The 53,406-nt window shown below is 67.7% G+C and carries 53 protein-coding genes; 33 read left to right on the top strand and 20 right to left on the bottom strand.

Annotated elements, in window-relative coordinates:
• Positions 1-289 precede the first annotated feature (289 nt).
• The 4 genes from ACFOSH_RS29195 (at position 290) to ACFOSH_RS29180 (ending at position 1,367) form a co-directional block, all read left to right on the top strand.
• Positions 290-550: a transposase gene (locus ACFOSH_RS29195; protein WP_378242288.1), complete on the top strand. Its 261-nt coding sequence runs from the start codon at positions 290-292 to the stop codon at positions 548-550.
• 68 nt (positions 551-618) lie between these two features.
• Entirely contained in the window at positions 619-867 is a 249-nt protein-coding gene (locus tag ACFOSH_RS29190; protein ID WP_378242291.1) for an IS3 family transposase, read from the top strand.
• 36 nt (positions 868-903) lie between these two features.
• A complete protein-coding gene (locus tag ACFOSH_RS29185) occupies positions 904-1,197 on the top strand; it encodes a DDE-type integrase/transposase/recombinase (protein ID WP_378242290.1) in 294 nt (97 codons plus the stop codon).
• Positions 1,116-1,367: an integrase core domain-containing protein gene (locus ACFOSH_RS29180; RefSeq protein WP_378242289.1), complete on the top strand. Its 252-nt coding sequence runs from the start codon at positions 1,116-1,118 to the stop codon at positions 1,365-1,367. The genes ACFOSH_RS29185 and ACFOSH_RS29180 overlap by 82 nt, the downstream gene beginning before the upstream one ends.
• Before the next feature lie 287 nt (positions 1,368-1,654).
• Here the strand turns inward: ACFOSH_RS29180 and ACFOSH_RS29175 are convergent, their stop codons facing one another.
• Both ACFOSH_RS29175 and ACFOSH_RS29170 read right to left on the bottom strand, forming a co-directional pair.
• Positions 1,655-2,086: a hypothetical protein gene (locus ACFOSH_RS29175; protein WP_378242287.1), complete on the bottom strand. Its 432-nt coding sequence runs from the start codon at positions 2,084-2,086 to the stop codon at positions 1,655-1,657.
• A 354-nt stretch (positions 2,087-2,440) separates the two neighbouring features.
• A complete protein-coding gene (locus ACFOSH_RS29170) occupies positions 2,441-3,349 on the bottom strand; it encodes a DNA-processing protein DprA (RefSeq protein ID WP_378242286.1) in 909 nt (302 codons plus the stop codon).
• Between the two features lie 212 nt (positions 3,350-3,561).
• Here ACFOSH_RS29170 and ACFOSH_RS29165 point away from each other — a divergent pair, with 212 nt between their 5' ends.
• From ACFOSH_RS29165 to ACFOSH_RS29155, 3 genes are all read left to right on the top strand, one after another.
• The gene (locus tag ACFOSH_RS29165; RefSeq protein WP_378242285.1) at positions 3,562-4,353 is read left to right on the top strand and encodes an ArsR/SmtB family transcription factor; all 792 of its coding nucleotides are present in this window, start codon (positions 3,562-3,564) and stop codon (positions 4,351-4,353) included.
• A gap of 41 nt (positions 4,354-4,394) precedes the next feature.
• Entirely contained in the window at positions 4,395-5,165 is a 771-nt protein-coding gene (locus ACFOSH_RS29160; protein WP_378242284.1) for a DUF3800 domain-containing protein, read from the top strand.
• 104 nt (positions 5,166-5,269) lie between these two features.
• Positions 5,270-7,423: a terpene synthase family protein gene (locus ACFOSH_RS29155; RefSeq protein ID WP_378242283.1), complete on the top strand. Its 2,154-nt coding sequence runs from the start codon at positions 5,270-5,272 to the stop codon at positions 7,421-7,423.
• A 281-nt stretch (positions 7,424-7,704) separates the two neighbouring features.
• Here the strand turns inward: ACFOSH_RS29155 and ACFOSH_RS29150 are convergent, their stop codons facing one another.
• Positions 7,705-8,892: a beta-1,3-glucanase family protein gene (locus tag ACFOSH_RS29150; protein ID WP_378242282.1), complete on the bottom strand. Its 1,188-nt coding sequence runs from the start codon at positions 8,890-8,892 to the stop codon at positions 7,705-7,707.
• Between the two features lie 303 nt (positions 8,893-9,195).
• Between ACFOSH_RS29150 and ACFOSH_RS29145 the strand changes: the two genes are divergently transcribed.
• From ACFOSH_RS29145 to ACFOSH_RS29130, 4 genes are all read left to right on the top strand, one after another.
• Positions 9,196-9,819 (top strand): sigma-70 family RNA polymerase sigma factor, encoded by a 624-nt coding sequence (locus ACFOSH_RS29145; protein ID WP_378242281.1) that lies wholly within the window; start codon positions 9,196-9,198, stop codon positions 9,817-9,819.
• A 647-nt stretch (positions 9,820-10,466) separates the two neighbouring features.
• Positions 10,467-10,775: an ANTAR domain-containing protein gene (locus ACFOSH_RS29140; RefSeq protein WP_378242280.1), complete on the top strand. Its 309-nt coding sequence runs from the start codon at positions 10,467-10,469 to the stop codon at positions 10,773-10,775.
• A gap of 177 nt (positions 10,776-10,952) precedes the next feature.
• The gene (locus tag ACFOSH_RS29135; RefSeq protein WP_378242279.1) at positions 10,953-11,189 is read left to right on the top strand and encodes an ANTAR domain-containing protein; all 237 of its coding nucleotides are present in this window, start codon (positions 10,953-10,955) and stop codon (positions 11,187-11,189) included.
• A gap of 106 nt (positions 11,190-11,295) precedes the next feature.
• Positions 11,296-12,210, top strand: a complete 915-nt coding sequence (locus ACFOSH_RS29130; protein ID WP_378242278.1) for a LysR family transcriptional regulator — start codon at positions 11,296-11,298, stop codon at positions 12,208-12,210.
• Here ACFOSH_RS29130 and ACFOSH_RS29125 read toward each other — a convergent pair.
• A complete protein-coding gene (locus ACFOSH_RS29125; RefSeq protein WP_378242277.1) occupies positions 12,207-13,181 on the bottom strand; it encodes a small ribosomal subunit Rsm22 family protein in 975 nt (324 codons plus the stop codon). The two genes, ACFOSH_RS29130 and ACFOSH_RS29125, sit on opposite strands and share 4 nt — an antisense overlap.
• Before the next feature lie 153 nt (positions 13,182-13,334).
• Here ACFOSH_RS29125 and ACFOSH_RS29120 point away from each other — a divergent pair, with 153 nt between their 5' ends.
• On the top strand, positions 13,335-13,754 hold the full coding sequence (locus tag ACFOSH_RS29120; protein ID WP_378242276.1) for a YciI family protein: 420 nt from the start codon (positions 13,335-13,337) through the stop codon (positions 13,752-13,754).
• Between the two features lie 27 nt (positions 13,755-13,781).
• Complete coding sequence (locus tag ACFOSH_RS29115) at positions 13,782-15,050, top strand: RNA polymerase sigma factor (RefSeq protein WP_378242275.1); 1,269 nt, start codon at positions 13,782-13,784, stop codon at positions 15,048-15,050.
• Between the two features lie 16 nt (positions 15,051-15,066).
• Here ACFOSH_RS29115 and ACFOSH_RS29110 read toward each other — a convergent pair whose 3' ends face one another.
• Positions 15,067-15,462, bottom strand: a complete 396-nt coding sequence (locus ACFOSH_RS29110) for a sigma factor-like helix-turn-helix DNA-binding protein (RefSeq protein WP_378242274.1) — start codon at positions 15,460-15,462, stop codon at positions 15,067-15,069.
• A 124-nt stretch (positions 15,463-15,586) separates the two neighbouring features.
• On the bottom strand, positions 15,587-16,459 hold the full coding sequence (locus ACFOSH_RS29105) for a nuclease (RefSeq protein WP_378242273.1): 873 nt from the start codon (positions 16,457-16,459) through the stop codon (positions 15,587-15,589).
• 149 nt (positions 16,460-16,608) lie between these two features.
• On the opposite strand from ACFOSH_RS29105, the gene ACFOSH_RS29100 reads away from it, so the two are divergent.
• Positions 16,609-17,019: a GNAT family N-acetyltransferase gene (locus ACFOSH_RS29100; RefSeq protein WP_378242272.1), complete on the top strand. Its 411-nt coding sequence runs from the start codon at positions 16,609-16,611 to the stop codon at positions 17,017-17,019.
• Here ACFOSH_RS29100 and ACFOSH_RS29095 read toward each other — a convergent pair.
• The 4 genes from ACFOSH_RS29095 to ACFOSH_RS29080 all read right to left on the bottom strand — a co-directional run bounded on the left by ACFOSH_RS29095 (position 17,000) and on the right by ACFOSH_RS29080 (position 20,771).
• Positions 17,000-18,691, bottom strand: coding sequence for an L-lactate permease (locus ACFOSH_RS29095; protein WP_378242271.1), 1,692 nt, complete (start codon positions 18,689-18,691; stop codon positions 17,000-17,002). The genes ACFOSH_RS29100 and ACFOSH_RS29095 overlap by 20 nt on opposite strands.
• Position 18,692: 1 nt before the next feature.
• A complete protein-coding gene (locus tag ACFOSH_RS29090; RefSeq protein ID WP_005165190.1) occupies positions 18,693-19,475 on the bottom strand; it encodes an IclR family transcriptional regulator in 783 nt (260 codons plus the stop codon).
• Between the two features lie 281 nt (positions 19,476-19,756).
• Positions 19,757-20,164 carry a CoA-binding protein gene (locus tag ACFOSH_RS29085; protein ID WP_378242270.1) on the bottom strand — a complete coding sequence of 136 codons (408 nt, stop codon included), beginning with the start codon at positions 20,162-20,164 and terminating at the stop codon, positions 19,757-19,759.
• A gap of 34 nt (positions 20,165-20,198) precedes the next feature.
• A complete protein-coding gene (locus ACFOSH_RS29080) occupies positions 20,199-20,771 on the bottom strand; it encodes a hypothetical protein (RefSeq protein ID WP_378242269.1) in 573 nt (190 codons plus the stop codon).
• Positions 20,772-20,903: 132 nt separating this feature from the next.
• On the opposite strand from ACFOSH_RS29080, the gene ACFOSH_RS29075 reads away from it, so the two are divergent.
• Together ACFOSH_RS29075 and ACFOSH_RS29070 are read left to right on the top strand one after the other, a co-directional pair.
• Complete coding sequence (locus tag ACFOSH_RS29075; protein WP_378242268.1) at positions 20,904-21,701, top strand: 2-keto-4-pentenoate hydratase; 798 nt, start codon at positions 20,904-20,906, stop codon at positions 21,699-21,701.
• Positions 21,698-22,456, top strand: a complete 759-nt coding sequence (locus ACFOSH_RS29070) for a 2-keto-4-pentenoate hydratase (protein WP_378242267.1) — start codon at positions 21,698-21,700, stop codon at positions 22,454-22,456. The genes ACFOSH_RS29075 and ACFOSH_RS29070 overlap by 4 nt, the downstream gene beginning before the upstream one ends.
• Here ACFOSH_RS29070 and ACFOSH_RS29065 read toward each other — a convergent pair.
• Both ACFOSH_RS29065 and ACFOSH_RS29060 read right to left on the bottom strand, forming a co-directional pair.
• Positions 22,440-23,321 carry an alpha/beta fold hydrolase gene (locus ACFOSH_RS29065; RefSeq protein WP_378242266.1) on the bottom strand — a complete coding sequence of 294 codons (882 nt, stop codon included), beginning with the start codon at positions 23,319-23,321 and terminating at the stop codon, positions 22,440-22,442. The two genes, ACFOSH_RS29070 and ACFOSH_RS29065, sit on opposite strands and share 17 nt — an antisense overlap.
• 13 nt (positions 23,322-23,334) lie before the next feature.
• Positions 23,335-25,236 carry an ABC transporter ATP-binding protein gene (locus tag ACFOSH_RS29060; protein WP_378242265.1) on the bottom strand — a complete coding sequence of 634 codons (1,902 nt, stop codon included), beginning with the start codon at positions 25,234-25,236 and terminating at the stop codon, positions 23,335-23,337.
• Positions 25,237-25,877: 641 nt separating this feature from the next.
• Between ACFOSH_RS29060 and ACFOSH_RS29055 the strand changes: the two genes are divergently transcribed.
• The 4 genes from ACFOSH_RS29055 to ACFOSH_RS29040 are packed head-to-tail and all read left to right on the top strand — an operon-like array spanning position 25,878 to position 30,994.
• On the top strand, positions 25,878-26,315 hold the full coding sequence (locus ACFOSH_RS29055; RefSeq protein ID WP_378242264.1) for a hypothetical protein: 438 nt from the start codon (positions 25,878-25,880) through the stop codon (positions 26,313-26,315).
• 32 nt (positions 26,316-26,347) lie between these two features.
• The gene (gene boxC, locus ACFOSH_RS29050) at positions 26,348-27,940 is read left to right on the top strand and encodes a 2,3-epoxybenzoyl-CoA dihydrolase (protein ID WP_378242263.1); all 1,593 of its coding nucleotides are present in this window, start codon (positions 26,348-26,350) and stop codon (positions 27,938-27,940) included.
• A gap of 5 nt (positions 27,941-27,945) precedes the next feature.
• Positions 27,946-29,367 carry a benzoyl-CoA 2,3-epoxidase subunit BoxB gene (boxB, locus tag ACFOSH_RS29045; protein WP_378242262.1) on the top strand — a complete coding sequence of 474 codons (1,422 nt, stop codon included), beginning with the start codon at positions 27,946-27,948 and terminating at the stop codon, positions 29,365-29,367.
• A gap of 19 nt (positions 29,368-29,386) precedes the next feature.
• Positions 29,387-30,994: a benzoate-CoA ligase family protein gene (locus ACFOSH_RS29040; RefSeq protein WP_378242261.1), complete on the top strand. Its 1,608-nt coding sequence runs from the start codon at positions 29,387-29,389 to the stop codon at positions 30,992-30,994.
• A 188-nt stretch (positions 30,995-31,182) separates the two neighbouring features.
• Here the strand turns inward: ACFOSH_RS29040 and ACFOSH_RS29035 are convergent, their stop codons facing one another.
• Entirely contained in the window at positions 31,183-31,644 is a 462-nt protein-coding gene (locus tag ACFOSH_RS29035; protein ID WP_378242260.1) for a MarR family winged helix-turn-helix transcriptional regulator, read from the bottom strand.
• Between the two features lie 101 nt (positions 31,645-31,745).
• Between ACFOSH_RS29035 and ACFOSH_RS29030 the strand changes: the two genes are divergently transcribed.
• From ACFOSH_RS29030 to ACFOSH_RS29015, 4 genes are read left to right on the top strand one after another with little or no spacing between them, the layout of a single operon-like run.
• The gene (locus ACFOSH_RS29030; RefSeq protein ID WP_378242259.1) at positions 31,746-32,705 is read left to right on the top strand and encodes a ring-cleaving dioxygenase; all 960 of its coding nucleotides are present in this window, start codon (positions 31,746-31,748) and stop codon (positions 32,703-32,705) included.
• The gene (locus tag ACFOSH_RS29025; RefSeq protein WP_378242258.1) at positions 32,702-33,307 is read left to right on the top strand and encodes an alpha/beta hydrolase; all 606 of its coding nucleotides are present in this window, start codon (positions 32,702-32,704) and stop codon (positions 33,305-33,307) included. The genes ACFOSH_RS29030 and ACFOSH_RS29025 overlap by 4 nt, the downstream gene beginning before the upstream one ends.
• Before the next feature lie 36 nt (positions 33,308-33,343).
• Positions 33,344-34,492 carry a dipeptidase gene (locus ACFOSH_RS29020; protein ID WP_378242257.1) on the top strand — a complete coding sequence of 383 codons (1,149 nt, stop codon included), beginning with the start codon at positions 33,344-33,346 and terminating at the stop codon, positions 34,490-34,492.
• Between the two features lie 38 nt (positions 34,493-34,530).
• Positions 34,531-34,896 (top strand): LapA family protein, encoded by a 366-nt coding sequence (locus tag ACFOSH_RS29015; protein ID WP_378242256.1) that lies wholly within the window; start codon positions 34,531-34,533, stop codon positions 34,894-34,896.
• On the opposite strand, the gene ACFOSH_RS29010 is transcribed toward ACFOSH_RS29015, so the two are convergent.
• Positions 34,884-35,813, bottom strand: coding sequence for an AraC family transcriptional regulator (locus ACFOSH_RS29010; protein WP_378242255.1), 930 nt, complete (start codon positions 35,811-35,813; stop codon positions 34,884-34,886). The two genes, ACFOSH_RS29015 and ACFOSH_RS29010, sit on opposite strands and share 13 nt — an antisense overlap.
• An 82-nt stretch (positions 35,814-35,895) precedes the next feature.
• Here ACFOSH_RS29010 and ACFOSH_RS29005 point away from each other — a divergent pair, with 82 nt between their 5' ends.
• Positions 35,896-36,294: a pyridoxamine 5'-phosphate oxidase family protein gene (locus ACFOSH_RS29005; protein ID WP_378242254.1), complete on the top strand. Its 399-nt coding sequence runs from the start codon at positions 35,896-35,898 to the stop codon at positions 36,292-36,294.
• On the opposite strand, the gene ACFOSH_RS29000 is transcribed toward ACFOSH_RS29005, so the two are convergent.
• On the bottom strand, positions 36,275-37,117 hold the full coding sequence (locus ACFOSH_RS29000; RefSeq protein WP_378242253.1) for a maleylpyruvate isomerase family mycothiol-dependent enzyme: 843 nt from the start codon (positions 37,115-37,117) through the stop codon (positions 36,275-36,277). The genes ACFOSH_RS29005 and ACFOSH_RS29000 overlap by 20 nt on opposite strands.
• Before the next feature lie 88 nt (positions 37,118-37,205).
• On the opposite strand from ACFOSH_RS29000, the gene ACFOSH_RS28995 reads away from it, so the two are divergent.
• The 8 genes from ACFOSH_RS28995 to ACFOSH_RS28960 all read left to right on the top strand — a co-directional run bounded on the left by ACFOSH_RS28995 (position 37,206) and on the right by ACFOSH_RS28960 (position 49,258).
• Positions 37,206-37,988, top strand: coding sequence for an Abi-alpha family protein (locus tag ACFOSH_RS28995; protein WP_378242252.1), 783 nt, complete (start codon positions 37,206-37,208; stop codon positions 37,986-37,988).
• 7 nt (positions 37,989-37,995) lie between these two features.
• Positions 37,996-39,240: a DUF445 domain-containing protein gene (locus ACFOSH_RS28990; RefSeq protein WP_378242251.1), complete on the top strand. Its 1,245-nt coding sequence runs from the start codon at positions 37,996-37,998 to the stop codon at positions 39,238-39,240.
• A gap of 189 nt (positions 39,241-39,429) precedes the next feature.
• A complete protein-coding gene (locus tag ACFOSH_RS28985) occupies positions 39,430-42,402 on the top strand; it encodes a patatin-like protein (RefSeq protein ID WP_378242250.1) in 2,973 nt (990 codons plus the stop codon).
• A 234-nt stretch (positions 42,403-42,636) separates the two neighbouring features.
• Entirely contained in the window at positions 42,637-43,128 is a 492-nt protein-coding gene (gene ectA / locus ACFOSH_RS28980) for a diaminobutyrate acetyltransferase (RefSeq protein ID WP_378242249.1), read from the top strand.
• A 38-nt stretch (positions 43,129-43,166) separates the two neighbouring features.
• Positions 43,167-44,417 carry a diaminobutyrate--2-oxoglutarate transaminase gene (ectB, locus tag ACFOSH_RS28975; RefSeq protein WP_378242248.1) on the top strand — a complete coding sequence of 417 codons (1,251 nt, stop codon included), beginning with the start codon at positions 43,167-43,169 and terminating at the stop codon, positions 44,415-44,417.
• Between the two features lie 43 nt (positions 44,418-44,460).
• Complete coding sequence (locus ACFOSH_RS28970) at positions 44,461-44,850, top strand: ectoine synthase (protein WP_007033454.1); 390 nt, start codon at positions 44,461-44,463, stop codon at positions 44,848-44,850.
• Between the two features lie 24 nt (positions 44,851-44,874).
• The gene (gene thpD / locus ACFOSH_RS28965) at positions 44,875-45,774 is read left to right on the top strand and encodes an ectoine hydroxylase (protein ID WP_378242247.1); all 900 of its coding nucleotides are present in this window, start codon (positions 44,875-44,877) and stop codon (positions 45,772-45,774) included.
• Between the two features lie 694 nt (positions 45,775-46,468).
• On the top strand, positions 46,469-49,258 hold the full coding sequence (locus tag ACFOSH_RS28960; protein ID WP_378242246.1) for an AfsR/SARP family transcriptional regulator: 2,790 nt from the start codon (positions 46,469-46,471) through the stop codon (positions 49,256-49,258).
• Positions 49,259-49,538: 280 nt separating this feature from the next.
• On the opposite strand, the gene ACFOSH_RS28955 is transcribed toward ACFOSH_RS28960, so the two are convergent.
• The 5 genes from ACFOSH_RS28955 to ACFOSH_RS28935 form a co-directional block, all read right to left on the bottom strand.
• Positions 49,539-50,189 (bottom strand): DUF4190 domain-containing protein, encoded by a 651-nt coding sequence (locus tag ACFOSH_RS28955; protein WP_378242245.1) that lies wholly within the window; start codon positions 50,187-50,189, stop codon positions 49,539-49,541.
• Between the two features lie 162 nt (positions 50,190-50,351).
• Complete coding sequence (locus ACFOSH_RS28950) at positions 50,352-51,236, bottom strand: hypothetical protein (RefSeq protein ID WP_020631924.1); 885 nt, start codon at positions 51,234-51,236, stop codon at positions 50,352-50,354.
• Positions 51,233-51,709: a DUF6932 family protein gene (locus ACFOSH_RS28945; protein ID WP_378242244.1), complete on the bottom strand. Its 477-nt coding sequence runs from the start codon at positions 51,707-51,709 to the stop codon at positions 51,233-51,235. The genes ACFOSH_RS28950 and ACFOSH_RS28945 overlap by 4 nt, the downstream gene beginning before the upstream one ends.
• A gap of 92 nt (positions 51,710-51,801) precedes the next feature.
• Positions 51,802-52,242 (bottom strand): hypothetical protein, encoded by a 441-nt coding sequence (locus tag ACFOSH_RS28940; protein ID WP_378242243.1) that lies wholly within the window; start codon positions 52,240-52,242, stop codon positions 51,802-51,804.
• A 7-nt stretch (positions 52,243-52,249) separates the two neighbouring features.
• Positions 52,250-52,969: an OmpA family protein gene (locus ACFOSH_RS28935; protein WP_378242242.1), complete on the bottom strand. Its 720-nt coding sequence runs from the start codon at positions 52,967-52,969 to the stop codon at positions 52,250-52,252.
• Positions 52,970-53,406: the final 437 nt, after the last annotated feature.

Below are 53,406 nucleotides of genomic sequence, written 5' to 3'. Positions count from 1 at the left end.
GAGGGTGTTCAGTTCTTTCGTCACGGTTTGATCTTGGACACCCTCCTCCCGGCCATCACACCGGCCTCCTTCACGTGATCTTCACGGAATCAATCATCTAGGGTCCACGTACCGCCAACGGTGGCACCGGGTATGAACTCGGCTGCACCGAAGACAGGGCATTGATCCAGGAGAACGAACGCCCTGCCCACTCGTGCACACGACTTCGGTATTCACACGCGCTTGAGCCGCCCCGAAGCTTCCGGACAGTGGATCAACTAAGATCCACTGTCCGGAAGCGAGGATACAGGTGTCGTCGAAGCGTAGAAGGTTCTCTCCTGAGTATCGGGAGATGGTGATCGAGACGTCTCGACCGACGGCTCAGGTTGCCCGGGAGCTCGGCATTGGTGAACAATCCCTGGGGAACTGGGTCGCTAAGTATCGTCAGGATCATGCGGATGACGAACCGGCCCTGGACCTTGAAGAGCTGAAACGGCAAACCCGGGGAACTCAAGATGGAGAACGAGTTCCTAAAAAATTTGCGGCGTACTTTGCTCAGAATCAACAGTGACCGATAAGTGCGAGTTCATCGAGCCGCACAGGATCGACGAGAAGAAGTACGCCTGCCCTGTCACATTCATGTGCGGCCATCTCGATGTGTCCAAGTCCGGATCTTACGAGTGGAGATCCCGACCGGAGTCGGCCACGGCCGAGCGGTGTGAACAGCTGAAGGTTCTCGTTCGGAAGGCGTTCGATGATTCAGATGAGGCCTATGGTTATCGACGGGTTCACGCCCAACTCGGGCGGTGGGATGTCCGAGCGGGCCCGGAGCTGGTGCGGTCGGTGATGCGCGAGCTGAATCTGGTGGCCTGCCAGCCGAAACCGTGACGTTTCAGCCTCGCTGAGGCCGGCCCCAGCGGCCTCATCCCAGACCTCGTCGACCGGGACTTCACCGCAGACGCGCCAGGAGTCAAGATGGCCGGGGATATCACGTACATCCCAACCTGGGAGGGGTGGCTCTATTTTGCGACTGTCATTGATTGTCAAACCAGAGCCGTTGTCGGCTGGGCCATGGACGACAACTACAAGACGCCTCTCATTTCTACCGCGATCACCATGGCGCTGAAACCCTCCGGTTGCTCAAGATCAGGCAATCAGTCGGCCGGACCGGGATCTGCTACGATAACGCCATGGCTGAATCATTCTTCGCGGCCTTGAAAAATGAGCGGGTTCATCGAACAGAGTATCCAACCCTGATGCACGCACGCCAAGACATTGCAGACTGCATCGAATTCCGCTACAATACGCTACGTCTCCACTCGGGTCTTGGATACAAAACCTCGCGCGAGATTCATGTCGAGTACTTGAACGGGATGCAGGCAGCATAGATTCACCCCTGAATCACTGTCCGGACAGCCTCGGGGCCCATCATTGAGTGCGGCCTTCTGCCGCCCGGTCTGCGTGCGCAGTTCCTTCAGCTGTGCCTTGGCCACACGCTGCTTTTTACTGCTGCCTCTCACGACACCCATCGTGCCGACCAGCAAGGACTTCCGAATCAGGCCCAGGAACTTCCCGCCTTCCGTCGAAGTACCCGTGGAAGTCGGTGATCGCCGCGATGGCGTTGCGCGCTGCACTGGTCTGGGGCCGCCGGGGAAGTGCGGGGGGTGGTGGCACTTCAGTCGGTGCCGGGGCAGCTGTCGCCGGTGACAGGGCAGCGCAAGGCGTCGTAGGGATCGTTGAGATCCTCGATCAGCAGCCGGTGGTCGTCCCAGTCGTACTTCAACAAGCGAGCCACGCAGAGGATGGTCACCTTTGTGGCGCCGGACGCTTTCAGCGCCAGCGCGGCGGACTGAGCTTTGTCGCCGGAGACCCATGTGTCATCTACGACCAGCACATGACGACCGTGGATCGCCGGCTGGAACTCCTGGGCGACGACGAACCGACCGATTCGAGGAGAACGAAAGGGTTCCGACGCGAAAGCCGGACCGATCTTCAGTCGGATCCGCCGGGCGGCAGGGTTCAGGTCGGCTATCTGGCGAGCGAGTCCGGCGCTCGGATGTTCCGGTCCTGGGCAGTTGGCGGATGGTATGAAAGTGATGGCCCCCAAGCCCCGACAGTGCTTGCGATGGAAGGTCCGTGCAAGAGGCCACCCACGCGCGTCATGAGGCGGAGGTCTCGTTCACATTTGGGTGCCGGCGGGTGCTGTTTGTATCGATACACGTGGTGTTCCGATTGATGAGGCGGGCTCATTTTGCTCTTGGCGTAGCGAGCGGAACGACGAGATCGGCGAGGCTTACGCCGAAAGAATTGCTCGCCGTGCGGCATTGCGGGCAAAGCGTCTTGGTCGTGGGGCCTGTGCACACGAGACACAAGCCTGGCGTTCCTCTGCGGGTATTGCAGAAGAAGCCACCGACTTCTCTCCGTAGCAGTCGTGCCAGTTCTGCCGCTCTCGTGGGCGGAGTCATCCGTCGGCGGCGGCGTTGAGCAGCGCATCGATCTGGGCGGGGCCGGATGCGACGTGTTCTGCGGTCTCGATGACCTCGGCCGTGCTGCTCGCGACGTAGACGCCAGGGCGATCGATCAGCTCAGACGGCCACTTGTTGTTGCGGACGACGAGGTCGGTGAGAATGACCGGGCGGCCGTGGGCGACGGCTTGGCGTGCCTGAATGCGGGCCCCGCTGTGTTCGCCGGCTTCGATGACGATCGTCGCGCGGCCATAGCCCGACATCACTGCGTTCCGCATAGGGAAAGACTGCTTCGTCGGCGGGGAATCAGGCCAGAACTGTGAGATCACGAGGCCCTCGGCCGCGATGCGATCCTGCAGCTCCCGGTTTTCCGTGGGGTAATGCCGGGTGACCCCCGTGCCGATCACCGCGACGGTCCGGCCGCCCGAGTCCAGGGCCGCTGTATGCGCAGCCACGTCGATGCCTTTGGCGAGGCCCGAAATCACCGTGATTTTTCTGTCCGCCAATCCGGCGGCAACGGACCTGGCGATATGCAACCCCAGGTCCGATGCCTGTCGTGAGCCGACCACGGCCAGCCCGATCTCCTCAGCCGGGAGTTCGCCCAGGTGGAACAGAACTGGCGGAAAGTCGTGGATCTCGCGTAGCTGTGATGGGTAGAGATCGTCCATGAAGGTGAGGAAGCCGAGTTCTCGCCACGACACGACGTCGTGCTGCGCCTCGATCAACGCGGAAGTCTGAGCTGCCTCGTCGAACAGGCCAGGAGGGTGGTGTTCCTCCCAAAGCCGAAGAGCGCTCTGTCGACTCTCGACTTCGCGCGTGAGTTCTCGCCAGCTGAGTCCGGCAGGCCGGGTGCGCAGCAGCGCGACCAGCGCCGCCCGCTCCATGTCATCCCACCGATCAGTCATGGGGGTCAGCGTAGGTCTTTCGTGGCCCCATGGTGCGTCTGCCACGGCAGAACGTGGGCTGGGAATGGCGTAGAACACGCGTTCGATTATGGCCGCCTTCGCAGGGTGGCGCAAATGTGATCCTTTGTCACATTTTGTGGCGCTTGACATGCAGCCGGTTGGCTGCCTAACCTGTTGAGGCAGCCGTGAGGCTGCATATCAGGGAGAGCGACATGGACGAGGTGTTCAAGGCGCTGGCCGACACCAGCCGCCGCAGGTTGCTCGACGACCTGAACGCCCGCAACGGGCAGACCCTGCGCGAGCTGTGCGCGGGGCTGGACATGGCGCGGCAGTCGGTCAGCAAGCATCTGGCCGTGCTGGAGGCGGCCAACCTGGTGACCACGGTGTGGCGTGGCCGCGAGAAGTTGCACTACGTGAACGCGGAGCCGATCAACGCGATCGCCGAGCGCTGGATCGACCGGTACCACCAGGGCCGGGTCGACGCGCTTTCCGACCTCAAGAAGGCATTGGAGCAGGAACCCATGGGTACCGACGAATTCGTCTACACCAGCTACATCAGGACGACCCCGGAGCGGCTCTGGAAGGCGCTGACCGATCCGGTCTTCACCAAGCAGTACTGGGGCTGCGAGTTCACTTCGGACTGGAAGCCCGGGTCCACGATGGCCTGGGAGCAGCTCGGCGTGAAGCTGGAGGACGACGGGCAGGTCGTGCTGGAGTCCGACCCGTACCGGCGGCTGTCCTACACGTGGCACACCTTCACCCCGGAGTTCGGCAAGTCGGTGGGACTCGACGACGACGTGTCGGCGAAGCTCCAGGCCGAGTCGCGGTCGAAGGTGACGTTCGACCTCGAATCCGTCGGCGACACGGTGAAGCTGACCGTGGTGCACGACGGTTTCGACGAGGGCAGCACCGCGCTGGAGATGGTCAAGGGCGGCTGGCCGTCGATCCTGTCGAGCCTCAAGACACTGCTCGAGACCGGTGAGCCCCTGCCCGAACCCGCGTAACCAGGTCGACTGCGCCGCCGTGATCGGGCACGATCTGCATCGTGCCCCTGGAGATCGCTTGCGACGAGTCCGGGTCCGAGGGCGAGAAACTGATCGGCGGGCAGACCGACGTGTTCGCGCACGCGGGGGTCCGGCTGAGCATCGAAGAGGCGGAGGCCTGCCTGGTCGAACTCCGGCGCAGGATCCGCTCGCCGGCGGTCGAGTACAAGGCGAACCATCTGCTCCGCACGAAGCACCGGCGGGTCCTCGAATGGTTCCTCGGCCCGCGCGGCCCGGTCCACGGGCGTGCGCGTGTGTACCTCGTGGACAAGAAACTGCTGCTGGCGAACGAACTCCGCGCGCTGGTGGGTCCGGAAGTCGCGCCGGACGACGAAGTCCTGGCCGCGTTCAACGACGTGCTGCGGACCCGTAATCGCCGGGATCCGGCGGCGGGGTCGTTCTTCGCGATGGCCGGCGACACCGGGGAACTGCGGGCGAAGGTCGCCGAGGTGCGCGAAGCCAAGGTCCTCGATCCGCTGGTGCCCGCGATCCTCCGCGCCGTCGAATACTGGAGCGCGGGCGGGGAGCAGGTCTTCCTCGTCCATGACGAACAGCCGTCGCTCAAGGGCGAACGGCTCGCCCGGATCGAATCGAGTCCGGGGCTGGCCGGGCTGAAGTTCGTGGATTCGCGGACGGATCCGCGGGTACAGGTCGCCGATTTCCTGGTCGGTGTCGCCCGGCGGATCGCCGAGGACGAACTGAACGGGAACGGCGACGCGGTATTGACCGAATTGCTCGCGCCGTATATCGACCCGGCGTCCCTCTGGAACTGATTCACTCCGTAGCGCACCGAATCGCTCGGGTGGCCGTTGCCCGGCACGGCGGTCGGCTGGAAACGTCGAGACGTATTCGACACCGGCCCGGGAGGCAGTCGCAGATGCAGGCTTTCACCTTGCCCGAGTTCTACTTGCCGCATCCGGCCAGGATGAATCCGCACCTCGAAGCGGCGCGGGCGCACAGTATGGCCTGGGCAGGGAAGATGGGCATGCTCGATTCGCCCGCCCCGTCCGGCGACGTCGTCTGGACCGAGCGGGCGCTGGCGAAAATGGACTACGCGCTGCTCTGCGCGCACACCCATCCGGACTGTGACGGCCCGTCCCTCGATCTGGTCACGGACTGGTACGTGTGGGTGTTCTTCTTCGACGACGATTTCCTCGCGCAATTCAAGTACACCCGGGACATCGAGGGCGCGAAGGCCTATTTGGACCGGCTGGAACTGTTCATGACGGGGCCGGGGGAAACGTCGCCGGAACCGGGTAATCCGGCGGAAGCCGGGCTCAAGGATCTTTGGGCGCGCACCATTCCCTCGATGTCGGAAGCCTGGCGACGCCGATTCGTCACCAGTACGCACAACCTGATGGTCGAATCGCTCTGGGAACTGGACAACATCGACCGCGGCCGGATCGCGAACCCCATCGAGTACGTCCAGATGCGCCGTCGCGTCGGCGGGGCGCCGTGGTCGGCGAACCTGATCGAGTACGCCGTCGGCGCCGAAGTGCCGGACAGGATCGCGGCGACCAGGCCGATGGAGGTCCTGCGTGACACCTTCGCCGACGCCGTCCACCTCCGTAACGATCTCTTTTCCTACCAACGTGAAGTGTGCGAAGAAGGCGAGAATTCCAACGCCGTCCTCGTCTTCGAGAAGTTCCTGGACCGCTCGACGCAGGAGGCCGCCGAACTCACCAACGACCTGCTGACCTCGCGGCTGCAGCAGTTCGAGAACACCGCGCTCGTCGAGGTGCCCGCGCTGCTGGTCGAACACGACGTCTCGCTGTCCGAGCAGATCGGGGTCGGCCTGTACGTCAAAGGCCTGCAGGACTGGCAGTCCGGCGGCCACGAATGGCACAGACGGTCGAGCCGGTACATGAAGGAGAGCGCGGACGGCGGCCGTTCGCCGCATCGGCTGGGCCTGGGCCGGCGGATCCGTCAGCAGGCGCCCGTGCCGTTCGCGAAGGTGGGACATCTGCCGCTGCCGGAATTCCGCCTGCCCTACCCCGTCCGCACCAGCCCCCACCTCGCCGCCGCCCGCGAGTACGCGCCGGGCTGGGCTCGGGAGATGGGCATGTTCGAGGAGGGGATCTGGGACGAGCGCCGGTGCCGCGGCATCGATCTGGCGCACTGCGCCGCGATGATCGACGCGGACGCGGACCTCGCCCGGCTGAAACTGTCGACAGACTGGCTCACCTGGGGCACGTATGCCGACGACTACTTCCCGCTGATGTTCGGGCTGAAGCGTGATCCGCTGGCTGCGAAGCTGTGCAGCGACAGGCTTTCTCTGTTCATGCCGCTCGACGGCGAGCCGGTGCCGAAGCCGTCGAGCCCGATCGAGCGGGGGCTCGTGGATCTGTGGAACCGCACCGCCGGACCGCTGACCCCGCACGCGCGGGCGGAGTTCCGGACGGCGATCGAGAGCATGACCGCGAGCTGGGTCTGGGAGGTGGCGAACCGGGCGCAGAACCGCGTCCCCGACCCGGTCGACTACGTGGAGATGCGACGGCGGACGTTCGGGTCCGACCTGACGAAGAGTCTCGCTCTGCTCGAAATCGGCGGTGTCGTGCCGCCGGAGCTGCACCAGAACCGCGTGCTGTTCGAGCTCGACACCGCCGCGCAGGACTACGCGGCCTTCTCCAACGACCTGTTCTCGTACCAGAAGGAGATCGAGTACGAGGGCGAGGTGCACAACCTCGTCCATGTCGTCGAGCGGTTCCTCGCCGTGGACCGGGAAGAGGCCCGCGACATCACCGCCCGGCTGATGAACGCGCGCCTCGACCAGTTCCGGCAGCTCGCCGACGAGGACCTGCCGCGGATGTGCGACGACCTCGGGCTCGACGACGAGGTCCGCGCGGCGGTGACGAGATACGCGGATCACCTGAAGGACTGGATGGCCGGAATCCTGGAATGGCACCGGAACTGCGCGCGGTACACGCCGGAGGAACTGGAACGCGCCCACACCCCCGAGCCGACGGCGTTCTCCCTCGAGCCGAGCGGGCTCGGGATGTCGGCGTGGCGGATCGGGAGCGGGGCGCGCTGAGATCAGAGGTCCGTGAAGGCATCCCTTGACGCGGCTCAGTCGAGGTGGTCGTGAGCGGCGAAGAGGGTTATTCGAGGGTACGGCAAAGGTGTCGGGTCGACGAGTCCGGCGAGGGCGCGAGGTGTCACTCAGGGTGATTGGTGTGTGGAAATAGGGACGCTCAACGTCCCTATTTCCACACCCCTCAAGCCTCGACAGAACACGACTTGCCACTCACGGCTACCCGAGGTGCGGTTCAGGCGGGCAAAGCTTTCCGGCGGGTCGGCTAGGCCACCGAGTCTCTAGAAAGCCGTCAGGGTGATCTTCGCGGTCTTCGGGTCCCCGTCGTGCACCAGCGACTCGAAGTGCCCGACGTCGTCGAAGGCGAATCCGTACGCCTTCCCGTCGACCATCTGCTCGTGCACGATCCGCGAGTAGTGGTCGGTCACGGACTGCTTGTAGAACGGGCCCGCGTCATAGGTCGGCTGCGTGTGCAGGGTGCCGAGGGTCGAGCGGTGCAGCGCCGCGCACAGCGTCCGCGCGATCGGGCCGACGACCTGGTCGTTCGGCGCCTGCAGCCGCCCGTCGCAGTTGAAGACGTCGCGGGTGCTCGGCTTGCCGAACGATGCCACCTCGGCGCCCGAGGTGTTCGTGAACCGCATGACGTCGTCCCCGCCGGTCTTGCCGGTGAACTTCTTGCCGGGTTCGGCCTCGAACGGGACCACGGTCAACGGTGTCGACTTGTAGGTGTTCCAGGCGCTCGTGACGTAGCCGTCGAGGTAGTTCCCGCTGAACTTCCCGGTGTCGAGCCCCTTGCCCGGGGCGAGGACCCGCAGGTCGTTGTACACCAGGTTCGAGAAGCCGGACTGTCCCTTGACACCGTTGAAGATGCTCGCGCGGCCGCCCGGCTTGAGGCGCCCGGCCTCCTTGTTCGCGCCGGCGCCGTTGGTCAGCCCGACGACGTGCGGCACGCTGAACATGTCCACCTGCGAGCTGTTGATGAACAGCCCGCCGTTGTCGTAGGTGAATTCGCTCCAGTCGAACAGGATGTCCCGGTTCGGGTCGCCGTCGGCCCACGGTGCAGGCTGCACCAGCCCGTCCGGGGTCAGGAAGAACTTGATCTTCTGCCCGAACGACATGTAGACGCGGCCCGAGAGCATCCGCGGGATCCGGAGCGTGGTCGAGCCGCCGTTGCCGGGGCCCGCGATCGCGACGTCCGGCGCGGGGCTCGGCGGGTTCGCGCCCGCGGGCCACGGCGTGAAGGCGCCGCCGGAGTTGACGTAGCCGAGCTTGCCGGTGTTGAGGTTCGTGCCGAGCACGTAGAGGTAAACCGCGTCGGAGCGGTTCGAATTGTTGGTGACGGTCAGCGGCAGCGGATCGGGACCGGCGGCGACCGCGGTGGGCGCCGAAAGCGCCGAAACCGCGGTGACGAGCGGGAGCGTGACCGCCAACGCGGTCAAAACACGCCGGATCTTCTTACCTATGCGCACGATTCACTCCTCGGCGGAATCCCGCCGCGGAACGCGAACGCGCCGCGGCGGTGCTTGCGGATGTCGGCCGGGGGCGCGTTCCCGGCCTGGGTGTGACCTTGGCGAGGGGTCTCGGCACGGAAAGTAACCTCGCGGAAGTCGATATGTCCAGACCACTGGTGAAAATCTGTCCGGTTTCTTGCCCGTATGGACACTTTGTCGCGGACCTTCGTCGTTTGAGATGGCCGGATGTCTCGACTACCGTGGTCCGGGTTCCGTCCTGGACCCCGGCGGCCGGGTTTTCTCATCCGTGGGGAGCGGGACATGGGCGGTGACGATTTTCCGGTGCGGAGACCCGGTGACGGCGAGACGTGGATTTCCCCCGCCGTCTGGGACGACCTCGCCAAGACAGCGGCGTGCGGAGAGCCGCGCGGTATGGACGACCTCATGGCCGCCCTCGTGCCGTGGGCCCGGCAGTACACCGAAACCCGCCTCGGCGGTCGCGATCTGACCTACCTCGAACCCGCGGACGTCGCGCAGGAGATCTGCCTCGCGGTCTTCGTCGCGGTTCCCGGTTACGGCCTGCGCGGCGGCTCTTTCCTGTTCCTCATGCGGGCCATCGCGGCGAACAAGGTCGCCGACGTCTTCCGGAAGGCGGCGCGGAGCAGACAGGTGCTGACCGGTGAACTCCCCGAGCGCCCGGCGGGGGCCGCGGACGAGCCGGAGCAGCGGGCCCTGCGGACCGATCTCGGTGTCCGGCTCGGCAAGCTGATGCGGATGCTGCCGGTCTCACACCGGGAAGTGCTGGGAATGCGGGTGGTCGGCGAGCTGACGTCGAACGAGACCGCGGCGGCGCTCGGGACGACTTCGTCGCGCGTGCGAGTGACCAAACACCGGGCGATCAGCAGGCTGCGCGCCTGTGCTCAGCGCCAGGACGCCTTGAGCTGAGACGGACCAGCAGCCGGAGAAGGGGATTCTCCCGCTTGGCCCGGGTCTCGAGAATGCGAACGCACATGGCCCCTCCAGAGCTCGCTGACGAGCGACGTCGCCGAGGGCCAGGACAACCGGTCGCGGGGTCCACCCTAGGCGCGGACCGGGAGGCCGGAACCGGCTGAACGGACGATTGGCGGCCGCCTGGGCCGTTCCGGCGATCATGGTTCCGCTCTTCGGACTACCGCTTTGGTGCCAAAGAAGTCATTGAGGGCACGGTGAAGGGGCGAAACGTGCGACACTGGCCGTAGCGCGGGTGAGATGCCCCGCCGTTCGCCCCTGTCCCCGGCGGGCTCGTCCGATACCGGACATCGCCGAGAGGCACACCATGAGGCCCCAAAGGCCCGATCGCGCCACCCGAGTCTGGGAGAAGCTGCGTTTCCTCGCTTCGGAAACCGACTCGGTGGTGACAGTGCGCCACGCCTGCGTCATCTGTGGAGACGTCCTCGAAGCCGCGGGCGTCGGGCTCACGCTCACCACCAAAGGAGGTTCCGCCGAGCCGGTCTTCGCCACCGACGAAACGCAGTCGCGAATTGGAAGACCTGCAGTCCACCTTGGGTGAAGGACCCGCGCTCGACGTGTCACACGACGGCATGCTCGTCGTCGTGACCGACGTGACCGCTCCGGAGGCGGCGAGCCGATGGCCGACCTTCGCTCCCGAGGCGATAGACAGAGGTGTCAAATCGATCGTCGATGCCGGCAGGGCCGGGCTGGCCGAGGTGATCGACCTCGAATTCACCGAACACCGTGCACAAGTGCATCAGGCCACGGGCATGGTGTCGGTCCGGCTCGCCATCGGGCTCGCGGACGCACTCGCTCGCTTACGTGCCCACGCCTATCTCTACGGCCGCAAGCTCAGCGAGGTCGCCGATGACGTGGTGTGGCGTCGTATCACGTTCCGGACCGAGTCTTGATGGGTCGTGTGGCTAAGGAGATTCAAGAATCATGACCGACTCGGCAGCCGGCGGACACCCTTGTCGACGACTTCTGTTCCAGTCGCAGAACTCCGAGGGGCCGTGCCTGGACTGCTACCGGCACGCCGAGCCGGTGGTCGGGAAGCGGAGGACTCGGGATTCCGTTCCGTGTACGCCTTGCCGACGCGACGACGGACTGCGGCTGGGCAGGCGCTCGCGGACATCGCCACGATCGGCATCCCGCACCACCGGCTGGTGCGGCGGCAGGAAATCGTCACCGTGCCACTGCAGACCGCGTTGAACAACAGGGTGATCATCGAGCAGGCGAAGGGGGTCCTCGCCGAACGCCTGCGGATCTCGGTGGAAGACGCGTTCGGCGTATTGCGCGCACACGCGCGGAGCAACAATCTCTAGATTCTCGCCGTGGCGAACGGAATCATCGACCGAACAGTGGAAATAAAGCGCTGAACGATACCGATTCGGCGCTTGTCCGCCACTGGGCGATACCTAAACTTGACGGGTGTTTTCCCTGGAGCAGCTGGTGAGTTTCGTCGCGGTGGCCGAGGAACTGCACTACGGCCGGGCGGCGGAGCGGCTCTCGATGACCCAGCCGCCGTTGAGCAGGCGGATCCAGTTGCTGGAGCGCGAACTGGGGGTCGAGCTTTTCGACCGGACGCACCGCACCGTCCGGCTGACGCCCGCCGGACGGGTTTTTCTCGCCGAAGCAAGGAAAATACTGCGTTCGTCGCAGGAGGCGGCACTGTACGTCCGCCGGGCGAGGAAGGGCGAGGTCGGGGCCGTCACGCTCGGATTCACCGCCACCGCGGCGTATTCGTGTCTCGACCGCGTACTCGCCGCGGCGAACGCCGAAGTGCCCGGCGTCGATCTGGTGCTGCGGGAAATGGTGACGGCGGCGCAGGTGGAGGAGTTGCTGGCGGGCGGGGTCGACCTCGGCATGGTCCGGCCGCCGGTCGTCGGCGCCGACATCGTGACCCTGCCGCTGTGGCGGGAACCGCTGCTGGCGGCGTTGCCGTCAGCACATCCTTTGGCTCGGCGAAAGAAGAATCCCGCCGTCCACGACTTCGACCGCGAGCCGTTCATCATGTATTCGCCGTCGGAGTGCCGGTACTTCCACGACATGCTCGTGTCGGTGTTCCGTGCGGCGCGGGTGCTGCCGGACTACACGCAGTACGCCGGTCAGGCGCATACCGTGCTCGCGCTGGTCAAGGCGGACCTCGGGATCGCGCTGGTGCCCGCCGCGGTCGCCGCGCTGCGGTTCGAGGGTGTCGTACTCCGTCCGGTGGACGGGATCGAGGGCCGTCCGGTGGAACTCGAACTGATGTGGCGGCGGGGCAACGACAATCCGGCGCTCGGCGCGTTGCTCACCGTCATCGGCACTCTCGCGCGGCGTGCTCGTCAGTCCACTGTGGACTAAGTAGGCCAGGCGTCGCCCCATTCGGCGTCGCGGGCCGCGCGGTAGGCCGTGCCGTGCCGTTTGGTGACGATCGTTTCGGTGAGCCCGGCTTCGGCGCACAGGGACAGGCTGACCATGCCCTTTCGCTTGGCCGGATGCCGCAGGATCCGGCCCTCGGCCCGATCCGGCGTCGTGCGTGAGGCGACGACGTAGGAGAACTTCTCGTCCTCGAAGCCGAGCGTCCCCGCCTTGAGCTGGCGATGCAGGCCGGTGCGCGGGAGGCGGGCGGAGAAATGGCACCAGTCCTTGCCGCGCGGGATCGGGCAGTCGCCCTCGTGCGGGCAGGGCGCGACCAGGGAGAGGCCGAGTCCGACGAGCTGATCCCGCGCTTCGACGATCCGGTCGTAGCCGCCGGGGGTGCCGGGTTCGATCAGCACCAGCATCGAGGTCTTCGCCGACAGCCACCGGACGACTTCGGCCCGGCGGGCTTCGGGCAGCTCCCCGAGGACGTAGGAGAGGGTCACCAGGTCGGCGTCCGGGGCGGGCGACGACGGGTCGATCAGACCGCGCTGCCAGGTCGAGCCGCGGACGGCCGTGCCGCCCGCGTTGCCCGCGAGCCGCCGTCCCAGCGCGATCGCGCCCGGGACCTGCTCGACGACGGTGCTCTCCTCCAGCGACGGCCACACCTCGGCCGCCGCCCAGATCGCGGCACCGGTCCCGCCGCCGATGTCGATCTGCGTGCGCGGAGCGAACCCGGGGGCGCGGAGAGCGGCTTCGGCGAGAACGGCGTGCACGGCCGCGTAGGTGGCCGGCATCCGATAGCCCGCGTACGCCGCGATGTCGGCTTCGGAGGTGAGGATGGGCGCGCTCGCGGGGGCGTTCTCGCGGTAGCGCGTGCTGAGCCGCTCGACGGACTGCGTCAGCCTGTGCTGCGGGTACTTGCCCAGCTCCTCGTCGAGGGCGGAGCGGAGGGTTTCGGGGAGAGCGGCCACGGGGGAACACTCTCTCATGGGTGCTTGACCTGGGGTTTTCCGGCTGCTCGAATACTCGCGGAAAAAAGTTCTGGGACCGTGTCGAAACCGGGGAAGCCCGTTCGACGCGTAGATGTGGCAGGGGACGAGCCCCGCCGGGAACGGAGACTTGAGATGCGGTTCATGGTGATCGTGAAGAGCGACGAGAAGACCGACGTGGCCGGTGCGCAGCCGAGCGCCGAGGACTTGCAGGAGATGGGGAAGTTCAACGAGGAACTGGTGAAGGCCGGCGTCATGCTCGCGGGTGAAGGGCTGCTCCCCAGCGCCCAGGGTTTCCGCATCCAGTACTCCGGCACCACCGAGGCCAGGGTCGTCGACGGGCCCTTCGCCGAGAGCAAGGAACTCATCGCCGGTTTCTGGATCCTGCAGGTCAAGGACAGGGCCGAGGTCGTCGAATGGATGAAGCGCGCGCCGTTCCGCGAGGGTGAGATCGAGATCCGCCAGATCGCCGAGCTGGAGGACTTCGACAACGCCACCCCGGAGATCGTCGAGCACGAGAAGAAGCTGCGGGAGCAGGCCGAGGCGAACCAGTAGTTGCCATCGTCGCGCCGACGATGTTGATTGGTCGGCGTGACGGCTACAGCAGACCCCCGTTCGGCGATCGACGCGGTGTGGCGGATCGAATCGGCCCGCCTCATCGCCGGCCTCGCGCGGATGACGCGCGACGTCGGGCTCGCGGAGGAACTGGCGCAGGACGCGCTGGTCGCCGCGCTCGAACAGTGGCCTGAGTCGGGCGTCCCGAGGAATCCGGGCGCCTGGCTCATGACCACGGCCAAACGCCGGGCGGTCGACACCTTCCGGCGCAACGAGCGGTACGAGAAGAAGCTCGGCGAGATCGGCCGTGAGCAGGAGACCGAGGAGGAACCCGACTTCACCGCGGGCCTCGACGACCACATCGAGGACGACCTCCTGAGGCTGGTGTTCACCGCCTGCCACCCGGTGCTGCCGACCGAGGCCAGGGTGGCGCTGACGCTGAAGATGATCGGCGGGCTGCAGACGCACGAGATCGCGCGGGCGTTCCTCGCCAAGGAGACCGCCATCGCGCAGCGGATCGTCCGGGCGAAGAAGACGCTCGGCGACGCCAAGGTGCCGTTCGAGGTGCCCGAGGGGGCGGACAGGGTCGCGCGCCTCTCTTCGGTGCTCGAAGTCATCTACCTGATCTTCAACGAGGGGTACTCGGCGACGGCGGGCGAGGACTGGATGCGCCCGGGGCTGTGCGAGGAGGCGCTGCGGCTCGGCCGGATCCTCGCCGGGCTCATGCCGAAGGAACCCGAGGTGCACGGGCTCGTCTCGCTGATGGAGATCCAGGCGTCACGGTCCGCCGCGCGCGTGGGGCCGAACGGTGAGCCCGTCCTGCTGCTGGAGCAGGACCGGGCGAAATGGAACCGGCTCCTGATCGGCCGCGGGCTCGCCGCCCTGGAACTCGCCGAGTCGCTCACCGACGGCGCTTTCGGCGTCTACGCGGCGCAAGCCGCCATCGCCGCCTGCCACGCGCGGGCGCGGACGGGCGAAGAGACCGACTGGGGACGCATCGCCGTGCTCTACGAAGGGCTCGGGAAGCTGAACCCGTCGCCGGTGATCGAACTGAACCGCGCGGTGGCGCTGTCGATGGCCGTCGGGCCGGAGGCGGGCCTGGAGATCGTCGACAAGCTGACGTCGGAGCCCGCGCTGAAGTCGTATCACCTGCTGCCGAGCGTGCGCGGCGACTTCCTGGCGAAGCTCGGCCGCCTCGACGAGGCCCGCGCCGAGTTCGAGCGCGCGGCGGAGATGACCGGGAACGACCGGGAACGCACGCTGCTGCTCGGCCGCGCCAAGGAGTGCACCCCCTGACTTCGAAGCAGGAGCGTCAGGCGGGGGCGGGGCGCAGCGTGGTCAGGGCGCGGTGCTGGCCCAGCCGGACGGTCTGCACGGAGCAGCCGAGCGCCAGCGCGGTGTCGTCGGCGGAAAGCCCGACGAGCGACCGCAGCACCATGATCTCGCGCTGCTGCCCCGGCAGCTCCGAAAGCGGGTTCGGCAGTTCGGCGGCGGTCCGGTGGAAGTCGTCGACCAGGCCGTGTGTGACGTCGTAGGCGAACTTGAGGAGCGCGGGCGCCCTGGCCGCCCCGGAGAGGATCTCGAGGCAGCTGTTCTTCGCGATCGCGTCAGCGGTGTCGTAGGTACCCGAACGACGTCCGATCCGCGCCCGGCAATAGCGCACGACCAAGACGCGGACGGCGTCGACGATCTTCGATCCTGTCTCCATCCGCCCGCCGGCCTCCTCCGACCGCCGCGAACCGTGTCCTTGCATCGGCTCCCTCTCCCACCTTTCAGATGAGCACGGCCGAGGGGGAGGGAGGTACGGTCTTTTTGCCCACATCGGGCCCGGATCAGGCCTCGATGAAGACGATCCGCTCCGGTTCGACAGTCAGGCTCACGGTCTGCCGCTTCACGCTCACCAGGGTTTCGAATTCCGTGGCGTGCCCGTCCGGGACGGTGAACAGGCGGTCGTCGCGGGAATCGAGGAAGTCGGAGAAGCCGGTCAGCGAGACCCCGCCGGTTTCGTCGAGCGCGAGGTAGTCGACGAGCCTGCGGAACAGTTTCGGCAGGACAACCAGCTCGTCGGCCAGCTGCCGTCGCGACGAGAGCTTGAACCCCGAGTTCGTGACGTCGTGCGGCCACAGCCCGAGCCCGTCTTGGCGCGCTTTGACGGCGGCCTCGGCCAACGCGTCACGGAGATCGGGGTAAAGCAGTGAATAGAACGTCGGGTAGACGAGTCCGTCCGCGACCTGCCGGTAGTTCACGGAGTTCTTCAGTGTTTTGACGTCGAGATGGACCTGGGAAAGGTCCGCCGACCTTCCCGGCCGTTGTCCGGGAAAGGCGAACGCCACCGCTCGTCCGTATTTGTCGGCGAATCGCGTCAGTATGTGACCCGGTACCTTGATCGGGGTCGAGGAAGTGACTGTTCCCCGATCGTTGCGTTGGACCGTTTTGAAGCCGAGGACCTTCAGCAGGTTCGCCGCCGCGGCATCGGCGAATTCCGCGGGCTGGTGCCACATCCCGCCGGTTCCCCTGGCCTGGTAATGCGTTTCGAGCGCGTCGATCGCGTCGAGCCGCAACTGCATCCCGCCCCGCGAATTGAGCCGGACCTTCAGGCCCGCCTTCTTGGTCGCCTGGGGATCTTCGGGATAGAACCGAACCGAATCGCCGTCCGGTGAGGCTCCGACAAGCTGGAACGTACCTTTGATCAGCGTCATGGGCATGAGGACAACGGTAGTTCTCATTCCGGTGAACGAACCATGCGTTCATCCATCCAGAGCAGTCGCCGGTAAAGATCGGATGACCACTGTGGACATTCTCGGAGATCTTCTCATGATTGGCGTGGAATGATCACTTCGGGGATGCTGGCCGGATGACCGACTTCTCCTATCGCTGGCGTGACCCGGTCACCGACGACGAGATGTCCGATCTCGTCCGTTCGCACGGCGGAGAGCCCGTGCCCGGGTGGTGGAACGGCATCCGGCGGCACAGCCTCGGCTGGGTCACCGCCCGCGACGACCACGGAACGCTGGCCGGCTTCGTGAACGTCGCCTGGGACGGCGGTGACCACGCCTTCCTGCTCGACACGAAGACCCGCGGGAGCTACCAGGGCCGGGGCATCGGCACGGCCGTCGTCCGGCTGGCCGTGACCCACGCGCGAGCGGCGGGCTGCGAATGGCTGCACGTCGACTTCGTGCCGGAACTGCGTTCGTTCTACTTCGGTGCCTGCGGTTTCCGGCCGACCGAGGCGGGCCTGATCCGGCTCACGGGCTCGGGATCATGAAGCTCAGCACCGTCGCCTGAAGCAGCGAGATCACCCCGACCACGGCGGTCAGCACGACCGACCACAGGAACGTCTGCCGCAGCAGCGCGCCTTCCTTCCCGGACTGTCCGATCGCGGTGGCGCCGATGGACAGGTTCTGCGGCGAGATCATCTTGCCCATCACCCCGCCGGAGGTGTTCGTGGCACCGGCGAGGATCGGGTCGACGTGCAGTTGCTGCGCCGAGATCACCTGCATCGGCCCGAAGAGACTGTTCGTCGACGCGTCCGAGCCGGTGAGGAAGACGCCCAGCCAGCCGATGTAGGCGGAGAACAACGGGAACAGCACGCCGGTGGTCGCCAGTGCGAGGCCGAGTGTCTGCGTGGCACCCGAGTAGTTCATGACGAACGCGATCGCGAGGATCATGAAGATCGTCGCCAGCGCCCAGCGCATCTGGTGCAGGGTGCGCCGGTAGGTGGCCAGCAGCAGCCGGGGTTTCGCGCCCATCGCGAAACCCGCCACGATCGCCGCGAGCAGCGCCACGGTTCCCGGCGAGTAGAGGAAATCGACGGTCAACGTCGCCGCGTACGGCGTGTCCTTGGGCGTGATCGGCGCGTGCTGGACGACCTCCTTGTGCAGCCCCGGCCACGCGAACACCCAGTCGGCCTTGTGCAGCAGTTTCGTCAGGTCCAGCCATTCGGGCAGGTTCTTGAAGATCGTGCCGATCCGGGAAAGGAAGATCGCCGCGATCAGGACGATGTACGGTGCCCACGCGTACAGAGCGCCACGCTCGGCTTTCGCCGCGCCGAGGCTCGCTCCGGCCGTCGCTGGTTCTTCGCCGTCGAAACGCCAAACCGCCGACGGCTGCCAGAACCGCGTCAGGATCCACAGCGAGGCCATCGCGGCGAGCGCGGCGACGACGTCGACGAGGCTCGGGCTGATGAAGTTCGAGGTGACGAACTGCATGACCGCGAACGACAGACCGGCCGTCAGCACCGCGGGCCAGACCTCGATCATCCGCTTCCAGCCCGCGAGGACCACGACCAGGAAACCGGGGACGATCAGGGCCAGCAACGGGAGCTGGCGCCCGACCATCGACGAGAACAGATCCGTGGCCTGTTCCTGTTTCAGTCCGAGGATCGGCGCGGTCAGCCTGCCCAGCACGATCAGCGGGTTGCCGAGGCCGCCGAACGCGACCGGCGCGGTGTTCGCCAGCAACGCCAGCACGACCGCCTTCACCGGCGGGAAACCGAGCGCCGCCATCATCGCCGCGGTGATCGCGATCGGTGAGCCACCGCCCGCGATGCCTTCCAGCAGCGCGCCGAACCCGAACGCGATCAGCAGCGCCTGGAGGCGGCGGTCCTCGCTGAACCCGGCGAGGACCGCCTTGATGTTGTCGAAGCGTCCGGTCGCGACGGTGACGTTGTGGAAGTACACGGCGTGGAACGCGATCCAGGCCACCGACCACACCCCGAACACCAGCCCCATGGCCGCCGAGTCGAAGGCGAGCCCGGCGGGCATGCGGTACAGCAGGACCGCGACCAGCAGCGCGGTGATCAGCGCCAGCGCCGCCGAGAGATGCGCGGACCGGCGCAGGATCCCCAGCGCCACCAGCAGCACGATGATCGGGAGTGCGGCGAGCGCCGCGGACAGCCACAGCCCGCCCGCCGGCTGGTAGTCCTGGATCCAGCCCACTTCAGCCCCTTTGCGCGCGGACGTAACCCAGCCGGAGTGACAGCGCGGCGGCGGTCCCGGCCACCGTCGCGCCCAGTTCGTCGGTGCGGCGGAGCACACGTCCGGCGGGGCCCGCGATGCTGATCGCGGCGATCGGCCGTCCGGTGTGGTCGCGGACGGCGGCGGCCACGCAGCCCACGTCCGGTTCGTTTTCGACGTCGTCCACGGCCCAGCCGCGACGGCTCGTCCTGGCCAGGTCGTCGAGCAGCCGGGCCGGATCGTTGATCGTCTTCAGGGTGAGACTGTCGAGTTTCATCCGGCGGATCCGCTCGACGCGGTCCTGTTCGGGCAGTGCCGCCAGCCACGCCTTGCCCAGCGAAGTCGCGTGCTGTGGACGGCGGGTGCCGAGGCGGCAGGCCAGGGTGACGGCGTTGGCGCTGCGTTCGGTGGCGACGTAGACCATCGTGTCGTTGTCCGGCACGGCGAGATACGTCGTCTCGCCGCTCCGCTCGGCGAGCGACGCGAGGTAGCGCGGCGCGCAGCGGTGGAGGTCGGTCGCCGCCATCGCGCGGGCGCCGAGTTCGACCAGCCGGGTGCCGAGCCGCACGCGGCCGGTGGCGCGATCGGCTTCGAGGTATTCGAGGTTCTTGAGGGTGCCGACGATGCGGTAGGCGGCGCTCCGGGAGAGACCCAGTTGCCTGGCGATCGCGTTGGTGGAAATCTCCTGGTTCTGGCCGACGTGCTCGAGAACCGCTAGTCCGCGCTCGAGTGTGCCACTGGAATCCAGGCCGCGTGGTGTGCCCACTTTGCCCTCCGTTGGACCGGGGTACCGATGACCGGCACCTGTTTCCGCTAAGCGGATTCGGACGTTAACAGCTCCGCAGACCCTTGGGAAGGTTTCTTAACAAACTGGCGACCGGACAAGTTTTCCCAGCTCGGAGCCTTCCGCTCAAGATCACCGGTTTGGACCAGTCCTTTCGGAGGTTCCGATTCGGGCTATGACTTCAGGGGTCATTTTTCTGTTCACGGATATGAAAGAACCCCCCGCCGGAAAATCGCGGCGAGGGTTCGGCTCGAAGTGCGTTTCTAACGGACCGAGAGGTTTCCGATCGCTCGAACGACCGCCGTGCAGCGGTTCTCGACGTAGTCCAAACCGCCTTCTTCGGCGATCCGGCGCGACTCGGCGGAGACGATGCCCTGCTGCAGCCAGAGCGCCTTCGCGCCGATCGCGACGGCCTGTTCGGCGATCGGCGGAGTGTCCTCGGCCGGGCGGAAGACGTCGACCAGATCGACGGGCTCCGGGATGTCGGTGAGCGAGCGGTAGACCTTCTCGCCCAGCAGCACGTCGGCCGAAGGATGGACGGGGATGATCCGGAAGCCGTGTTCCCGCAGTACGGCGGCGACCCCGTGCGAGGATTTGGCCGGATCGCGGCTCAGCCCCACGACGGCGATCGTCTTCGATCCGGCGAGGATCTCGGTGGCGCGATCGGTCATACCGGATTCAACCGCGCCGGGAGCCGGGGAATTCCTAGAGCTTCCACAGCCGCAGGCCGCGCACCCGGTACACCGGCCAGACGACGTGCCAGGCGCGGCGCCGCAGGAAGACCGCGGAACAGGTCAGGACGCTGCGCGCGGACGTCGTCGCGACGTCGTGGCGGTCCGGCCAGCTCTCGCCGTGCCGCCCGGCGGCGATCCGGAAGACGTTGACCAGGCCGCGGCCCTGCATGTCGTACTTCGCGCCGGTGTCGCCGGAATCCGGAGTCAGGGAGGAGATCTCCGGGCCGAACGCCGCCGCGGGGGCCGGTCCCGCGTCGGCGGGGAGGTCACCGACGGTCGCCGAGATCGCCTTGCCGTAGAGGCGGTGACTGTAGCGCGCGAGCAGCAGCCGCTCCCACAACGGCAGGACCCGGCGGTGCTTGAGCAGCGCCGAACACTCCGCGTGCCCGATGGCGAAGATGTCGGTCAGCTCGTCGTAAGCGTTGTGCGCCGCGGGCTCGTTGAGGTGCACGCGGACCTCGTACCGGATACGCGCGGTGAGCTCGTCGAGCTCCTCGCGGCGGTCGATCCTGGTCTTCGCCCGTGAGAGCGTCCAATCGGACATGGGAAGCAGGCTAGGTGAAGATCGGGGCCGTGGGAGACCCTTTCGGCCTAATCTCGTCGTACCGGCCAGCGGAACGGGCGTCTTGTGCGGGCCTGGGCGACGGGGCAGAGTTCGGCTGGTCGGAAGGAGCCCATGGACGCCAGCACGCTGCAGGAGGCCGCGGCCGCGCTGCTCAGCGCGTACGAGACCGGTAAGCCGATCGCGCCCCTGATCGAGACCTATCCCGCCGCGACGCCGGAGGACGCGTACCGCATCCAGCAGCGGCTCGTCCGCCATTGGGCCGAACGCGGCGACGACGTGCGCGGGCACAAGGTCGGCCTCGCGTCCGCCGCCATGCAGCGGCAGATGGGCGTCGACCAGCCGGACTACGGCCATCTGACCGGTTCGATGTTCCACCTCGAACACCAGCCGATCCCGATCGGCGATTTCCTGCAGCCGAAGATCGAACCGGAGATCGCGTTCGTGCTCGGCTCGCGGCTGCGCGGCCCCGGGGTCACGGTGGCGGACGCGCTGCGGGCGGTGGACTTCGTCGTCCCGGCGCTGGAGATCGTCGACTCCCGCATCCAGGACTGGAAGATCAGCATCGTCGACACCATCGCGGACAACGCGTCCTCGGGCGGGGTCGTCCTCGGCAGCAAACCGACCGCGATCGGCGACATCGATCTGCGGCTGGTCGGCTGTGTCCTGCACCAGAACGGCGAGATCGCGGCCACCGGCGCCGGCGGCGCCGTGCTCGGTTCGCCGGTGAACGCGCTGGTGTGGCTCGCGAACACGGTCGGGCCGCTCGGGGTCGCGCTCGAACCGGGGCATGTCGTGCTGCCGGGTTCGATGACGCGCGCGATCCCGGTGAGCCCGGGCGACACCGTCGTCGCGACCATGGCGGGGCTCGGCAGTGTCACCGCGAAGTTCTCCGGGGAGGAGCGACCGTGAGCCTCGATGTGCGGGAGGCGGCGGAAGCGCTGCTGTCCGGGGAAGAACGCGAGCCGCTGACCGATACGTGGCCCGCTTTGGACGTCGAAACCGCCTACGCGATCCAGGACGAAGCGCTCCGGATCCGGCAGGAGCGCGGCGAGACGCTGATCGGCGTCAAGCTGGGCCTGACCTCGCGGGCGATGCGGCGGAGCATGGGGATCGACTCACCGTTGCTCGCGTGGCTGACCGACGCGATGGTCCTGCCCGCCGGTGTCCCGGTGCCGCCGTCGATTCACCCGCGCGCGGAGCCCGAACTGGTTTTCGTGCTGGGGAAACGACTCGCGGGTCCCGGCGTGACAGCGGCGACCGCGATGGCGGCGGTGGACCGGGTCCACGGCGGCATCGAGATCGTCGACAGCCGATATCGCGACTACCGGTGCGAGCTGCCGGACGCCGTGGCGGACAACGGTTTCTCCGCGTACTTCACCCTGGGCCCGATCGGTATCGATCCGTCCACAGTGGATCTCTCGCTTGAGGCGGCGCTGCTGGAGGTCGACGGCGCCATCGTCGACACGGCCACCGGGGCGGCGGTGCAGGGGCATCCGGCGGAAGCGCTGGCGCTGGCGGCCAACGCCTTGGGCGCCCGCGGACTCGCGCTGGAGCCGGGCTGGATCGTGCTCACCGGCGGGATGACCGACGCCGTCGACGTGCGCCCTGGTTCACGGGTGGCGGCGCACTTCTCGCATCTGGGCTCGATCACGCTCGCCGGGTGATCCAGGCGCGGTCGGCCGTCCGGACCAGACCGCGGGTCAGCCTCGGCCAGATCGCGCGCGGGAGGTCGTGCCCCATCCCGGGAACGACGTCCAATTCGGACTCCCGCAGTGCGCGGGCCGTCGCCCGGCCGCCGGAAACGTGCACGAGCGGATCCTTCGAACCGTGCACGACGAGGGCGGGCACCTGGAGCTTCCGCAACGCGCGGAAGCGATCCCGGCCCGACATGATCGCCGCCAGCTGCCGGGCGGCCCCGCCGGGATTGACGCCGCGCTCGAAGGACCGTTCCGCGCGCTCGCGCATCCGGGCCTCGTCGAACGGGTACCCCGGCGAGCCGATGACGCGGAACGTGCGCACCAGGGAATCGACGTACTCCTCACGATTGCGAGGAGGAGCCGAAAGCAGCATCGACAGTGCCTTGGCGCTCGGCCGCCCGACGAACCGGTTCCCGGTGGTCGACATGATCGACGTCAGCGACCGCACCCGCGACGGATACTCGATCGCCAGCGTCTGCGCGACCATCCCGCCCATCGACGCGCCCACGACGTGCGCGCTCGCGACGCCGAGCTCGGTCAGCAGTCCGGCGGCGTCGCCCGCCATGTCCGCCAGGGAGTACGGCGCCGTGCGCAGGGTGTACGCCAGCGGCAGGTTCACCCGCCCGGTCATCCGGCTGGACCGGCCGGCGTCGCGGTTGTCGTAGCGGATGACGAAGAACCCCTCGGCCGCGAGGTTCTCGCAGAGTTCGTCGTCCCACCAGATCATCTGCGAGGCCAGGCCCATGATCATCAGCAGCGGCCTGCCGTCCGGCGGACCGAACGTCTCGTGGCACAACTCGACGCCGTTCACCGCGGCGATCGTCTCCGGCATCAGCACAGTGTGACTACTCACCGCGATACGCGCGAGCCTGGATTTCGTAGAGTTCGTGGTAGAGCCCTCCTTCCTCGATGAGTTCGGCGTGCGTGCCCTGCTCGATCAGCCGCCCTTTCTCCAGCACCAGGATCCGGTCGGCGGAGCGGATGTTGGCCAGCCGGTGGGTCACCAGGATCGTCGTGCGCCTGCCCGCCCCGGAAACGCTCGCGTGCCGCAGCCCCGCGAAGACCCGGGCCTCGGCCTTCGCGTCGAGCGCGGCCGTCGGCTCGTCGGCGACCAGCACGGCGGCGTCGCGGTAGATCCCGCGGGCGATGCCCATCCGCTGCCACTGCCCGCCCGAGAGGTCCTGCCCGTCGTTGAACTTCTTGGACAGCACCGTTTTCTCCTTGACGGGCAGGGATTCGATCACCTCGTCGGCGCCGGAGGAGGTGATCGCGTCGAGCCAGGCGGCGCGCTCCGGGTCTTCCCGGCCGAGCCTGCCGACGGTCACGTTGTGTTCCGCGGTCATCGGCCATTCGGCGGGATCCTGGGCGATCACGGCGATGTTCGCGTGGACCGACTCGTGATCGGCGCCCGCGAGATCGACGTCGTCCCAGTACACCTTTCCTTCCGAAGGCGGATACAGCCCGGTCAGCAGTTTGCCCAGCGTGGTCTTGCCGGAACCGTTCTCGCCGACGAGGGCGACCACCTCGCCGCGCCGGATGGTCAGCGAAACCTCGCGCAGCGCCGGGGCTTCCTGGCCGGGATAGGTGAAACCGACGTTCTCCAGCCGGATCTCCGCCGGATCGGGCGGGGCGGCGACCCCGTCCTCCATCGGGCCGCGCTTGGCGGATTCCACGAGCAGCCGGTGGAAGAAGGCGATGTAGAACGACTCCTCGTACAGGGAGTTCACCGCGTGCATCGTGATGGACAGGGAATTCGACGCCGTCCGCATGGCGAGCGCGGCCGTCCCGGCGAGGGCGAGTTCCATCTGCCCGCTGTAGAGCAGGAAACCGAGGACCAGATACGCGATCGCGGTGCCCACCCCGGCCGCCGCGCGGCCGGTCAGCCGGACCAGGTTGCTGCGATGCGCGAGCCGGACCTCCTCGTGCATCAGGCTTTCGGTGATCCGCCGGTACTCCTGGAGCAACGGCTCCTGAAGGGTGAGCGCGTGTCTTTCGAGGGCGAAGGTGCGCCACGTGGTCACCTCCTCGACGATCCCCTTCCGGATGTTGCGGCCGACGGTGTCGAGGTAGTGCCGGTAGTTCAACCGCGCGACCTTGGCCGCCGCCCAGCCGTCGGCCAGCGCGGCGAGCAGCAGCACCGGCGCGAGCCAGGGGTTGAGCAGACCCGCCGCGACCAGCGCGGCGAGCAGCGAGATCAGCGCCGACATCAGATCCGCGAGCCAGCGCAGGCTCATCTCTATCGAGCGGACCCCGTAGCGCGCGCCCTGCCTGGCCAGTTCCCGGAAATCGGCGTCCTCGAAGGCCAGCAGCCGGACCCGGACCATCGCGGCGGTGACCTCGTCGCCCGCCGAAGTGACGATCCGCGGCCGGAGCGCGCCTTCGACCGCGGCCACCGCCGTATCGAGCAGCGCGCGCAGGGCGTACGTGCCGACGACGATCAGCAGCGCGGGTAGCGATTCCAGCACCCTGTCGGGCGTCGGCCCGCTCTCCAGCAGCGCGATGAACACGTTCGCCGTGGCCAGCAGGCCGAACGCGGTGACACAGCCGGAAAGGACGTGGACGACGCCGGCGAGCAGGGTCAGCCGCGGCGACGTCCGCCAGGCCAGCCGCAGCACGATGACGATGGCGGACGGGAGCGCACGGATGGCCTTGACCATCCCCGCCTCGGCCACGGTCTCGTCGACCGCGGCCCATTCGGGCATCTTCAGGTTCTCGACCCCGATCAGGGGCACGGGCGCTTCGGGCACCCCTCCTTCTCTACGCGCCCCCACCGACATTTCCGAGAGCCGAAAGGGCGGGGGCTCTCGTGAGTGGCTGGGACGGTTCTATTCGAGGAGTAAGGCAAAGGTGTCGGGTCGACGTGTCCGGCGAGGGCGCGAGGTGTCACTCAGGGTGAGGGGTGTGTGGAAATAGGGACGCTCAACGTCCCTATTTCCACACACCCTCCCTGTCCGACCGTCGTGACCGGTCCGGGCACGACGGGACTGTGTGGACTTTTGGTCATCCAACGCACCAAATCCACACAGTCGACGCCAACGACCCGGCATCGCGCACAGTCACCGACACCGTCCACAAACACGCCAGGTTTGTCTTACCCCTCAATAACCGTTCTAGCCACTCACGAGGTTCTGGACCGACGGTGGAGGAATCGGGACGTTGAGCGTCCCCGCTCACCCACATCGGCATCCGGCACGAGCCCCACGAAGACACCGAGACACGATCCGGGCCCAGCGGGGTAGGCAACACCGACCCGGCCACAGTTCCGGCACTCGCGCACTTCAAGGGGACGCCTTCCCCTCGTCACATGCCGTGAAAGTCCCCTTCAGCCCCCGCCCACCATGCGCTACGCTCTCGCTAGAGCGATCTATCAAATCGCAAGGGGGCGAACATGGAAGCTCTTCAGGACCGGGGACTCACCGCGCTGCGGCTGATCCTGGCCTTCACGTTGTTGTCCACCACGCTGCATTACGCGCACAACGTGATCAGGGCGGCGGACTACCCGCAGATCGAGGGGATCCCGGTCGGTGTCGCCGCCACTCTGGTCGCCGTCGTGTACTTCGTCCTGACCGCGATCGGCCTGCTCGGCTACCGCGACTACCTGCGCGGACGCCACTGGCGGGCGCTCGCGTTCCTGATGGTCTTCTCGCTGTCGGGGCTGGCGAGCCTCGGGCACTTCCTGACCGGGGTGCCGCAGATCCCGGCGTTCTGGTTCGTCACGATCTTCACCGACGCCGCGTCGGCGCTGCTGCTCTGGGGCTTCGTGACCTGGGCGGCGGCGAAGCTCAACCGGGTGACTGTGCCTGACCAACTTTCTACACAACATTGACGGTAGTCAGTGCCATGTAGACAATCGGAAGGGTGACGCGGACCACATCGGTGACGTTCGAACGTCATCCCAGCGGCTACCGGCACTGGAAGCTGTCCACCGACGGCGACGTCGCGTGGCTCGAACTCGACGTCGATGCCGATGGGGGACTCGTACCGGGTTACGAGCTCAAACTCAACTCGTACGACCTCGGCGTCGACATCGAGTTGTACGACGCGACGCAGCGGCTGCGGTTCGAACATCCCGAGGTCCGCGTGGTCATCGTGACCAGCGCGAAGGACAACGTCTTCTGTGCCGGCGCGAACATCCGCATGCTGGCGTCGTCGTCGCACGAGTGGAAGGTGAACTTCTGCAAATTCACCAATGAGACCCGCAACGCCATGGAGGACGCCACCGCCCACTCCGGACAGCTCTACGTCGCCGCGGTCAACGGCGCGTGCGCCGGCGGTGGCTACGAGATCGCGCTGGCCTGCGAAAAGATCCTGCTGGTCGACGACAACTCCTCGACCGTCGCGCTGCCGGAGGTGCCGCTCCTCGGCGTCCTCCCCGGGACAGGCGGGCTCACCAGGGTGGTCGACAAACGGGGTGTGCGGCGCGACCTCGCCGACGTCTTCGCCACCCGTCCTGACGGGGTGAAGGGGAAGACCGCCGTCGACTGGCGGCTCGTCGACGAGCTCGTCCCGCGCCAGGGGTTCCGCGAAGCCGTGCTGGCCAGGGCGAAAGAACTCGCGCGGACGACCGAGCGGCTCGACGGCGAAGGTATCCAGCTCACGTCACTGAAGCATCGTTATGTCGACATCGTCCAAGACGGGACCGAAGCGACCATCACCGTCAAGGGCCCCGAAGACGACGACGGCTGGCTACTCGACGTCACCCGCGAACTCGACGACGCGATCCTTCGTCTGCGCACCAACGAACCCGGACTCGGCACGTGGGTGCTCCGCACCGAAGGCGATCCCGCGAAGGTCATCGAGCACGAGAACGCCGTTTTCGACGCGAAAGACTGTCTGAGCAACGAAATCATCCATTACTGGAAGCGAACTCTGAAGCGCCTGGATGTCACCAGCCGCAGCCTGATCGCGCTCATCGAGCCCGGAAGCTGCTTCGCCGGCCTCCTGCTGGAACTCGCCCTCGCCGCGGACCGGCAGTACATCTTGGACGGTCCGCCGATCGACGACGAAGACAGTGAAGAACGTGCGTCGATCACGTTGTCCGAAGCCAACTTCGGCCGCTTCCCGATGGGCAACGGCCTGACCCGCCTCGAATCCCGGTTCTTCGGCGACCCGGGCAACGTCACGAGGCTCGCGGAGGAACGCGGCAAAGCGTTGAGCCCGGCGGAAGTGCACGAACTCGGCCTGGTCACCGACGCCCCGGACGACCTCGATTGGGAGGACGAGATCCGGATCGCGCTGGAAGGACGGGCTTCGCTCAGCCCGGACGCCTTGACCGGAATGGAGGCGAACCACCGGTTCGTCGGCCCCGAAACCTGCGAAAGCAAGATCTTCGGCAGGCTCGCCGCCTGGCAGAACTGGATCTTCACTCGTCCGAACGCATCCGGTCCCGAGGGCGCGCTGCGCCGTTACGGTACTGGTCAGAAGGCCGTCTTCGACAGGAAGCGGGTCTGAAACCCATGCCCACCAAGATCGATTACGACGCCAGGATCCCCAACAACGTCGATCTCTCCGGGGACCGGCGGCTCCAGCGGGCGCTGGAGGGCTGGCAGCCGAAGTTCCTGGACTGGTGGGGCGAAATGGGCCCCACCTTGCGGACCCAGGGTGTCTATCTGCGTACCGCCGTCAGCGTCGGCCGGGACGGCTGGGCGCATTTCGACCACGTCAACGTGCCCGACTACCGGTGGGGGATCTTCCTCGCCGAGCCGGATCCGGACCGCGTGATCACCTTCGGCGAGCATCGGGGCGAACCGGCCTGGCAGCAGGTTCCCGGCGAGTACCGCGCCGACCTGCAGCGGCTCATCGTCATCCAGGGCGATACCGAACCCGCGTCGGTCGAACAGCAGAAACTGCTGGGGCTCACCGCGCCGAGCCTTTACGACCTGCGGAACCTTTTCCAGGTCAACGTCGAAGAAGGCCGTCACCTGTGGGCGATGGTGTATCTGCTGCACGCCTACTTCGGCAGGGAAGGCCGCGACGAGGCGGAAAGCCTGTTGCTCCGGAATTCCGGAAGTCCGGACGCCCCGCGTATCCTCGGCGCCTTCAATGAGGAGACCGCGGATTGGCTCGCCTTCTACATGTTCACCTATTTCACCGATCGCGATGGCAAATATCAGCTCGGCACCCTCAAGGAAAGCGGCTTCGACCCGCTTTCCCGAACTTGTGAATTCATGCTCAAGGAAGAGGCGCACCACATGTTCGTCGGCACCACCGGGGTCGACCGGGTGGTCACCCGCAGTGCCGAACTGGTCCGCGAGCACGACACCTTCGACATCGCCGGGCACGGCGGGATCCCGCTCGATCTCATCCAGCGCTACCTCAACTTCCACTACACCGTCTCACTCGACCTGTTCGGCAGCGAGACTTCGACCAACGCGGCGAACTACTACACCGCCGGGCTGAAAGGCCGCTGGCAGGAGACCCGCCGCAAGGACGACCACAAGCTCACCGACGCCGCCGGATCGCTGTCCCGGCCGAGGGCCGACGGCACCTGGGAGACCGAGGAACTGCAGGCCATCCTGCTGCTGAACCTCGACCTGCGGGAGGAGTACCGCGCCGACTGTCAGACCGGGGTCAACCGCTGGAACAAGATCCTGGACGAGGCCGGTATCGACTTCCGATTCGTCCTCCCGCACCCTGGATTCAACCGCGAAGTCGGCATAAACTCCGGCCACCATGTGACGCCCGACGGCACGGTTGTCGACGAGCCGACGTGGCTGGCCGGCAAACGCAAGTGGCTGCCCACTCCCGAAGACCTGACCTTCGTCCGATCGCTGATGCACCCGGTGTACGAACGAGGAAAGATCGCGAGCTGGGTGGCGCCGCCACGCCAGGGCATCAATGGGAAACCGTTCGACTACGAATACGTTTACCTGAGCTGAGCCGACAGAAGGTGTGCCCGTGACCGCTGCTGCTACCGGGTTCAACGCGGCGAGCTACCTGCTCGACCGGCATCTGGCGGAAGGGCGCGGGGCGAAGGACGCGGTCGTCTCCCCGCGGCGAAGTCTCACGTACGCGGGGCTCGCGGCCGAAACCCGCCGGATCGCGGCCGGACTGAAGGCGATCGGCGTCCGCCCGGAGGAGCGGGTCCTGTTCTGCATGGTCGACGACGTCGAACTGCTGACCGGGATCCTCGGCGCGATGCTGGCAGGGGCGGTCGCGGTGCCGGTGTCCACCATGGTCACCGGCATGGACCTCGGCAAGGTGCTCGCGGATTCACGGGCCAGGGTGCTGTGTGTTTCCGGCGAGTTCGCCGCGCAGGCGTCGATCGCGCTGGGGCTGGCGCCGGAGGTCACCGACGTCGTGCTGGACAGGGCCAAGGCGGCCGAACTGCGGTCCGGGGTCCGGACGCACCAATGGAGCGATCTGTCCACAGTGGACGATGCTGGTTTCGAACCGGCGCCGACCTGGGAGGACTCGCCCGCGCTCTGGCTGTACACCTCGGGGACGACGGGCAAGCCGAAGGGCGCGATGCACAGGCACGCGGGCATCCGCGCGGTCTGCGAGACGTACGCGCGCGGCGTGCTCGACATCGGGCCGAACGACAGGTTCCTCTCCGTTCCGAAGCTGTTCTTCGCCTACGGCTTGGGGAATTCGGCGTTCTTCCCGCTCGCGGCGGGCGGGACGGCGCTGCTCGAACCGGCGAGGCCGACCCCGGGGCTGATCGCCGCCAGGGCCCGCGCGGAGCGGCCCACGCTGTTCTTCGCTGTCCCCACTTTCTACGCGGCGCTGCTCGCCAGCGACATCCCCGACGACACGTTCGCCTCGGTACGCCAAGCAGTTTCGGCGGGGGAGCCGCTGCCCGCCGTGCTGTACGAACGGTTTCGCGACCGGTTCGGCGTCGAGATCCTCGACGGGATCGGCTCGACGGAGGCGTTGCACGTCTTCCTGTCCAACCGGCCGCACCAGGTGCGGCCCGGCAGCACCGGGATTCCGGTCCCCGGCTACGAGGTCGCGCTGCGCGACGAGCACGGCGACCCCGTGCCGGACGGGCAGCCCGGTGAGCTGTTCGTCGCCGGACCGTCGATCGCGACCGGGTACTGGGCGCGGTACGAGACGACGAAGCGGGTCTTCCAGGGCGAATGGCTGCGGACGGGCGACAGCTTCGTGCGCGACGCCGACGGCGGCTACACCTGTCTCGGGCGGTTCAACGACCTGCTGAAACCGGGCGGGATCTGGGTGTCACCCGCCGAGGTCGAGGACAGGCTGCTGCAGCATCCGGCGGTCGCCGAGGTCGCGGTCGTGGCCGCCTTCGACGCCGACGGCATCGAGAAACCGGTCGCGTGCGTGGTCGGCGTGCCCGGCCGTCGGCTGGACGCGGACGAGCTGATCGAGTTCTGCCGGGCCGGGCTGGCGTCGTTCAAGCGGCCGCGGGGCATCGTCGAGCTGGGCGAACTGCCGAAGACGGTGACCGGGAAGATCCGGCGCAACGTCATCCGGGAACTGGTGCGGGACATGTACGAGGTCCGGGCCTACCAACCCGATCCTGCTTCGCCCCTGCCCGGCTGAAGCCCGCCCAATCACGCGAGTTCCGCCTCCAATCACGCGAGTTCGCCATCTGATCACGCGAGTCCCGCGTCCAATCACGCGTGTTCGCCGATGCCACACGCCGAGCCGACGTGACTGAATGGGCGACACGCGTGATCAGACGGGCGACACGCGTGATTGAACGGGCGACACGCGTGATTGAAGGCGGATCAGGAGCCGTTGACGCTGCGCAGGGTCCGCATCGCCTCGGCCAGGCCGTGCGCGTCGTCCCCGAGCGGGGCCAAAACGATGCGCCGCAGGATCTCCGCGCACGCCTCCCGCGCCTGCTCCGCGACGTCGAGGCCGTGCTCGGTGAGCGCCGCGAACGTGACACGCCGGTCGTCCGGGCTGGGCACGCGGCAGATCAGGTCCGCGGCGACCAGCCGGTCCGCGACCTTGGTGAACCCGCCGCTGGACAGCGCCGCCTCGACGGCCAGCCGCGTCATCGGCATCCGGTGCTCGGGTGAGCGCACGAGCCGGATGAGGATGTCGAACGAGGCCGGCGCCAGGCTGAACCGTTCGGCGATCTCGCCCATCAGCTTGGTCTGGGTGGCCAGGTAGCCCTCGATCACCAGGCCCCACCACGTGACCACTTCGTCGTCGTTCGGTTCCTCCGGTTTCACCTCTGTCACGCGAGCGAGGGTACACCAAGAACTCTTCCTGGAATATATCTTGCGCGCGAGAGGTTATCGGGTTAGCTTGATTTCACCGGCTACCGGAGGAAGGGGCCACCATGTCGATCAAGACTTCGGGCCTGCACCACGTCACCGCCATCGGTGGCGATCCCCAGCGCAACGCGGACTTCTACACCCGGGCTCTCGGCCTTCGGCTGGTGAAGACCACAGTGAACTTCGATGACCCCGGCACCTTCCACCTGTACTACGGCGACGGGTCCGGCAAGCCCGGCTCGCTGATGACGTTCTTCCCGTGGAAGGACGCGCCGAAGGGCCGTCACGGCACCGGCCAGGCGACCACGACGTCGTTCTCCGTGCCGGAAACCTCGCTCGGCTGGTGGAAGGGGCACCTCGCCGAGAGCGGCGTCGAGTCGAGCCGGATCCGCAACTCCGACGGCGAGGAGACGCTCACCTTCGCCGACCCGGACGGCCTCAAGCTCGCGCTCGTCGCGCATCCGCAGGGCGACCCGCGTGACCCGTGGGACACGAAGCTCGTCCCCGCCGAACACGCTATCCGCGGCCTGCACTCCGTCACGCTTTCGGTGTCCAAAGAGGACGCGACCGCCGGGATGCTGACCGACGGGCTCGGCCTGACCTTCGAACACCAGGAGGGCAACCGCCTCCGGTTCTCCGCAGGTGAGGGCGGTCCCGGCGCGCTCGTCGACGTCCTCGTGACGCCCGACGCCCCGCGCGGGCTGGTGGCGGCGGGCACCGTGCACCACGTCGCCTGGCGCGCGCCGGACGAGGCGACCCAGGCCGCGTGGCGTGACGAGCTGATCGACGACGGCGTGAACGTGACGTCCATCTTGGACCGTCAGTACTTCCGCTCGATCTACTTCCGCGAGCCGGGCGGCACCCTGCTCGAGGTCGCGACCGACGAACCCGGGTTCGCGATCGACGAGCCGCTGCTCGAACTCGGCCGCGCGCTGAAGCTGCCGCCGTGGCTGGAGCCCAAGCGCGAAGACATCGAGGCGATGCTGCCGAAGCTGGACCTCCCGAGCGAGAACAACCCGCGATGAGCACCTTGGAACACAAGTACGTCGAAGGGTCGCCGGACGAACCGGTGCTGCTGCTCCTGCACGGCACCGGCGGCGGCCCGGACGATCTCGTGCCGCTCGCCCGTCAGCTGAGTCCGGCCTCGGCGCTGCTCGCGCCGGCCGGGCCGGTGTCGGAACACGGTGCGGCGCGCTGGTTCCGAAGGCTGGCGGAAGGCGTCTTCGATCACGAGGACGTCGTCGTCCGCGCGAACCAGCTGGCCGACTTCGTGATCTCGTCGCGCGAGGAATACGGCCTCGGGGACCGGCGGCTGGTCGCCATCGGGTTCTCCAACGGCGCGAACATCGCCGCCGCGGTGACCCTGCTCCGCCCGGACGCCGTCCGGGAGGCGGCGCTGTTCGCGGCGATGTCGCCCCTTCCCGAGCCGCCGCGGGCCGATCTGTCCGGTACCCGGGTCTTCCTGTCGAACGGCGAACACGATCCGATGGCGCCGCTGACGTCGGCGGAGACGCTCGTCCGTGACCTGCGCGAACGCGACGCGGACGTCGTCGCCCATCGCCATCCCGGCGGGCACCAGGTGACGGGCAACGGTTTGGTAGCGGCCGCGGGTTGGCTGAACCCGTAGCGGGGAGAGCAAAGTAGCCGAACGTAACATCGTCGGATGACTAACGGTGACCTCGTCCGAGCCCAGGCCCTGCTCGAAACGGTGCTCCTCGCGGACGGGCACAACGATCTGCCATGGGAGCTGCGGGTCACGACCGGGCCCGATCCGGTCCAGGCCGTGGCCGGTACGGATCTCACGGTCCGCCAGCCGCATCTGCACACCGACTTCCCGAAGCTCGCCGAAGGCAGGCTCGGGATGCAGTTCTGGTCCGTCTACGTGCCCTGCCAGTTCGAGGGGCACAGCGCGGTGACGGCGGTGCTCGAGCAGATCGAGATCGTGCACCAGATGATCGAGCGCTACCCCGATCGCCTGGCCCTCGTGGACACCGCCGACGAGGCCGAAGCCGCCTTCCGTGACGGCAAGATCGCGTCGCTGCTGGGCGCCGAGGGCGGCCACAGCATCGCCGAATCCCTTGGTGTGCTGAGGATCCTGCGCCGCCTCGGCGTCCGCTACATGACGTTGACGCACAACTACAACACCACCTGGGCCGACTCCGGCACCGACGAACCCAAGCACGACGGGCTCACCGATTTCGGCCGCGACGTCGTGGCCGAGATGAACAAGATCGGCATGCTGGTCGACCTTTCGCATGTCGCGCCGAGCACGATGCGCGACGCGCTGGCGGTCAGTTCCGCGCCGGTGATCTTCAGTCACTCCTCGTGCGTCGCGGTCAACGACCACGCTCGCAACATCCCCGACGACGTCCTCGAAACCCTGGCCGCCAAGGACGGCGTCGCGATGGTGACGTTCGTGCCTGGCTTCATCTCGCCGAAGGTCTCCGAGTGGGACGACCGGCTGCGCCAGGACATGGACGCCGCGGGCAAGGACTACCGGAACCTCGACCAGCGCACGAAGTTCACCGCCGAACGAGGCGGCCCGGAGAAGCCGAAGGCGAGCATCGGCGACGTCGTCGCGCACATCGAGCACGCGCGCGAAGTGGCCGGAGTCGACCACATCGGCCTCGGCGGCGACTACGACGGAGTCGCGACGCTGCCCGAAGGCCTCGAAGACGTTTCGAAGTACCCGGTGCTGTTCGCCGCGCTGCTGGAGCGCGGCTGGAGCGAAGAGGACTGCGCGAAGCTGGCCGGGAAGAACACCTTGCGCGTGCTGCGCGCGGCGGACGAGGTCACCCGTTCGGACGCTTGAGGGCGCGATCACGCCCACTTCGGCGGACACTGTCCTGCATGACGCAGCCGCAGGAGGGCGCCGCCGAGGTTCCGGTCGCGCCCGCTTCGCCGCCCGAAACCCCTGGCGGCGCGCGCCACAGCGGGAAGTTCGACGCCGGTCCGAAGCTCAAACGCACGCGGGTGAGCGGCACGTGGATCGCCGTCATCGTGGCGCTGATCGTGCTGGTGTTCCTGCTCGTGTTCATCCTGCAGAACCAGGACACGGCCAACGTCCACTTCCTGGGCATGTCCGGCAGCATGCCGCTGGCCGTCGCGATGCTGTTCTCCGTGATCGCCGGTGGCGCGCTGGTCGCGCTCGTCGGCGGCGCCCGGATCCTGCAACTGCGCAAGCAGGCCAAGAAGTCCCGGCATCAGCTGCGCTGAGGGACACCGCGCCGGAACTCGCTCGGGTTGACGCCGCGCACGCGTTTGAACGCCGCGCTGAACCCGAAGGGGTCCGAGTAGCCCACGGTGCGGGCGATGTCCGAAATGGTCGCTGACTCCCGGCCGGTCAGGAGATCGGCCGCGAGGGTCATGCGCCAGCGGGTGAGATAGGTCAGCGGCGGTTCCCCGACCAGTTCGGCGAACCGCTTGGCCAGCGTCGACCGCGAGACCCCGGCCCGCCCGGCCAGCGAGCCGACGGTCCACGGTGCCGCCGGTTCCGCGTGCAGCAGGCGCAGCGCGTCGCCGACCACCGGATCCCGCTGGGCCGCCCACCACGCCGGGGGTTCGCCGCCGGGCCGGTCGAACCATTCGCGCAGCGAGCAGACCAGCATCCAGTCCAGCAACCGGTCCAGGACCACCTGCTGCCCCGGCGCGTCGACGGCGACCTCGGCGGCGAGGTGGTCCAGCACCGGGTCGCCCGCGCCCCCGGCGTCCACCCGCAGCACGACGGGCAGCGCGTCCAGCAGCGGGCGGCCGATCTCGCCGCGCACCGGGTACGCGCCGACGATCAAGGTCGTCTCGCCGCCGGGGTCGTCGACCCAGCCGAGGCGGTGCCTTGTCCCGCCCTGCTCGGGTGTCGCGCAGTGCTCGCCGCACGCGATCGCCTCGGCCGCGGTGCCGACCTCGTCGACGAAGGTGAACGTCGCGGGGCCGCGCACGATGATCGTCTCGCCCGCGCGAAGCGGCTCGGGCGGACCGTCCTCCGGCACGATCCAGCCCGCCCCGGTGAGCACGGCGCACAGGGTCAGCGGCGCTCCGTCGACGAAACGCAGAGACCAGGGCGGGGACAGCGTCGAACTGCCGAACAACGAACCGTGGGACCGCACCCCGCGGATCAGGTCACTGAACACGTCCACGCAGCCGAGAGTAGACGAATACACAGGCGATCCGGCTTTTCACCTATGGGCACGTCCAAGACCACCGGGTTGAATCGAGCTCATGTTGACCGCCGAAGACCTCGAATTCCTCCGCCGTCCCCTGCACGGGTTCCTGACCGTCGCCGACGGGCCGGTCCGGCCGGTGTGGTTCGAAGCCGCCGGCGACGGCACGATCCAGCTGTTCACGCCCCGGGACTCGCCCAAGGTGCGGAAGCTGAGCGGCGACCCCCGCGCGGCGATCGTCGTCGCCGCGCCGGTGGGCGAACGCGAACGCTGGGTGGCGGTCGCCGGTCGCGCCACGGTGGAGCCCGACGGGGCGCACGAACTGGCCGCCCGCCTCGCCGAGCGCTATTGGGACCTCGAAGACCCGGCCCTCGCGGGCGAACTCGCCGGGATCCAGACCCTGGACCTCGTCCGGCTCGTCCTCCGCCCGGAGAAGGTCAGCCGCTACTCGATGTGATGATCGACGTCATCCCGAGCACGGCCGCGCAAACGTTTTCGTCGCCTTGGGTGGTGACCCGGTCCCCCTCCGCCGGGTTCCGGGTGCACAGCCGCCAGAAGGTGTCCGCGTTGGTCGTCACCGAGGCCAGCGGCGCGCGCGACGTCGGCGCGGCGCTGTCGATCGCCCAGCCGTCCGCGGTCCGCTGCGCCGTCCACTTCCCGCCGCCCTGGCCGGTGACGGTGTAGGCGACCTGCCGTCCTGTTCGCGCTTCGACGTCACGCAGGGTGTGCGGCAACGCCCGCATGAAGGTGTCGACGACCGGCCCTCGGAATTCCCGCTCGTCGAGCGTCCGTGCTCCAACGGCTTCGCGAATCTGCTGCTGGTGCACCCAGAACTCGGTGTACTCGCGGGCGACGTCGAGCCAGACCGGCGCCGGTTCGTCACCGGCCCAGCCCACCGGATCTCCCAGGGCTTCGAGGTCGGCGCGGCCGAACATTTCGGCGATCTGCGAGGTGCTGTCCACCAGCATCGCGAACAGCACTTCGGGCGACAGCCGACGGCACGCGACCACCCATTCGTCGTTGATCCGGTCGAGGAAAGCGCCGAACCGCTCGCCTTCGCGCGGCGCCGTCGTCCGGTAGTCGTCGCGATCGCGCGACAGCCTGCCGAGTTTGCCGCCCAGGATGTGGGCGGCGAGATCGTGCACCGTCCAGCCCGGGCACACCGTCGGCGCGGCCCACTGTTCCGCGTCCAATCCGGTGAGGACGTCCAGCAAGGCCTGCTCCTCCCGCGCGAACAGCGGGAGGACGTCGATCGGCGGACCCCAGCGCGTGAAGCTCATGTATTCATCCAAACACTCTCGTCGATCACAATTTCGGCCATTCGGCCTACTCGCAGGTAGCATCAGCGCGAACGTGAGGGGAGTGCCCGTGAGCAACGATCGACCCGCCGGTGACGACCTGGCCGCTTTCGCCAAACGCGCGGGGCAGCTCGCGGGCTGGGCCGCCCGCACGGGCTTCGAGTTCACTCGCAAGCTCCCCGGCGTCGAAATCGCGGAGCAGGTCATCAAACAGGGCGAGCGGCAGCTGCTTTCGGAGCTCCGCCGCCGTCTCGACGAGGTCGACGACCCGTACCACGCCGCGCCCACCGCCGCGTCGGCGATGAACCGGCCCGACAGCAACGGCGCGCGCCCGGTCGAGGCGACCATCACCCTCGTGCACACGCGCGACCGGCTCGAACCGCTCCGCGCGGCGATGGCCGAACTGCTCAACCACTCGATCGGCTTCGGCCGCGAGCGGGCGCGCGAGTACCTCTACGCGATCATCCTGCGGCAGCTGACGCCGGACGAGGCCCGCATCCTTTCCGCGCTTTCCGACGGCTCGCCGTTCCCCGCCGTCGACGTCGCCGAGCGGACCAACCTCGGCGGCGCCGGGCGGTTCGTGCTGCGCAACGCCTCCACCGTCGGCAAGGCCGCCGGGGTCTCGCTGCCCGACCAGGTGCCCGGCTACCTCACCCGGCTGATCGGGCTCGGCCTGGTCGAGCTGGACGAAGAGGTGCCGTCGCTGGAGACGCAGTACGAGATCCTGCTGACCGACGAGACCGTCCGCGAGGCGGAGAAGGCGGTCAAGCGGGCCAAATTCGTCAAGCGCACCGTCCATATTTCCCGGCTCGGCGCCCAGTTCTGGCAGGCCTGCGACCCGAGCGCCGGCTGACCCCGGCATGGGTGCGTTCCTCGACGGGATCCTCGCCGACTTCGGCCGGCACTGGCCGCTCTACGTCTCGATCCCGATCGTCGCCGCGCTCATCGGCTACACCACCAAACTCGTCGCGATCCGGATGATGTTCCAGCCGGTCGAGTTCATCGGGATCAAACCCTTCCTCGGCTGGCAGGGCATCGTGCCCAAACGCGCCGCGCGGATGGCGAGCATCGCCTGCGACACGATGACCGAACAGCTGATCAAACCGGCGGAGGTCGTCGCCCGGCTCGATCCGCAGAGAATCGCGCGGGAGATCGAAAAACCGCTCCAGGCCGCCGTCGAGGACATCGTGCGCGACGTCGCGGGCCACTACCAGCCGGGGCTGTGGGAATCGCTGCCGGTGGGGATGCAGCGGCTGGTGATCCAGCGCGTCCAGGCCGAGACGCCGAAGATGGTAGCGGCCGTGCTGGAACTGATCAAGTCCGATGTGGACAGTGTGTTCGACCTCAAGGGCATGGTGGTCACCGCCCTGGTCAAGGACAAGCGGCTGCTGAACCGGATCTTCCAGGAGGCGGGCGACAAGGAGTTCAAGTTCATCGCCCGCTCCGGCATCGTGTTCGGCGGGCTGATCGGCGTCATCCAGATGATCGCGTGGGTACTGTTCAAGTTCCCGCTGATCATGCCGCTGTTCGGCCTCTTCACCGGCTGGTTCACCGACTGGCTGGCGCTGCGCATGATCTTCTACCCGCTCGAAGAGCGCCGGTACTTCGGCGTGCGCTGGCAGGGCCTGTTCCTGAAGCGGCGCGGCGAGGTCGCGGAGGCGTACGGCGCGCTGATCGCGAAGGAGATCATCACCCCGCACAACGTGATCGAGGCGGTCCTGCACGGCCCGCTTTCGGACCGGGTGCTCGGGCTCATCCAACGTCAGCTCGACGAACAGCTCGGCCGACGCGTCGGCGTCGGGAAGCCGCTGGTGGTGTTCGCCGTCGGCAGCAGGCGGTATCAGGACATGAAGCTGAACATCGCCGAGAAGATCATGGACAAGCTGCCGGAGACCATGCGGTACATCGAGGACTACGCGAACGACGCGATGGACATCAGGAACGTGCTGGTGACCAAGATGAAGGAGCTGTCGCCGCGCGAGTTCGAGGGCCTGCTGCGGCCGGCTTTCCAGCAGGACGAATGGATCCTGATCGCGACCGGCGCCGTCCTCGGCTTCGCCGTCGGTGAGGCGCAGGTCCTGCTCCTGGAACACTTCGCCGCCTGACGTCGTCCTCATCCCTGCAATCAGTCACCTACTTGCGTGGTTCGCGTATCCAGCCGCCGCGATCGGGCACCTGATTGCGAGGGTGTGAAATTGCCCTTACGGGTGAACGAATTTCGGCACCATCGGCGGTACGCCGGTTCGGCCGTCCGGTCTACAGTGCTCGTGCACTGAGCCTTGGGGAGGGCGCACATGGCCGACGCGGGGAGTCCGTGGCCGCAGGAGATCCGGCTGGCGATGACCATGGTGGGCGGGGCGAGCCTCGCGGTCTGGATGGGCGGGGTCGCCACCGAGACCTCGCATCTGCTCCAGGCGTCGAGGACGCCGGAAGCCGAGGGGCCGTACCGCGCCCTGCTCGATCTGCTCAACGCCACCGTTTCGCTCGACGTGCTCACCGGCACGAGCGCGGGCGGCATCAACGCGGCGTGCCTGGGGCTGGCGGAGGCGTTCCGGTCGAGCCCGCAGGTGCTGCGCGACACGTGGATCAGCACGGGATCGCTCGACAACCTGATCCGCGACCCCGGCGAAAAGGAACCGCGCTCGCTGCTCGACGGCGACAAGGTCCTGCTGGCGGACCTGAAGGACGCGCTGCACCGGATCACCGACAAGGCGACGGTGAAACCCGACTGCCCCGACATCACCGTGCTGCTCACCGGCACGATGATCGACGGCGAGACGACCAGATTCGACGACGCGCTCGGAAACCTGGTGCGGGACACCGAACATCGCCTGCTGTTCCGGTTCGATGGTCCTTTATGGACGGATGACGTGGTGGGACCGCTCGCGCTCGCGGCCCGCTCCACCGCGTCGTTCCCCGGTGCGTTCGAACTTTCCCGGATGCCGATCGGCGAGAAGACCGGCCCGTTGCATCCGGACATGACCCGCTATACCGACGTCTCGCGATCGCATTGGCTCACCGACGGCGGTGTGCTGCTGAACAAACCGTTGCGCCCGGCGCTGCGGGAGATTTTCGAACGGCAGTCGCATTCGGAGGTCCGGCGTCTGCTGCTGTACGTGGTGCCGACCGCGGAGCGCGAAGCCGAGCGGGTCGTGGTCGATCCGGACCGGCCGCCGCTGCTGGGCAGCGCGATGAGCAAGGTCGTCGGCACCGTCCTGAGCCAGACGATCAGCGCCGAACTCGAAGACCTGACCCGGCACAACGACGCCGTCGTCCGGACCAGGGGGACCCGCGTTTCCCTTGCCGCGATGGGGGTTCGCGGCGGCCCGGACATGCTGGTCGACCAACGGCTGATGAACGACTACCGCGATCGGCGGGTCCAGGAGGACGCCACCGCGCTGGTCCGCGAGGCGACCCGCAGGCTTTCACTGTCCGATGTGGAGGATCAGGGCCGCCAGTGGGCGTCCGGCACGGCGGCACAGCTGCGCGCGGCCGCGGCGGCGGGACTGCGCGACGGCCTGCCTGCCAAGCCACCGAAGGACACTTGCGAACTCGACGACCTGATCGCCTTCCGCACCACGGCGCTCGACGATTCGGTCGCCACCGGCCTCCAGCTGGTGAACGCGGGCTTCCGGCTCGATCCGTCGCCGGAACAGGCGACGCAGCTCAACCGTTGCCGTGTGCTGCTGCACGAGGCAAGGCACAAGGCCGCGCGCGGCTACCGGATCGCGGGCTGGGTCACCGAACAGGAACCGCCGAAGTCCGAAGACACGCTGGCGGCCTGGATCGAGGGGCTCGCCAAGAAATGGGCCGGACTCGGCCGGTCGGACACGCTGAAGGAGGCGTGGCCGCTCGTGGTCGCCGCGCTCCGGCAGGCGACACCGATCCTTTTGCCATTGGCACAAGGGAAACCCGAAACCGAGGCCGCCGACACGGTCAGCACGCTGCTGGCGTGGACCGGGCTCACGTCCGACGACCAGAGCGCCGGCGACGCGGTCGTCACCTCGCGCCTGGTGCGCCTGCACATCGCGACCCGGGGGCTGCTCGCACAGCCGCCGTCGGTCGACCAGCGCGTCGATCTCGTTCAGGTGAGCGCCGATTCACGGACGTTGCTGGACATGAAGCGACGGCGTTCGTGGGCCAAGCTCACCGGTATGCAGGCCGACTACTTCGGCGCGTTCTACAAGGCATCCTGGCGTGCGAACGACTGGATGTGGGGCCGGGTCGACGGCGCGGGCTGGCTGTTCCAGTGCCTGCTCGACCCGAAACGCCTGCGGCTGCTGCGCGACGTCGTCGGCAGGGAAGCGTTCCGGAAGCAGGTGCGGGAGACGTTCGAGAAGATCGGCTGGCGGCAGCCCGGGACGGAAGACGGGCTGTCCCAAGCGGAAGCGGACGCCCTGTGCGCGCAACTGGCCGGGGAACTGGCTTTCCTCGGTCTCGACGGCGAACTCGCCGACAAGGAAGGCGAAGCCGCCCTCCCGATCAGCATGCCGGTGACGGCGATGGTGCTCGCGCGGGTCCGGCAGCTGGAGATCGCGCGCGAGGAGCTGCCCTGCGTCGGCCTCCACTGCGGACACGACGCGAAAACGGCCAAGGGCAACGGGAAACCGTCGGAACGGTTCCGGCAGCTGATCGCGAACGAGCCCGAAACCGACGAACAGACCCAGCGCGCGTTCCAGGCGTGCCAGGTCTCCGGCGAGCGGTTCGAACACGAACGCGGGACGATGCTGTTGACGAAGACGCTGGTCAAAGCCGGTGCCGCCGGGCTCAACGCGGCCGCGGGGGCGACGAGGGTGCCGAAGTCGGTCCAGCCCGCCGCGACCTTCGCACGGGCCGCCGGGCGCAGCGCCTGGTGGATCACGCGCGGCGCGGCCACCCTGCCGTCCCCGTGGAACGTGCTCGTCGCGCTCATCACCGTGCTGGCCGGCTTCGTCATCGGCGGACAGGGCGGCCCCGTCCTGCAGTGGGTCGGCGTGCCGGTGGCCGCGGGCGCCATCGTGTTCCTGGCGGTCAGCCTGATGACGTTGCGCAAGACGTGGCGGATGGTGCTGACGGTGCTCGTCGTGCTGGTGGGGGCGGGCCTGCTGTTCGCCGCGTTCCTGCCACCGGTCCGGGAACCGCTGTTCGGCTGGCTCGGCGACGTCGTCGCGGGCTGGCGGCGTGGCGAGGCGCCGGTCTGGTGGCTGGTCGTGTGCCTGCTGCTCGTGCTGCCCGCCATCTGGACGCCGGTCGGTTCCGTCTTCCGGCGGCGTGCCCGCCGCAAGTAGTCCTCTACTTGCGGATCAGGGCCCCGAATCGCGTCCTGACCGTGCGACGAGGTGGTGACGGTTGGTATCGTCACATTCGGTGAGACCGCATCGAAGCGGCCTTACCCACAAGTGCTGCGTTTCAAACGTTACCGTTACCTTTGTCACGTGTGTTTCGAGGTTGTTGCAGGTAGCCGCGTTGCCGCCGCCGCGCTGATCTGACCGCGCCCGAATCCTCCGGTACGTTTCTTGGACATGTCCGGAAAGCACTTGATCGAAAATCCGACCAAGGCAGACGGTGCCGCGCTCTGGAGAATCGCCCGCGATTCGAAGAAGCTCGATCTCAACACGCCTTACGCCTATTTGCTGTGGTGCCACGATTTCGCCGACACCTCGGTCGTCGGACGAGTCGACGGCCTGCCTGTCGGCTTCGTGCTCGGGTACCGGAAGCAGGACACCGGCTTCGTCTGGCAGGTCGCGGTCGACGCGTCCCAGCGCGGAAAAGGCCTGGCCGGGGCACTGCTCGACGAGCTGTTCAGTCAGCTCACCGCCCAGGGGGTGCGGTACCTCGAAACGACGATCACCCCGGACAACGAGGCTTCGATCCGGTTGTTCGCCTCGTTCGCCAAGCGGTGGGACGCCACCTTGGAACGCCAGGATCTGTTCTCCGCGGCGGATTTCCCGGCCGAGGAAGGAACGCATGAGCAGGAGGACCTGTACCGAATCGGTCCGCTCAGCAGTCAATAGAACGTAAATCCGGGGATCCCAGGGAGAAAGAAAAAGCAATGAATATTTTCGAGGAACTCGAATCCGAAGTACGCAGTTACAGTCGTGGCTGGCCCGTGGTGTTCGACAGGGCTCAGGGAAGCTACCTGTACGACGAAGACGGCAAGGCCTATCTCGACTTCTTCGCCGGCGCCGGCGCGCTCAACTACGGGCACAACAACCCGGCGCTCAAGCGGGCCCTGATCGACTACATCGCCCGTGACGGCGTCACCCACGCGCTCGACATGTACACCGTGGCCAAGCGGGACTTCCTCGAGACGTTCAAGGAGAAGATCCTCCAGCCGCGCGATCTCGACTACAAGGTCGTCTTCCCCGGCCCCGGTGGCGCGAACGCGGTCGAGGCCGCGCTGAAGCTCGCGCGCAAGGTGACGGGCAAGGAGTCCGTCATCAACTTCACCAACGCCTTCCACGGGATGACGCTGGGCGCCCTTTCGGTGACCGGCAACTCGATGAAGCGCGGCGGCGCCGGTGTCCCGCTGGTGCACGCCACCCCGATGCCGTACGACAACTACTTCGACGGCTCCATCCCGGACTTCCTCTACTTCGAGAAGCTGCTCGAAGACTCCGGCAGCGGCCTGAACGAGCCCGCTGCCGTGATCGTCGAAGGTGTCCAGGGCGAGGGCGGCATCAACGCCGCGCGCATCGAGTGGCTCAAGGCGCTGGACGACCTGTGCAAGAAGCACGGCATCCTGCTGATCCTCGACGACGTCCAGATGGGCTGCGGCCGCACCGGCCCGTTCTTCAGCTTCGAGGACGCGGGCATCAAGCCCGACATCGTCTGCCTCTCGAAGTCCATCGGCGGCTACGGCATCCCGATGGCGCTGACGCTGATCCGCCCGGAACTCGACGTCTGGGAGCCCGGCGAGCACAACGGCACCTTCCGCGGCATCAGCCCGGCGTTCGTCACCGCGACCGAGGCGCTGCGCGTCTATTGGAGCGACGACGAACTGGAGAAGTCGACCAAGGCCAAGGGCGAGCGCATCGCCGCCGCCTTCCAGGGCATCGTCGAGGCGTACCCGGACGCGAACCTGTTCGCGAAGGGCCGCGGCCTGGCGCGCGGCATCGAGTTCCCCAATGGCGACCTCGCGGGCAAGGTCTGCGCCGCCGCGTTCGAGCGCGGGCTGCTGATGGAGACCTCCGGCCCCGACGGCGAGGTCATGAAGGTGCTCCCGCCGCTCACCCTGACCGAGGACGAGCTCACGAAGGGCCTGTCGATCATCGACGAGGCCGTCGCCGCCGTCCTCACCTGACCCGAACCGACCGCCACTACCGAGAACGAGAAGGAGTTTTCCGTTGCTTGTCAGAACACTCGACGAGGTCACCGACACCGACGCCGACATCAAGACCCCGAACTGGCGCAGCAAGCGCATCGTGCTGGCCAAGGAGGGTGTCGGTTTCTCGGTGCACGAGACCACGCTGTACGCCGGGACGGTCAATGACTTCTGGTACGCGAACCACATCGAAGCGGTCTTCATCACCTCCGGTGAAGGAGAGCTCGAAAACACCGCGACCGGCGAGGTCTTCCAGCTGAAGCCGGGCACGTTGTACCTGCTCAACGACCACGACAAGCACCAGGTCCGGCCCAAGACCGAGATCAAGTGCGTCTGCGTGTTCAACCCGCCCATCACCGGCCGCGAGGTCCACGACGAAAACGGCGTGTACCCGCTCGTAACCGAACCCTGAGTTTCGCTCGAGGAGGCGACTGCATTGACGCTGACCGACACCCGAGTCGACGACAGTTACCCGACACGCATCACGGGTAAACCCGAACACCTGCCCCGGACGCACCCCACCGTCTGGGGCAACGAGGCCGACGGTCCCCTTGACGCGGCCACGCTCGCCAACCACGACACCCGTGGTTACACCGTCGTCGACCAGTTGTTGTCGCCAGGTGAGATCCAGGCTTACTGGCAGGAACTCGTCCGCATGTCCTCGCAGGACCATCGCGACGACGAGCGCGTCATCACCGAGTCCCGGACCGGTGAGGTCCGCTCCATCTTCGACGTCCACGAGACCAGCGAGCTGATCGCGGAACTCGTCCGCGACCCGCGCGTGCTCGACCGGGCCCGGCAGATCCTCGGCTCCGAGGTCTACATCCACCAGAGCCGGGTGAACTACATGCCCGGCTTCAAGGGTACCGGGTTCTACTGGCACTCGGACTTCGAGACCTGGCACGCCGAAGACGGCATGCCGGCGCCGCGCGCGGTCAGCTGCTCCATCGCGCTCACCGACAACTACCCGTTCAACGGCGGGCTGATGGTGATGCCGGGGTCGCAGCGGACCTTCGTCCAATGCGCCGGGGAAACCCCGGAGGGCAATTACAAGAGCTCACTGAAAGAGCAGCGGGTCGGTGTTCCGCATGAGGATGACATCACCAAACTCGCCGCCGAATGCGGAATCGATCAATTCACCGGACAAGCCGGTTCGGCGCTCTGGTTCGATTCGAACGTGATGCACGGTTCGTCGAACAACATCACGCCGTACCCGCGGTCGAACATCTTCATCGTGTTCAACAGCGTCGAGAACGCGCTGCGGGAGCCGTTCGCGGCCATCGAACGGCGCCCGACGTTCATCGCCGGCCGTGACTCGAGCCCGCTGGCGCGCTGACGAACCGCAGGTGGCGAAGGCCATGACGGGGCGCCTGTAGCCGTCGGTGTGCGCCCTGTTACGTTGTCGCCACGTGGGCGGGCCAGTGGGCTCGCACGCGTTGCTTGTTGTCGACGACCGCACGGGTTCTTCGCTCGGGGTGAGCCCCCGGACGGACGTGGACGCCGATGTCCGGTGTGGGTCGCGCCCCCAGGCGGCCCAAATCGGACATCCCCCAGGCTCCGTGCCATCAGATCGGGACTGATGGCACGGAGCCTTTTTATTGCCCTTTTACTGCCACGGCCGACCTTCACCCTTGCCTGGGTCCGTGAAGGCCTCCTTGCCTACCCTGAAGGTAGGGAAGGAGGCCTTCACGGACTTGTGGATCGCCACTTTCGCCCCACGCGCACCAGCAGTCACAGCGGATGCGTGTGAAGGCCCCCTTCACGGACTTCAAGACAGCCAGGGCGGCGGTGACGCGTCGGTCCAGGTGGTCGTGAGTGGCAAGTGGGGTTAGAACGACACTTGCCACTCACGACCACCGCGCCCCACCAGAGTCGCGACTGCGTCTGCCCCGCCCCAGACCGCGTCCGGCCTGCACTGGTCGTTTCTGCCCCGCTATGTCTCTCTTCCCTCGCGTTTTCTGGTTGGCGGCGTCTTCGCGCGGTAGGTTGGCTACTCCGGTAAGGGGAGAGATCGGGGGAGGGGGTTCGTCATGGGCGAAAGCGGTTCCCCTGCCCACTTCCAGCTCCTCGGTCCCGTGCGGCTCCTCGACGGCGAACGCCCGGTCCCCGTCGGCGGTCCCGGCGTCCGCGGTCTGCTCGCGCTGCTGGCCTTGAAGGTCAACAAGGTCGTCGCGCTCGACGAGATCATCGACGCGCTTTGGGGCCACGACCCGCCGGCCACCGCCCGCACGATCGTCCACGGCAACGTGTCCCATCTGCGGCGGGTGCTCCGGGACATCCAGGGCGACCATCCGCGCGGCGCCCGGATCCTCACCGCCCCGCCCGGCTACCAGCTCACCGTCGAACCCGCCCGGATCGACGTCCATCGCGCCCGGTCACTGCTGGAGCAGGCTTCCGCCGAAGACCCGGACAAGGCGTCCGAGCTGCTCGCCGAGGCTTTCGCGCTTTGGCAGGGTCCCGCGCTGGCAGGCGTCCCGGGTTCGGTCCGCGCCCCCGAGCTGGAGGATCTGAGGCTCGCCGTCCACGGCGCCAGGGTCGACGCGGACCTCGAACTCGGCAGGCACGCGGAACTGATCGTCGAACTCAGCCCGATGGTCCGGGCGAACCCGCTCGCCGAGCGCACGGCCGGTCAGCTGATGCGCGCGCTCTATCACGCCGGGCGCCGCGGCGACGCGCTCGAGCTCTACCGGACGGTGTCGAGGGCGACCTTGCGGACGCTAGGCGTCGAGCCCGGCGCGGATCTGCGCTGGCTGCACGAACGCGTCTTGAACGACGATCTGCCGGTCAAGGTCTTCGCGGAACCGAAGTCCGAAGCGCATCCCGTCCAGCAGTTGCCGCCCGCCGTGCCGAACCTCGCCGGGCGCGAGGCCGATCTGGCCTGGCTCGACGGCCTTGCCCAGCGGGCCGAAGCGGGCGAGACCGCGGTCGGCGTGGTCACCGGGACCGCCGGGATCGGCAAGAGCAGCCTGGTGGTGTGGTGGGCGCATCGTGCCGCCCGCCGCTTCCCCGACGGCATCCTTTTCGCCTCGCTGCGGGGTTTCGATCCGCATCACCCGCCGTTGGAGCCCGCCGACCTGCTCACCCAGTTCCTGCTCGGGCTCGGTGTCCCCGCCGAGGGTGTCCCCGAACAGGTTCACGAACGCGTCGCCCTCTACCGCTCGATGATCGCCGGGCGCCGCATGCTGGTGATCCTCGACAACGCCCGCTCCGCCGAGCAGGTCCGGCCGTTGCTGCCGCCGGGTTCGCGGTCGATGACGCTGGTGACCAGCCGCTCCCGGCTCGACGGGCTCGCCGTGTCCAACGCCGCCAAACTGCGCGTCCTCGGCACACTCGCACCCGGCGACGCCGTCCGGCTGATCGAAGAACTCGCCGGGCCCGCCGGATTCGACCTCAACCACGCGCTCGCCCGGCTCTGCGGCTATCTCCCGCTGGCGCTGCGGATCGCGGGCGCCCGGCTCGCCGCCAGCGCGCAGTGGTCCGCGCAGGATCTGGTCGACGAGCTCGGCAACGAACGCACCAGGCTGGCCGCGCTCGACGTCGAGGGTCCTGACGACGGGGTCCGGGCGGCGTTCGACGTCTCGTTCCGCGGCCTGCCGCCCGAGGTCGCGAACACGTTCCTGCGGCTCGGTGTGGTGCAGTGCGTTTCGGCCGGTTCCCATCTGACGGCCGCGATCGGCGGGATCACCGTCGCCGAGGCGCGGAGGCATCTGCGGGTGCTCGCCGCGCACAACCTGCTCGCCGAAACCGGCCGCGACTCCTTCGTCCCGCACGACCTCGTCCGCCTGTTCCTCCGCGAACTGGCGGAGAACGAACTCGACGAGACCGACCGGGAAGACGTCCTGACACGATCGGTGCGGTTCTATCAGGCCGTCGCCGACCGGGCCCGGCGGAAGATGCTGCGGATCGTCGACCCCCTCGACTTCACCGGCGTGCTGACCGACGCGCAAGTGCCGCCGCTGAACTCCTTCACCGAAGCCCAGGACTGGTTCACCGCGGAATGGGAGAACCTGGTCGAAGTTCTCGAAGCCGCCCGGACGGCCGAACGGCACGACGACGTTTGGCAGCTGGCGCGCGTCGCGCACACCTATCGCGCGGTGTACCCGCTGCTGGACGAGTGGACGCGGCTGGTCGAGATCGGGCTGGAGGCGGCCGAGCAGTCGGGCGACGTCCTCGGCCGGTGCTGGATGCTGATCTCCCGCTGCGCCATCGCGCTCACCTTCGAACTGCCGCAGGGCTGTCTCGCCGACGCCGAAAGCGCGCTGGAACTCGCGAGCGCGATCGGCGACAACCGGCTGATGGTCTCGGCGAACATCCACCTCGGCTCCGCGCTGACGGTGCTGGGACGGTATGACGAGGCGATCAGGACGTTGCGGCAGGCGGTCGACGAGACCGACCGGACCGGCGATCTCGAACTGCGCGGGCAGGCGCTCAACAACTGCGCGGAGGCCGAAAAGCGGGCCGGGCGGTTCATCGAGGCGATCGGGCATCAGGTCGCCTCGCTGGAGATCGACCGGACGCTCGGCGACGAAAGCTACGTCGTCGTCTCGCTGAACAACCTGGCCGAACTGAGCATGCGGATCGGCGAACTGGCCGCCGCCGAGCGCTATGTCTGGGAGGCCGTGGACCTGACGATCAGCCGCCGGTTCGTCCTCCAGGAGGGCGTGCTGCGGCTGACCCTGGGCCGGGTGCTGCGGGCCGGGTCGGATGTGGACGGTGCCCGCGAGCAGTTCTCGCTCGCGCTGAAGATCCTGGCGGACGCCAATCCGAAGCTCGCCGGGATGGTCCGCGCGGAACTCACCGACCTCGGCGAAGGCCCCTGAGTGATCCTTAGCGGATTCTTAGTGGCCTCGCCTCTCACGCGCGTAGGGTCCGGTTCAGTGTCGATCGAGCCCTAGGGGAGGGGCATGCGGTAGTGATCGGCGCTCGGGCGGACCCTTCGGGATCCGTCTGAAGAGCCGCCAGGAGCGGCTCGTGGCGGTCCGGCCGGTGGAGGTGGGGGCGATACCGGCCGGCCGCCAGGCGGTCACCATCGCGTTTCGTCCTCTGAATGCGGTTCTTGCCCACACGACTACCGCATTCAGAGGACGGAACGCGCGGGGATCAGCCCGTGCTCGCGGTGCACAGGGCGATGGTCTGCCCCTTGTTCTCCGCCACCTTCTGGCCGTTGACCAGGATCGTGCAGGCGATCTGGTTGCTGACCGTCGAGTTCCGGGTGTCCGCGGTGACGGTGAGCAGGTAGTCGCCCGAGTTGAAGGACGCCGTGCCGCGCCAGTCGTCGGTGCTCGCCGGGGTCGTCTCGCTCCGCTGGTCGTTGAGCGAACCGAACCGGACGGTCGCGCCGCCGGAAGCGCTGACGACGAACTCCACCGTGTTCCTGTCCCCGGCGACAGCCGGGATGTGCAGTCCCGACTGACCAGTAGCAAAGAAGTTGGTGTAGACCAGTAACCCGCTCGCGGCCAGCAAACCGGCGATGGAAAGCGCGAGACCCGCGATCCCCATTCCCTTCTTGTCCGCTTCACCCTTCTTGATTTTGGTCAAACCGATTACGGAAAGAACCGCCCCGATCACGGCGAGCGGCCAGGCGGCGAGTCCGGCGACCGGGACGAAGGCGACCCCGAGTGCCGCCAGTCCAACCAGGAAACCGGCGATGACCAGGCCGTTCTTGGGCTTCCGGTGGCGGGTTCCGTGCGCGGCGAACCCCGGGCCGTAGCGGGTGGCCGGTGGGTGCGGGAGAGGTGGATCGGTCGGCATGCGTGCCCTTTCGGAGGCTTCCGTCCGAAGACGTTAACCCATCGTTCGGGGCAATGGCCGAAATTGTTACCTGCCGGAAAAAGTCATCATTCCACAATGATCAAGCGGTCACCGATATTTTCTGACGAGAATTGTGGCATCGCCGAAATATCGGAAACCCGATCACTGATCGAACAGACTGACTTCGGGGGTGATCTCGAGCAGTTCGTGCACCGGGCGGCCGCGGCGGCCGTCGATGGTCGTCGTCCGCACGACCCGCAGCCGCGCGGTCACCGGCCGGTCCAGGTTCTCCTTGATCTCGTCGAGCAGATCCGGCGCGACAGCGCCCTGGATCGTGCCGCCCGATTCGCGTTCGAGATAGAAGATCCGGCGCCGGGTGCGGACGCCGTCCAGCCTGCCGCTGACCGTCTCGTAGCCGACGGCCTCCCGCGACTCGCGCAGGCTCCCGGACAGGATCCGCGCCTGCTCGGTGGTCATGCTGCGGGTCAACTCGTCGCCTGCCGTCGGGGTCATGGCCATGCCGATCCCGGCGTGCTTGCTGACAGCGTTGACGATGTCGCTGACCGCGTTGCGGACGGTGTCGCGCTGCAGCAGCACCGCGTCCAGCGCGCCGTCGTCGGAGCCGTTGGCCGGCAGGAAGTCGCACAGTTCCTTGACCGCGCGTTCGGACAGCGACTCGAGCCCGTCGTGGATCAGCGCGTCGTCGAGCGCCGGTTCGGGGAAGCCGAAGAAGATCGCGTTGCCCGCCTGGCCGCGCTGGATCAGCGGCGCCTTCTCCCGGTCTGCGGGCTGGACGAAGGTCACCTCGCCCGACGGGTTGCGGATGATGTGCCCGATCTTCGCCGTCGCGTCCTGCAGCGCGCGGCTGATGTCCGAGAAGGTGTACGCGTCGAGGTGCGACTCACCGATCACGGACACGCGAAGCAGCGGCGAACGCGACGTCCGCTCGAACTTCGCGTACGCGGCCATCGCCGACGCGCGGGCGAGGTCGTCGAGCCAGGTGCCACCGGGGATCTCGTCGGCGATACGCCGGAATTCGTTCCTCACCAGATCACTTCCGGAATTCCCCTGCCACCCGATGCCCACACTTCTTCCCAGATCTCCTCGTCGCCGGGGCGGCAGAGGAAGCCGTCGAGCATGCCGCCGACGGGCTGGACCTGGTCCAGGTACATGGCGGGCTGGCCGACGATGACCCCGCGCAGCGTCAACAGTCCGTACAGCGCCGAGCGGCCCGTGTCGTCGAGCCGTTTGAGCGCACCCCATTCGTCCGGGATCAGCACCACGTCGAGCCCGAGCGGCGCGTGCGGGGTCCTGGCGGTCAGCGCGCCGCCGATCCACGCGCGGCCGGTCGGCATGATCCGCCGGGCGACCCCCAGGTAGCTGTTCAGCGCGCTGAACAGGATCTCCCGGTCGTTCTGGTGCGGCGCGTCGAAGACCAGCCGCTCGTAGACATCGGCCAGATCAGCGGGATGGCGGCCCGGGGGCAGCAGGTTGTGCGGCGTCCAATAGGGGAGCGCCAAATCGGAGCCTCCTTCGTGTGCCGGAGCTCCCGATCGAAGAAACGTACCCGGCGTCACGCTCACAGTGCGTAGCCGAATTTACCAGGCGAGTGTCAGCTGCCCTGCCCCGGCCGGTATTCGGACCCGCGTCCGGCGGGCGGCCAGTCCTCGTCACTCGGCCAGACCGGTTCCGGTTCGTGGCCGTGGCCGCCGTTCCGGCCCGCCGGCTCCGGTTCCTCCGGGTGGTAGGCGCGCACCGGCTCCGGGGTCAGCTGACCCTCGCGGTGGCCTTCCGCCTCCTGGTCGTACGGGTCGTCCTCGTCCTGGAGCCGGGCGGGCGGGATGAACTGCGTCTGTTCGGAGGAGAGCAGCTCGGGCACGGGCTCGGGCTCGGGCTCGAAGTGGGCCGCGGTGGCACGCTCCGGTTCGCGGGCCGCCGGTTCGGGTGCCGTGCGCTCACGCCGTTCGCCGCGCGTCAACAGCCAGGTGACACCGCAGCCGAGGGCGAAGGAGATGAGCAGCCAGACCCAGATCTGCCCGAAGAGCCAGAACATTCAGCCATCACCTCTGTTCTGCCGTGATGTCGACGCGGCGGCCCTCGCCGCTCGCGCCGTCGGAGTTCTTGCGTTGGGTGGAGTACGCCTGGTCGCGTTTGACCCCGTTGCGCTCCAGCAGCCGTTCCACCGCCAGCGCCCGGCTCAGCGAAAGCTTCTTGTCCGAACCGGTCGCGACCGTTCCGGTGATCCGGAAGCGCAGTTCGCGCGGCGCGTCCGTGAGCAGCTTCGCGACCTCCAGTGCGCCGCGTTCGCCGTCCGGGGTGAGCTCGGTGGTGTCCGGCTCGAAGGCGATCGGCGTGGCGGCCAGCAGGCGGTCGATCTCGGCCTGGAAACCGGCCTTGTCGGTCGGCTTTGCCGGAGCTGTAGAGCTGGGTGGCGGGCTCGGCGGGGCGGGCGGCGGGCTCGACGGCTCGCCGCTGGTCGTCACCGGCCCGGGAGGCGGGGCGGTGTCACCGGAGATCTCGACCGTGCGGACCCCGTCGATCCGCTGGATGGCGTCCATCGCCTGCGCGGCCTTGTCCGGCGGGAAGCCGGTGAGGTTCGCGTCGCGGCCGGAGAAGCTCACCTGGCCGCCGGAGACGCCGACGTCGGCGAGCGCGTTTTTCGCGCGCGCCGCCAGCGTGGCCTCGATGTCGTCCGAGGTCGACCAGACGGAAATCGCCGTCAAGGCGAGCGTGACCAGCAGCGCTGTAGGCAGCAAGCGGCTCCAGCGTGTACCGGGCATGAAGGGACTGTAAGCCGCGTCCGGCCGGTTAGCGACCCGGGTTTCAGCACGTCCGGACCGGTGTCCGGCGTGCGGCGGGCGCGGTCCGCCGGGGTGGCTACAGCGTGCGGCGCACCTCTCTGGCCTGCGGTGTCGGTGCGGGTGAGAGGCGTCCGGAGGGGCCGCGCGCCGACCCCGGCGTGCGATCACCGGCCGGTCGAGACATAACCCTTTCGGGTGACACCGCTAGGTGGTCCGGTGGGTCGTGAGTGGCGTTTCGGGTATTGACCCGAAACGCCACTCACGACCGACTGGACCCACCACGGCGGGGTGAAGGTCGAGTTTCCTCGGCTGAGAGGCTGTTGCGTTTTCGGATTGGGGTTCGTTGGTGTTGGTGGGGCGGGGCCGGAGGCCCTGCCCCATCACACTGTCTGGGGCTGGGTGGTGGTGAAGAGGCG

It is taken from the genome of Amycolatopsis speibonae (assembly GCF_042647925.1).
Taxonomy (GTDB): domain Bacteria; phylum Actinomycetota; class Actinomycetes; order Mycobacteriales; family Pseudonocardiaceae; genus Amycolatopsis; species Amycolatopsis speibonae.
This window is presented reverse-complemented; position numbering and strand designations above follow the sequence as displayed.

Excerpts from the sequence above, each read along its gene's own strand:
- ACFOSH_RS28940 (WP_378242243.1), bottom strand. The coding sequence starts at position 52,242 with ATGTTCTGGCTCTTCGGGCAGATCTGGGTCTGGCTGCTCATCTCCTTC.
- ACFOSH_RS29170 (WP_378242286.1), bottom strand. The coding sequence starts at position 3,349 with ATGACTGATCGGTGGGATGACATGGAGCGGGCGGCGCTGGTCGCGCTG.
- ACFOSH_RS29100 (WP_378242272.1), top strand. The coding sequence starts at position 16,609 with ATGACCGACTTCTCCTATCGCTGGCGTGACCCGGTCACCGACGACGAG.
- ACFOSH_RS29145 (WP_378242281.1), top strand. The coding sequence starts at position 9,196 with ATGGGCGGTGACGATTTTCCGGTGCGGAGACCCGGTGACGGCGAGACG.
- ACFOSH_RS28960 (WP_378242246.1), top strand. The coding sequence starts at position 46,469 with ATGGGCGAAAGCGGTTCCCCTGCCCACTTCCAGCTCCTCGGTCCCGTG.
- ACFOSH_RS28935 (WP_378242242.1), bottom strand. The coding sequence starts at position 52,969 with ATGCCCGGTACACGCTGGAGCCGCTTGCTGCCTACAGCGCTGCTGGTC.
- ACFOSH_RS28990 (WP_378242251.1), top strand. The coding sequence starts at position 37,996 with ATGGGTGCGTTCCTCGACGGGATCCTCGCCGACTTCGGCCGGCACTGG.
- ectB (WP_378242248.1), top strand. The coding sequence starts at position 43,167 with ATGAATATTTTCGAGGAACTCGAATCCGAAGTACGCAGTTACAGTCGT.
- ACFOSH_RS29190 (WP_378242291.1), top strand. The coding sequence starts at position 619 with ATGTGCGGCCATCTCGATGTGTCCAAGTCCGGATCTTACGAGTGGAGA.
- ACFOSH_RS29110 (WP_378242274.1), bottom strand. The coding sequence starts at position 15,462 with ATGGAGACAGGATCGAAGATCGTCGACGCCGTCCGCGTCTTGGTCGTG.
- ACFOSH_RS29165 (WP_378242285.1), top strand. The coding sequence starts at position 3,562 with ATGGACGAGGTGTTCAAGGCGCTGGCCGACACCAGCCGCCGCAGGTTG.
- ACFOSH_RS29015 (WP_378242256.1), top strand. The coding sequence starts at position 34,531 with ATGACGCAGCCGCAGGAGGGCGCCGCCGAGGTTCCGGTCGCGCCCGCT.
- ACFOSH_RS29025 (WP_378242258.1), top strand. The coding sequence starts at position 32,702 with ATGAGCACCTTGGAACACAAGTACGTCGAAGGGTCGCCGGACGAACCG.
- ACFOSH_RS29020 (WP_378242257.1), top strand. The coding sequence starts at position 33,344 with ATGACTAACGGTGACCTCGTCCGAGCCCAGGCCCTGCTCGAAACGGTG.
- ACFOSH_RS29065 (WP_378242266.1), bottom strand. The coding sequence starts at position 23,321 with ATGCCGGAGACGATCGCCGCGGTGAACGGCGTCGAGTTGTGCCACGAG.
- ACFOSH_RS29000 (WP_378242253.1), bottom strand. The coding sequence starts at position 37,117 with ATGAGCTTCACGCGCTGGGGTCCGCCGATCGACGTCCTCCCGCTGTTC.
- ACFOSH_RS29030 (WP_378242259.1), top strand. The coding sequence starts at position 31,746 with ATGTCGATCAAGACTTCGGGCCTGCACCACGTCACCGCCATCGGTGGC.
- ACFOSH_RS29080 (WP_378242269.1), bottom strand. The coding sequence starts at position 20,771 with ATGTCCGATTGGACGCTCTCACGGGCGAAGACCAGGATCGACCGCCGC.
- ACFOSH_RS29005 (WP_378242254.1), top strand. The coding sequence starts at position 35,896 with ATGTTGACCGCCGAAGACCTCGAATTCCTCCGCCGTCCCCTGCACGGG.
- ACFOSH_RS29120 (WP_378242276.1), top strand. The coding sequence starts at position 13,335 with ATGCGGTTCATGGTGATCGTGAAGAGCGACGAGAAGACCGACGTGGCC.
- ACFOSH_RS28955 (WP_378242245.1), bottom strand. The coding sequence starts at position 50,189 with ATGCCGACCGATCCACCTCTCCCGCACCCACCGGCCACCCGCTACGGC.
- ACFOSH_RS29075 (WP_378242268.1), top strand. The coding sequence starts at position 20,904 with ATGGACGCCAGCACGCTGCAGGAGGCCGCGGCCGCGCTGCTCAGCGCG.
- ACFOSH_RS28985 (WP_378242250.1), top strand. The coding sequence starts at position 39,430 with ATGGCCGACGCGGGGAGTCCGTGGCCGCAGGAGATCCGGCTGGCGATG.
- ACFOSH_RS29085 (WP_378242270.1), bottom strand. The coding sequence starts at position 20,164 with ATGACCGATCGCGCCACCGAGATCCTCGCCGGATCGAAGACGATCGCC.
- boxB (WP_378242262.1), top strand. The coding sequence starts at position 27,946 with ATGCCCACCAAGATCGATTACGACGCCAGGATCCCCAACAACGTCGAT.
- ACFOSH_RS29155 (WP_378242283.1), top strand. The coding sequence starts at position 5,270 with ATGCAGGCTTTCACCTTGCCCGAGTTCTACTTGCCGCATCCGGCCAGG.
- ACFOSH_RS29105 (WP_378242273.1), bottom strand. The coding sequence starts at position 16,459 with ATGCCCATGACGCTGATCAAAGGTACGTTCCAGCTTGTCGGAGCCTCA.
- ACFOSH_RS29055 (WP_378242264.1), top strand. The coding sequence starts at position 25,878 with ATGGAAGCTCTTCAGGACCGGGGACTCACCGCGCTGCGGCTGATCCTG.
- ectA (WP_378242249.1), top strand. The coding sequence starts at position 42,637 with ATGTCCGGAAAGCACTTGATCGAAAATCCGACCAAGGCAGACGGTGCC.